This window comes from Ammoniphilus sp. CFH 90114 (genome assembly GCF_004123195.1).
Lineage (GTDB): Bacteria > Bacillota > Bacilli > Aneurinibacillales > RAOX-1 > YIM-78166.
The window spans coordinates 1-42938 of record NZ_SDLI01000019.1; the positions used below are offsets into that span (position 1 = coordinate 1).

At 40.2% G+C, this 42938-nt stretch carries 46 protein-coding genes, 1 tRNA gene and 1 riboswitch; of the genes, 19 read left to right on the forward strand and 28 right to left on the reverse strand.

All coding sequences use genetic code 11. The features are described 5' to 3' along the window. Positions 1–97: 97 nt before the first annotated feature. Genes EIZ39_RS23745 through EIZ39_RS23760 form a run of 4 tightly spaced genes read right to left on the reverse strand, consistent with a single transcriptional unit; the run spans position 98 to position 3719 of the window. A complete protein-coding gene (locus EIZ39_RS23745) occupies positions 98–1018 on the reverse strand; it encodes an ABC transporter substrate-binding protein (protein ID WP_240675926.1) in 921 nt (306 codons plus the stop codon). 27 nt (positions 1019–1045) lie between these two features. Beyond that, positions 1046–1684: an ABC transporter permease gene (locus EIZ39_RS23750; RefSeq protein WP_205668635.1), complete on the reverse strand. Its 639-nt coding sequence runs from the start codon at positions 1682–1684 to the stop codon at positions 1046–1048. 40 nt (positions 1685–1724) lie between these two features. Further along, positions 1725–2837 carry an ABC transporter ATP-binding protein gene (locus tag EIZ39_RS23755; RefSeq protein ID WP_129203603.1) on the reverse strand — a complete coding sequence of 371 codons (1113 nt, stop codon included), beginning with the start codon at positions 2835–2837 and terminating at the stop codon, positions 1725–1727. A 33-nt stretch (positions 2838–2870) separates the two neighbouring features. Beyond that, positions 2871–3719, reverse strand: a complete 849-nt coding sequence (locus EIZ39_RS23760; RefSeq protein ID WP_164985287.1) for a tyrosine-type recombinase/integrase — start codon at positions 3717–3719, stop codon at positions 2871–2873. 729 nt (positions 3720–4448) lie between these two features. Between EIZ39_RS23760 and EIZ39_RS26900 the strand changes: the two genes are divergently transcribed. Next, positions 4449–4545: transfer RNA gene (locus EIZ39_RS26900), tRNA-Sec, on the forward strand. Positions 4546–4699: 154 nt separating this feature from the next. Beyond that, positions 4700–5758 carry a tyrosine-type recombinase/integrase gene (locus tag EIZ39_RS23770; protein WP_129203609.1) on the forward strand — a complete coding sequence of 353 codons (1059 nt, stop codon included), beginning with the start codon at positions 4700–4702 and terminating at the stop codon, positions 5756–5758. 73 nt (positions 5759–5831) lie between these two features. Here EIZ39_RS23770 and EIZ39_RS23775 read toward each other — a convergent pair whose 3' ends face one another. Beyond that, positions 5832–6167 carry a hypothetical protein gene (locus EIZ39_RS23775; RefSeq protein WP_129203611.1) on the reverse strand — a complete coding sequence of 112 codons (336 nt, stop codon included), beginning with the start codon at positions 6165–6167 and terminating at the stop codon, positions 5832–5834. Between the two features lie 150 nt (positions 6168–6317). Between EIZ39_RS23775 and EIZ39_RS23780 the strand changes: the two genes are divergently transcribed. The 3 genes from EIZ39_RS23780 (at position 6318) to EIZ39_RS23790 (ending at position 8626) form a co-directional block, all read left to right on the forward strand. Further along, the gene (locus tag EIZ39_RS23780; protein WP_129203613.1) at positions 6318–6857 is read left to right on the forward strand and encodes a hypothetical protein; all 540 of its coding nucleotides are present in this window, start codon (positions 6318–6320) and stop codon (positions 6855–6857) included. A 50-nt stretch (positions 6858–6907) separates the two neighbouring features. Then, positions 6908–7378, forward strand: a complete 471-nt coding sequence (locus tag EIZ39_RS23785; RefSeq protein WP_129203615.1) for a hypothetical protein — start codon at positions 6908–6910, stop codon at positions 7376–7378. Positions 7379–7693: 315 nt separating this feature from the next. Further along, entirely contained in the window at positions 7694–8626 is a 933-nt protein-coding gene (locus EIZ39_RS23790; RefSeq protein WP_129203617.1) for a tyrosine-type recombinase/integrase, read from the forward strand. Here EIZ39_RS23790 and EIZ39_RS23795 read toward each other — a convergent pair. Further along, a complete protein-coding gene (locus EIZ39_RS23795; RefSeq protein WP_129203619.1) occupies positions 8623–8841 on the reverse strand; it encodes a helix-turn-helix domain-containing protein in 219 nt (72 codons plus the stop codon). The two genes, EIZ39_RS23790 and EIZ39_RS23795, sit on opposite strands and share 4 nt — an antisense overlap. A gap of 334 nt (positions 8842–9175) precedes the next feature. Between EIZ39_RS23795 and EIZ39_RS23800 the strand changes: the two genes are divergently transcribed. Then, complete coding sequence (locus EIZ39_RS23800) at positions 9176–10699, forward strand: recombinase family protein (protein WP_129203621.1); 1524 nt, start codon at positions 9176–9178, stop codon at positions 10697–10699. Between the two features lie 303 nt (positions 10700–11002). On the opposite strand, the gene EIZ39_RS23805 is transcribed toward EIZ39_RS23800, so the two are convergent. Further along, a complete protein-coding gene (locus EIZ39_RS23805) occupies positions 11003–11911 on the reverse strand; it encodes a hypothetical protein (RefSeq protein WP_129203623.1) in 909 nt (302 codons plus the stop codon). 228 nt (positions 11912–12139) lie between these two features. Between EIZ39_RS23805 and EIZ39_RS23810 the strand changes: the two genes are divergently transcribed. Then, positions 12140–13414, forward strand: a complete 1275-nt coding sequence (locus EIZ39_RS23810; RefSeq protein ID WP_129203625.1) for a coiled-coil domain-containing protein — start codon at positions 12140–12142, stop codon at positions 13412–13414. 29 nt (positions 13415–13443) lie between these two features. Here the strand turns inward: EIZ39_RS23810 and EIZ39_RS23815 are convergent, their stop codons facing one another. Continuing rightward, complete coding sequence (locus EIZ39_RS23815; protein WP_129203627.1) at positions 13444–14415, reverse strand: ParB/RepB/Spo0J family partition protein; 972 nt, start codon at positions 14413–14415, stop codon at positions 13444–13446. A gap of 62 nt (positions 14416–14477) precedes the next feature. Then, a complete protein-coding gene (locus EIZ39_RS23820; RefSeq protein ID WP_164985288.1) occupies positions 14478–15149 on the reverse strand; it encodes a restriction endonuclease in 672 nt (223 codons plus the stop codon). Between the two features lie 190 nt (positions 15150–15339). Between EIZ39_RS23820 and EIZ39_RS23825 the strand changes: the two genes are divergently transcribed. From EIZ39_RS23825 to EIZ39_RS23840, 4 genes are all read left to right on the forward strand, one after another. Continuing rightward, positions 15340–16092, forward strand: coding sequence for a type II toxin-antitoxin system PemK/MazF family toxin (locus EIZ39_RS23825; protein WP_129203631.1), 753 nt, complete (start codon positions 15340–15342; stop codon positions 16090–16092). Positions 16093–17237: 1145 nt separating this feature from the next. Next, positions 17238–17342, forward strand: coding sequence for a YjcZ family sporulation protein (locus EIZ39_RS23830; protein ID WP_129203633.1), 105 nt, complete (start codon positions 17238–17240; stop codon positions 17340–17342). Positions 17343–17504: 162 nt separating this feature from the next. After that, positions 17505–17612, forward strand: a complete 108-nt coding sequence (locus EIZ39_RS23835) for a YjcZ family sporulation protein (RefSeq protein WP_129203638.1) — start codon at positions 17505–17507, stop codon at positions 17610–17612. 382 nt (positions 17613–17994) lie between these two features. Continuing rightward, positions 17995–18243 carry a hypothetical protein gene (locus EIZ39_RS23840; protein WP_164985289.1) on the forward strand — a complete coding sequence of 83 codons (249 nt, stop codon included), beginning with the start codon at positions 17995–17997 and terminating at the stop codon, positions 18241–18243. Between the two features lie 114 nt (positions 18244–18357). On the opposite strand, the gene EIZ39_RS23845 is transcribed toward EIZ39_RS23840, so the two are convergent. The 8 genes from EIZ39_RS23845 to EIZ39_RS23875 form a co-directional block, all read right to left on the reverse strand. After that, a complete protein-coding gene (locus tag EIZ39_RS23845; RefSeq protein WP_129203642.1) occupies positions 18358–18459 on the reverse strand; it encodes a YjcZ family sporulation protein in 102 nt (33 codons plus the stop codon). A gap of 36 nt (positions 18460–18495) precedes the next feature. Continuing rightward, the gene (locus tag EIZ39_RS27145; protein ID WP_205668633.1) at positions 18496–18606 is read right to left on the reverse strand and encodes a sporulation protein YjcZ; all 111 of its coding nucleotides are present in this window, start codon (positions 18604–18606) and stop codon (positions 18496–18498) included. Between the two features lie 209 nt (positions 18607–18815). Then, positions 18816–18917, reverse strand: a complete 102-nt coding sequence (locus EIZ39_RS23850) for a sporulation protein YjcZ (RefSeq protein ID WP_129203644.1) — start codon at positions 18915–18917, stop codon at positions 18816–18818. Between the two features lie 104 nt (positions 18918–19021). Then, positions 19022–19519, reverse strand: coding sequence for a class I SAM-dependent methyltransferase (locus EIZ39_RS23855; protein ID WP_240675927.1), 498 nt, complete (start codon positions 19517–19519; stop codon positions 19022–19024). Positions 19520–19671: 152 nt separating this feature from the next. Next, positions 19672–21345, reverse strand: coding sequence for a WG repeat-containing protein (locus EIZ39_RS23860; protein ID WP_129203646.1), 1674 nt, complete (start codon positions 21343–21345; stop codon positions 19672–19674). Between the two features lie 152 nt (positions 21346–21497). Continuing rightward, a complete protein-coding gene (locus EIZ39_RS23865; RefSeq protein WP_129203648.1) occupies positions 21498–22883 on the reverse strand; it encodes an aspartate kinase in 1386 nt (461 codons plus the stop codon). 185 nt (positions 22884–23068) lie between these two features. Next, positions 23069–23211: riboswitch (cyclic di-AMP (ydaO/yuaA leader) on the reverse strand. Positions 23212–23463: 252 nt separating this feature from the next. Continuing rightward, complete coding sequence (locus EIZ39_RS23870; RefSeq protein WP_164985290.1) at positions 23464–24243, reverse strand: alpha/beta fold hydrolase; 780 nt, start codon at positions 24241–24243, stop codon at positions 23464–23466. Between the two features lie 116 nt (positions 24244–24359). Further along, positions 24360–25193 carry a methyl-accepting chemotaxis protein gene (locus tag EIZ39_RS23875; protein ID WP_129203652.1) on the reverse strand — a complete coding sequence of 278 codons (834 nt, stop codon included), beginning with the start codon at positions 25191–25193 and terminating at the stop codon, positions 24360–24362. Between the two features lie 231 nt (positions 25194–25424). On the opposite strand from EIZ39_RS23875, the gene tpx reads away from it, so the two are divergent. The 3 genes from tpx (at position 25425) to ahpF (ending at position 28154) form a co-directional block, all read left to right on the forward strand. After that, a complete protein-coding gene (tpx, locus tag EIZ39_RS23880; protein WP_129203654.1) occupies positions 25425–25922 on the forward strand; it encodes a thiol peroxidase in 498 nt (165 codons plus the stop codon). 126 nt (positions 25923–26048) lie between these two features. Then, positions 26049–26612: an alkyl hydroperoxide reductase subunit C gene (gene ahpC, locus EIZ39_RS23885; protein ID WP_129203656.1), complete on the forward strand. Its 564-nt coding sequence runs from the start codon at positions 26049–26051 to the stop codon at positions 26610–26612. Between the two features lie 12 nt (positions 26613–26624). Further along, positions 26625–28154 (forward strand): alkyl hydroperoxide reductase subunit F, encoded by a 1530-nt coding sequence (ahpF, locus tag EIZ39_RS23890; protein ID WP_129203658.1) that lies wholly within the window; start codon positions 26625–26627, stop codon positions 28152–28154. A 77-nt stretch (positions 28155–28231) separates the two neighbouring features. Here ahpF and EIZ39_RS23895 read toward each other — a convergent pair whose 3' ends face one another. The 4 genes from EIZ39_RS23895 to EIZ39_RS23910 all read right to left on the reverse strand — a co-directional run bounded on the left by EIZ39_RS23895 (position 28232) and on the right by EIZ39_RS23910 (position 31610). Further along, positions 28232–28417, reverse strand: coding sequence for a DUF4177 domain-containing protein (locus EIZ39_RS23895; protein WP_129203660.1), 186 nt, complete (start codon positions 28415–28417; stop codon positions 28232–28234). 101 nt (positions 28418–28518) lie between these two features. Further along, entirely contained in the window at positions 28519–29073 is a 555-nt protein-coding gene (locus EIZ39_RS23900; protein WP_129203662.1) for a DUF7010 family protein, read from the reverse strand. Between the two features lie 443 nt (positions 29074–29516). Further along, the gene (locus tag EIZ39_RS23905; protein ID WP_129203687.1) at positions 29517–30017 is read right to left on the reverse strand and encodes a DoxX family protein; all 501 of its coding nucleotides are present in this window, start codon (positions 30015–30017) and stop codon (positions 29517–29519) included. Positions 30018–30272: 255 nt separating this feature from the next. Next, on the reverse strand, positions 30273–31610 hold the full coding sequence (locus EIZ39_RS23910; protein WP_129203664.1) for a methyl-accepting chemotaxis protein: 1338 nt from the start codon (positions 31608–31610) through the stop codon (positions 30273–30275). 134 nt (positions 31611–31744) lie between these two features. On the opposite strand from EIZ39_RS23910, the gene EIZ39_RS23915 reads away from it, so the two are divergent. The 3 genes from EIZ39_RS23915 to EIZ39_RS23925 all read left to right on the forward strand — a co-directional run bounded on the left by EIZ39_RS23915 (position 31745) and on the right by EIZ39_RS23925 (position 36366). Next, complete coding sequence (locus EIZ39_RS23915) at positions 31745–32521, forward strand: hypothetical protein (protein ID WP_129203666.1); 777 nt, start codon at positions 31745–31747, stop codon at positions 32519–32521. A 136-nt stretch (positions 32522–32657) separates the two neighbouring features. Further along, on the forward strand, positions 32658–35264 hold the full coding sequence (locus EIZ39_RS23920) for a putative amidoligase domain-containing protein (protein ID WP_129203668.1): 2607 nt from the start codon (positions 32658–32660) through the stop codon (positions 35262–35264). Between the two features lie 109 nt (positions 35265–35373). After that, the gene (locus tag EIZ39_RS23925; protein WP_205668634.1) at positions 35374–36366 is read left to right on the forward strand and encodes an SH3 domain-containing protein; all 993 of its coding nucleotides are present in this window, start codon (positions 35374–35376) and stop codon (positions 36364–36366) included. Here EIZ39_RS23925 and EIZ39_RS27430 read toward each other — a convergent pair. Continuing rightward, the gene (locus tag EIZ39_RS27430; RefSeq protein ID WP_240675928.1) at positions 36356–36628 is read right to left on the reverse strand and encodes a hypothetical protein; all 273 of its coding nucleotides are present in this window, start codon (positions 36626–36628) and stop codon (positions 36356–36358) included. The genes EIZ39_RS23925 and EIZ39_RS27430 overlap by 11 nt on opposite strands. Before the next feature lie 119 nt (positions 36629–36747). Here EIZ39_RS27430 and EIZ39_RS23935 point away from each other — a divergent pair, with 119 nt between their 5' ends. Then, positions 36748–37596, forward strand: coding sequence for an ATP-dependent DNA ligase (locus EIZ39_RS23935; RefSeq protein ID WP_129203670.1), 849 nt, complete (start codon positions 36748–36750; stop codon positions 37594–37596). A gap of 239 nt (positions 37597–37835) precedes the next feature. Here the strand turns inward: EIZ39_RS23935 and EIZ39_RS23940 are convergent, their stop codons facing one another. From EIZ39_RS23940 to EIZ39_RS23960, 5 genes are read right to left on the reverse strand one after another with little or no spacing between them, the layout of a single operon-like run. Then, positions 37836–38996 carry a cobalamin-independent methionine synthase II family protein gene (locus EIZ39_RS23940; RefSeq protein ID WP_129203671.1) on the reverse strand — a complete coding sequence of 387 codons (1161 nt, stop codon included), beginning with the start codon at positions 38994–38996 and terminating at the stop codon, positions 37836–37838. A gap of 19 nt (positions 38997–39015) precedes the next feature. Continuing rightward, positions 39016–39735 (reverse strand): sulfurtransferase TusA family protein, encoded by a 720-nt coding sequence (locus EIZ39_RS23945; protein ID WP_129203673.1) that lies wholly within the window; start codon positions 39733–39735, stop codon positions 39016–39018. Positions 39736–39749: 14 nt separating this feature from the next. Further along, positions 39750–40109 (reverse strand): DsrE family protein, encoded by a 360-nt coding sequence (locus tag EIZ39_RS23950; protein ID WP_129203675.1) that lies wholly within the window; start codon positions 40107–40109, stop codon positions 39750–39752. A 22-nt stretch (positions 40110–40131) separates the two neighbouring features. Further along, positions 40132–40362 carry a sulfurtransferase TusA family protein gene (locus tag EIZ39_RS23955; protein ID WP_240675929.1) on the reverse strand — a complete coding sequence of 77 codons (231 nt, stop codon included), beginning with the start codon at positions 40360–40362 and terminating at the stop codon, positions 40132–40134. An 18-nt stretch (positions 40363–40380) separates the two neighbouring features. After that, positions 40381–41055 (reverse strand): cytochrome c biogenesis CcdA family protein, encoded by a 675-nt coding sequence (locus EIZ39_RS23960; protein WP_129203677.1) that lies wholly within the window; start codon positions 41053–41055, stop codon positions 40381–40383. Between the two features lie 217 nt (positions 41056–41272). Here EIZ39_RS23960 and EIZ39_RS23965 point away from each other — a divergent pair, with 217 nt between their 5' ends. After that, on the forward strand, positions 41273–41905 hold the full coding sequence (locus EIZ39_RS23965; RefSeq protein ID WP_483296071.1) for a YczE/YyaS/YitT family protein: 633 nt from the start codon (positions 41273–41275) through the stop codon (positions 41903–41905). 78 nt (positions 41906–41983) lie between these two features. On the opposite strand, the gene EIZ39_RS23970 is transcribed toward EIZ39_RS23965, so the two are convergent. Next, complete coding sequence (locus EIZ39_RS23970) at positions 41984–42682, reverse strand: YetF domain-containing protein (protein WP_129203681.1); 699 nt, start codon at positions 42680–42682, stop codon at positions 41984–41986. Positions 42683–42938: the final 256 nt, after the last annotated feature.

Below are 42938 nucleotides of genomic sequence, written 5' to 3' on the forward strand. Positions count from 1 at the left end.
TGCTGGGGGTTGACAGGTTTCGTTCATATCAGGGATCTGGTGTCCGAGTAGCTGAAGAAAAAGTAAAAGACCCTATCTTCGATAGGGCCAGCCAAAACTATTGCATCAATCCTTGTTCTTTTAACCAGTTCTCTGCAACATCTCGAGCCTTCTGACCTTCTAAGTCTACCTTCGCATTCAGCTCAGCCATCGTAGTTTCGTCAAGCTTTCCTCCCAACTGATTCAATACGTCTCTCAACTCCGGGTGAGCTTCTAGCGTATCCATACGAACCACAGGTGCAGCATAGTAAGGCGGGAAGAAGTTCTTATCATCCTCTAGAGACTTTAGATTAAAGGCTGGAATTCTTCCATCAGTAGAGAAGGCATCATTGACGTCAACCGCTCCGTCTTTTACCGCTCCATACGTAAGTCCTGGGTCCAATCCTTTTGTCGATTGAAAGACAAGCCCTTCATACACTTCCTGAAGTCCTTTATATCCATCTGGACGCTCTAAGAACTCTTGGGTCGCTCCCATCGTTAGATTAGGGGCATGTTTCGCTAAGTCAGAAATCGTCTCGATCCCTAACTCCTCGGCATGATCCGCTCTCATAGATAATGTATACGTGTTATTAAAGCCAAGCGGCTCTAACCAAGTCAATCCAAATTGCTCTTCATACGCAGCTTTCGTTTTATTGTACGTTTCCTCCGGATCACTCACGTTCTCTTCCTTCAGAATAGAGATCCACGCCGTACCCGTATACTCCGGATAGATGTCGACATCCCCTTTTAACAGTGCACTATGAACCAATTGAGACCCTCCCAAGAACGGCTTACGCTCTACTGTCAGATCCGTCTTCTCCTCAATGAGAGAAGAGATCACATGAACGAGAATATCCTGCTCAGAAAAGTTCTTACCGGATACAACCACTTTCCCATTCGATCCAGCACTTCCTACTTGCGCATCGTTCCCACAAGCCATTAAAGATAGAGACAACACACCAGACATCAACAAAGCAAAACCTTTTTTCATATTTAACATAATTCTGTTCCTCCTCTAAGTTGTGTTTTACACTCGTTTTAATCCTCTAGGGGTTACGGCTCTCTCCGTACGTTCCAGTACAAAGTCAAAGATTAAAGCTAATAACGCTGCTGGAACTGCTCCAGCTAAAATCAATTCCGGAGATACCATAGCAATCCCACGGAAGATCAGATCTCCAAGTCCACCTGCTCCAATCAAAGAGGCTAGCGTCGCTACCCCGATAATCATGACCGTAGCTGTACGAACACCCGCCATAATCACATTAAGAGCCAACGGCAATTCCACTTTAAATAGCACCTGCGCGCTCGTCATCCCCATACCGACTCCCGCTTCTTTCATTGACTTCTCGACATTCATAATCCCCGTGTACGTATTTCGCAGAATCGGCAACAAGCCATAAATCGTTAATGCCACAATCGCCGGCGTCCAACCAATTCCCATAATCGGAATCATGAATCCAAGTAAAGCCAAGCTCGGGATCGTCTGACAAAGGGAAGCAAATCCAATCACGGGACTTGCCAACTTCTGATTTCTTGTAAGAAAGATCCCAATCGGAACCGAAATCAAAATCGCAATGAGTAAAGCTACCAATGACAATTGAATATGTTCTACTGTAGCCTGGATAATTTCATCCTGGCGTTGTTGTAATACCGAAATAAAATCCATCATTTCACCCTTCCCACTCTAGTTGCTAAAATCTCGAATGTTAAGATACTTTCAGCAAGGCATCAATCAAGCTCGAACTCGTAATCAGACCCGCGAGTCGTCCATCCTGATCCGTAACCGGCAGATGTGATAGTCCCTTTTCCTTCATCAATTCAACAGCCTCCGTTACACTTGTACCAACCAATACGGCATGAAAATCCGTATTCATCAACTCTTCTAGCGCACGTTCTTCTTCTTTATAATTGAGCTCAACTACCTCTTTGCTCACGATCCCTTTGAGCACATGGTTCTTATCCGTAATAAGAAGGCTGTTTACTCGGGATTGTTTCATCAGTTTGGCCGCATAAGCGAGTCCACGCTTCTGTGACGCCGTTGCCGGCTTGGTAATCATCACATCTTCCACCAATAAGGTGTCCGTTCCTGTACTCAATCGTTCCTCCCCGATAAAGGAGCGAACAAAATCATTTTTAGGACGACGAAGCATCTTCTCCGGTGTATCGACCTGCACGATCTCTCCATCCTTCATCAATACAATACGATCGGCAATCTTCAGAGCTTCATCCATATCATGCGAAACAAAGACAATCGTCTTCTTCACTTCTTCCTGCAAGCGAACCAACTCATCCTGCAGTTGCTCACGACTAATGGGATCAAGGGCACTAAACGGCTCGTCCATCAAAATAATCGGCGGCTCTGCAGCCATCGCACGGATTACTCCAACCCTCTGCTGCTGCCCTCCACTTAACTCTGCAGGATAACGATCCCCAAACTTGCTCGGATCCAATCCTACCAGGTCAAGCAACTCGTCGACTTTTTTCATGTACAAGTTCTTGTCCATCTTCTTTAACTTCGGTACCAAAGCCACGTTCTCGCGGATCGTCATATGAGGAAACAGCCCAATCTGCTGAATCACATACCCGATATCTCGTCGTAAAGAAACCGGATCGACCTTCGATATGTCTTGTCCATTAACCAGGATCTGACCCGAGCTCGACTCGACCAAGCGATTAATCATCTTCATCGTCGTCGTCTTTCCGCAACCACTCGGCCCGATTAACGTGACAAGCTCCCCTTCATTAATCGTCAAATTAATCCCCTTTAAAGCAACCGTTCCGTCGTCATACTTTTTCGTGATATCTTTAAACTCAATCATCTGTTACAAACTCCTCTCCTAAAAATCTACTCTCTACTCCTCCACATAGCGCAGGGTACTTTGAATCGATTTATGCCCTGCCCATTGCTTAATCGTCTGCAGCGGTACACCCTTCTCCACCAACCTGCGACAAAACGTATGCCGTAGAATCTGGCATGTCACCGTAAAACCCAGCTTATCGCTGTACCCTTCGACCACAAACTGGATCGATCTCGGCTGCATGTTTCCCGAGCGTTCGGTAACAAATAAAGAAGAGCTCTCTTGATGAAACACCTTCATGGATTGCGAACGATACTTCAGCCAATCCAAAAGCTTCACCTGAAGGCCTAAGTCAATCGGAATCCTTCTTTTTTCCACATCCTCTTCCATCACCACCAACTCCCCTTGGTCAATGGAATCGAGAAGAAGATCGGATACCTCTTCCACCCTTAAACCGGCATACAACAACACATAAATCAACGCCTCGTTCCGGGCTTTCTTCAACGAACTACGCTCCTGCTCGGCTTGCTTTAACAACAACATCTCTTGCTCCATTGACAGCCATTTAGGCTTGTCCTTCTTCTCTTCTAGAAAGCGAAGATGCTCCGCAAAGTTCGTCGTTAAGTAGCCTCTTCCCTTCGCCCACTTCAGGAACGAACTCATCACCGAGATCCACTTATTAACCGTCGTGATCTTCCGACCCTTCAGCAACATATCCTCACGGCATTCCAGCAGATCCTCCTTCGTCATCTCATGAAAGGACTTCTTCTTCTGCTGCAGCCATATTAGATAATGCTTCGCTTCCGACAAATACAGCTTCACCGTACTGCCTTCTTTTCTTTGCTTTATTTCCTGTGCGTACTCTTCGATATAAGATTCGTTCTCCGGCCAGAGAGGATTCAACACATTCACCTACTTCCAAGGAAACCTTATCATTTCCTTCACTAATAAAATTCTGTGATGAATTTTGTTCTACGATGAATTATACGGGAGATCCCACCCTTTTACAATTTTCATATCCCCTGCTATATTGTGATATCTATAAATTATCCATTCTGAGGGAAGATTAACTCGGGCATCCTTATAAATCATCCCAGGTCGTCCCATATCCCCCCGAATCCTCCCGATTTGTCAGAAAACATGCGAAACAGAGTCATTTTAATCGGCACGATGAATTGTTGGATGAAAATGGTAGGATGGTAAGGATCCGAGGAGAGACCGAATCATACCATCGCTCTAACAAGATCCAACAGGTGCGGTGCGGACATTGGTTCCGTTAAATAGGTAAAAATCGCTCGGGTTTTAGTAGAAGCGGACAAGAAGTCCGTTATTTTTCAAAAAGACCACGCGTAGCCCTTGTTTTTAAGCCATTAGCGGAATCAATGTCCGATAAAACCTCTCTTTGAGTCTTTCTTGGGGATATAACGGAAACTGTGTCCTCTACATTCGCTTCATAATTAACAACTACCAATCGAAGCCTAATCGACTCTTTTATAACTGAATAACGCTGGTGATAATTTTTCTGCTTATATAGAAGAAACACAACCCACCCCCCTTTTGAATATATTTCCCCTTGATTTCATGCACAAGATTTGATACTTTATATAAGTAACTTTTCTCGTACAACCTTATGGGAGTTGATGGGGTCCTGGTGGCCTTCCCGGTCTTCAAAACCGAGTGTGACGTCCGTGAGGCGTCAGGTGGGTTCGATTCCCACCTTCTCCCGCCATAAACCAAGTAATATCAAGGGTTCAAGACACCTTGTAAATATATGGATAAGAGAACTGGTTTTTACATAGGCCGTGTATGTACGATGAATTAGACCGAGTGTGTACCTCCTTGGATATAGTGGATTATTCCGCTGTAACAAGGAGGTTTTTTTGTTGTCCAAAGAACATAAAACGAAAGGTCGTAGAACGGCTACAAGACGATTTTTTGACAAAGAGGAGATAACACCAATCCCACAAGCATCCAAAACATTGGATGAGCTATTTGAGACCTTTATGCAGGCTAAAGAACTAGAAGGGTTGAGAGAAAGAACATTGACTGATCATCAGCGGCACTATAAGTATTTCTTAGATTTTCTTACGAATTCTTTTCCCGAAATCAAGCGAGGTGATGATATTACTGTTGATGTAATTCGTAATTACATCAACTGCATGAAAAATGAAAAGGGTGTTTGGGATAATCATGAATGGTTAGCTGAAAAACATGCTAATAAGAAAGGTTTATCCCCTGTAACCATTAATGTAAGACTTCGTTCCATAAAATGTTTTTTTAAATTTTTAACTGACGAAGGACATATTAAAAATAATCCTTGTGAAAGAATTAAGCTACTCAAGACTGAAGATGATACCATCGAATCCTTTACGCCCGAACAAACTAAAAAACTCCTTGAGCAACCCGACCAAAGAACATTTGTAGGATATCGGGATTATGTTTTAATGATTCTTCTTTTAGATACAGGAATTAGGGTAAAAGAAGCACTTAATTTGACTATTGATAACTTTGATTACGAACAAAAAACATTAACAGTACCAGCATCCGTTGCCAAGAATAATAACGCTCGTATATTACCCCTGTCGAAGAAAACTGCAAAACTTATTAATACACTCATTAAAGAAAATGGTGCACTCCTTGAAGACGGATGTAATAATCTATTTATAACGAATTATGGAGATAAACTTGAACCACACATCATTAGAGCAAGAATAAAGAATTACGGGGAGGCTGCAAAGATCAAAGGAGTAAGAGTATCACCCCATACATATAGGCACACTTTTGCCAAGTATTACATTTTGAATGGCGGTGATCCCTTTACTTTGCAAAGATTATTGGATCACAGCACCATGAACATGGTTCGAAAATACATCCAAATGAATAATGAAGACATTAAAATACAGCACAATCAATTCAGTCCAGTTAACCAGTTGTCTTTATAATAAAGCTTGAAATCTAAATGGATTATAATGTTCAAAAGGCATAGGTTATCTCTATGCCTTTTCAATTGATTTATTATTTAATTATCTTAGGATTAGGAATCGATATATTAGAATCTAAAAGAATCCGTATCCTCTGAACCTTAAATTTTTGTTGTAATTCTTTCTCAAGTTGATGGGTTACTTCTTCAAGAATTTCAACCTCATTTAACTCCTCAGAAAATTCTTTTTCACCTTCCCTTTTCAAACCATATATAAACAATTCATCTGGATTTTCTTTACTTTGACATAAATGCATTTGAAAGCTATCTAAATCCTCTTCACTCTCAGCATCTATCTCTACCCAAAAACAATTTTTCCCTTGTACTACATATGCCGTCGGTTTGAATGGCTTCTTTAAGGTGTACTTCATAACAATAACCTCCAATTATATGTAATGAATTCAATTAGAGTTTATCTTTTTTTAGCTTTTGGTTCCATAGATATTTAGTCATTTAAAGAAGAGGAATATATAAAGTTCCAATCAAAGCATTAAATATATTGATTATGAGGAGGAGTAAATGTGCCTGAAGTTTTTTGGGTTAAATTAGAGGTTAGAATTGAAGAAGCGATAACTGCTACCAAAGAAGAGGTTCTAAATATAATTAACGTAATCGAAGGAAATATATTAGATGAGAGCCAACAAAACATTTTAACAGAATTCAAAGACATGATAAGAAAAATTGAACCAAATCATATGGAAGAATTTTCTCAGGATATAAACGATACATTCAATAAATTAACGCAGAATATCCAGGATCAATTATTTGAATCTCTAGAACAAATGGTAAGAACATTACATCTTTGTAATAAATTAAGCGAAGAAATTCGTGTTCGCATCGGAGACGCAATTTACTATAAGGGTAAAATGATTCATGTTGATGAAGAAAACACTGTATATATTGATTTCAGCGAACTGGGCGAACCCATGGTTTATAACGCGAAAAATGACGAGCTACGCTTTAAAACCATCATTAATAATGTAATAACAAAAGCATGCGTCAATGTTGCCAAGCAATTGATTAAGGAAAATAAACAAATATTTGAACGGTTAATAGTTTAAACTTTTATCGAAATGATGATAACTGGTAAAAACAGTTGTGCGGTGATTTAATGTATATAGAAAGAGCAAGGTTGTTTTTAGAAAAATTAGATGCATCTGAAATGGATAGATTCGTTCGTCATGTAATTGATCATTTCAAAGATGCTCCCGAAGATGTCGATGAGAGAAATGAATACCGTGAGAAAATTAGAAAAAACATTCGAAACTTCATCAATGGGGCAAATACCTCCAAATCAAACATTGAAGCTTATTTTGCTGCCATAGATAAATTACCTGGCAGGGATACTATATCTGTTTTATCTGGAATTCAACTATCATGGCAAGAAAGTATGCTTAAATCTGCTCTCAATAAAATTCCTTCAAAATATTTCAAGCACTTTGATGATGAAAATATCAGGGATGAGTTTATTAAATTCGTGAGAAGTTCATTATCCATTTGTTATGATGAACGAAAAACTTATTTTGAAAAAAACCTAACCACCTTCAATCAATTCTTGGAGATAAAAAAGAGTAAAAAATAAAGGCATCGGAATTTTGTTTCCGATGCCTTTTCTCTTATACCGAATTATATTTCAGTACAATCCCTAAATAAAGCCAATTAAAAATATTTTTATTCATTTTTCATACAAATAAGCCTAATTTCCTATTAAAAATTTATTTAAACATATTTTCCAATTGGAAAAGCTCCCCGCGTGCTTCTGCCTTGAATCCTTGCTAGCATAGGTTCCAGGAAGGAGGTCCACCATGATTCCACAAAAAACCATTAAACTGAAACCTTCTTTACTATATCTTATTCTCAACAGATTGCTCTTCAAGATGCTTTTGACCAATTTTTAATGGTTAAAGACCTAGAAGGACTTCGTGAAAGAACTCTGAGCGACCACAAAACTCATTTCAAATACTTCCAAGATTATTTGGAAAGAGCAAATATCAAGCTTACCTACCTCGATGAGGTAACACCACAAATTTGTCGTGGTTATGTCTTGTTTATGAAAAACAAGAAGCATAAATGGGACAACCACCAACACTTATCGGAAGTTGATCCTGTAAAGGGGTTGTCCCCTGTCACCATAAATATCCGTATCAGGTCTCTCAAAGCCCAATTTAACTTTTATGTGAAAGAAGGATTTTCTCCTTCAAATCCTTGGGAAGCCGTACCACTTCTTAAAACGGACAAGAGTGAAATTAATGCCTTTTCCAAAGAAGAATTGGCACAGCTTTTAAGAACACCAAACAAATCAACATTTGTTGGTTTTAGAGATTATGTTTTGATGATTGCATTGCTTGATACTGGATGTAGGATTTCTGAACTTCTGTCCATCAATGAAGAAAGTGTTGATTTTGAGGACGGAGTTATCTATATCGGTGCAAGCAAAGCAAAAACTCGATTTGGACGCCCTGTTCCTGTATCCCCTAAAACCATTGATTTAATCAAAAACCTTATAAAGGAAAACCGTATCCTTGAAGATAGAGATAATACAGCTATTTTCATAACTGTAAGTGGAAATAGGTTGACCGATTCCGATGCGAGAAGAATCTTATCAACCTATGGAAAAAAAGCAAATATAAAACATGTTCGTGTGTCCCCACATACCATGAGGCACACGTTTGCTAAGCACTACATCTTAAGTGGTGGTGACCCTTTTACCCTTAAAGAAATTCTAGGTCATTCTACGCTAGAAATGACGAAGAAATATATTTCAATGAAAATTGATGATTTAAAGCATCAACATAATCAGTTTTCACTGATGAAATCAAACGCCATTTAGTTATTAAATACGTTTTTGTCCATTTGTTTATAAAGGTCATCTAGTTCCACTTGTAACACACTGCACAACTTTGGTAAAAAATCTGGTTTTATCTTGGCGTTGTCTTGCTCTAAGTTGCTTAAGTAGTTAATCGATACGTTTAGCTGTTTGGAAACCTCTTTGAGCGTAAGACCTTTATTTACCCGAAGATACCGAACATTTTTTCCAAATGACATCGGAATTCACACCCTTCACCCAATTCAACATTTCACATCTATTATGGGATTAAGGGGAATAGATTATTCAAAAAATTTGATTTTGATTCCTCAAACGAGGAATGTTTTTTGAAATATTTGGCATAATACAAATGCGGGAGAAATATGAAAAAGGTTCCCCTTCATGGAACCTCACAAAATCTTGGTCGATTTTAGTGTATCATATTTCTCCTTTTTTGAAAGGAGAGAAATATTTTAAAGATATGATAAATCTAGATAAAAAAGCAATTCTATTTATTAGACGTTCACTAGAAGAAAAGCATAAAGCCGAAAGCATTGATTATCAAATCAAAATGTGCCGAAAATAGCTGAAGATGAAGGATGCATTGTTGTCGATGTACTAGTCGAGGAAATATCGGCTTATGATAATGATATTGACGACAGACCTGTTCTTAAAGAATTATTAAAACGGGCTCTGCAAGGGGAATTTGACGTTGTGGTTTGTTGGCAAAAAACTCGTCTAGTTAGAGATATGCATGATGAGATATTAATCAAAAATTATCTAATTGATCAAGCGGGTTGCCAAATAATTTTTTCTGACCCAGCAGAATTACCGTATAAACCTGACGATTCTTTAAATCGAATGATGCATATGATGAAGGGATATTTGGGTGAGGTTGAGGTTGAAAATCTTCGAGAAAGAATAAAAGCACACCTTCGTGCAAGAGCTGGAGATGGTAGATATGTCGGTGGAACCTATACAGGATACGAATGGAATAAACATACCAAACGTATGGAACAAGTACCTAGTGAAATTGATATTGTAAGGAAAATTTTTAATTGGTACTTGTACGAAGGTTATTCGACAACACAAATTTCAAATTTACTCAATCTTGAAAACGCTCGGACAAAAAACAATAAGAAATTCTATCCTTATACAGTTTGTAGTATTTTACAAAACAAAATTTACTGTGGGTATTATCGGTGGGGTTTTACAACTTCTAAGCGTAGAAGTAAACCTATTCCAACCGAAGGGTTTGAAATGAGGGTTAAATGGATAGATCCTATAATCTCTCTTGAAGAGTGGGATAAAGTGCAAAAAATCATGGTTGACCGCTCAGGGAAAAAGAGGGGACAAAAAAGAGATTACTCCAGGGTATCTTCGTCTATATTCTTACTCAGCGGCAAAGTTTTTTGTGGCAGTTGTGGAAATCGAATGGCTGCACATAATGGCTCAAAAACTTATGATACAAAGAAAGGAATCGAGCGTACCTCAGAATATTTGCGTTATATATGCAGAAATAAAGAAGTTTCTCATATGTATAAAAAACAAATTGATTCCAAAGTTTTAGACCAGCTTGTCTATAATCATGTTTTAGAATTTGTACAATCTGCAAACAAGGACCTTATGCTTATCAAAGCTAAACAATGTTTAGAGGATTATACAAAAGAAATACGGTATAAAATCCTAAACATGAAAAAGTTCATCTCTAATAAAGAAGATGAATCAGAAAACATTAAAACAAATATGTTTCGGACTTCAAATCCAGAATTGGTGGCTTTATATGAAAGTCAATACCTAAACAATCAGAAAGAAATAGAATCAAAAGAGAAGGCTGTTAAAGAACTTGAAAATGGTCTGAGGGAAATTTGCATAACAGAAAAGGATGTTGATGATTTTTTAGATTTTATTTCATCGTTTGATGAATCAGAGGTTTACCCAAGAGAAAAGATTATCAGGTTATTTGACACTCTTGTGGAAAGGGTCATTGTCACGGGAGATGAGGTCATTATAAAGATAAAATGGGCTATAACTATGGAACAAATTTCAATAGACGATTTATCACCTGTCGAATTTGAATTGAAATTTGTTGTATAATTTAACATAAACCTCCAATTTTATGGGAATAATAAAATTGGAGGTGATTTTTTTGAACAAAGAGTTTTTAGATATCTTTGCAAGACAACTTATCGAATGGAAATATAAAAGTTTACAACAGGAACAATTATTTGGTCGTTCAAACTTGATAGAATAGGAAAATGGAGAAACCGCATAAACAGTTTCTCCATTTTTTATTAGCTAATATTATATTTCGGTATTTCGAAAACCACGGATTAGGGCTGTTTTCCAAATACCGAAATTTTTCATTAAAAAAGAAGGCTAAGCTTTGAGCCTTCTTTTTTAATGAACTAATTGTTGTTCTTTCATTTCATCTAACGCTTGCCGATGTATATTGACTAAGCCATTTACAATTTTGAGTTTCTGAGGAATCTCATCTCCAAAGTGTCCAGGACGTATATATTTTTTTCTGCGTGCTACAATCCCATTTTCTAAATAAAAATTAAATGTAACAACTTTGCTTTTCCTTCGTAACACGAATTCCAGAATCTTAAATAATTTTTCAGGGTGACGAGTAATCATCTTAAATGAGTCTGAAAAGAACATTCCGTTACCATCGGTAACATAGTATAGAATTTTTGCAAATTCTTCATCAATGGCTGGGTCCATCCCACTTATAACATGAATTTTCTTTTTAAAATCCATTTGTCGAGAAGATGGAATTTCTATGTCAAACGGTTCTGCTTTAATTGGCTCATATTTTGAAATGCTTCGAGAGTTCATGGCAAGCTTATTTAACGCAGCCCATGCCACTGGATATTGTAAGGGAATATGTCCGTATGGGTCATTCTCCTTAGCCTCAATCTGTTTACTCTCTTTATTTAGGTTAACTGTCTTGAAATGAACTATCGCTTCTTCTGTCAACTTAATAATGTCATCGTCGGTTAAAACGGTATCATCGCACCACAATGTCTTTGCAGCACGTGTTGTACTTGCCAGATCTTCAATTCTACTGTTACGAATTGCTAGTGAAACTAGAGAACGTACATCTAAAGAAACAGCAGGTCTATAAAAATAAGCTTCTTCTTCTGCCGTTATTAACATCGTTTGACGAAATTCCAGGTCGCCCCATCTTCTAATAATCGAAGTTAACCTATCCTCTACATCCTCAGTTACAACTTTAATCGCTTTTTCGGGTATATCATAACTAGCCAATCGGGGGGTAAGCAATTCTTGTATGTAAGATTTCATTTTTAAATTCCCCTTTGTTTCAATGTTACTTATATTTTCCCCCAAATGTCCTTGTGCATGCGCAATGTATTATGGTGCCCATAATACCAGGAAAGCTTGCATTAGCATTTTTAGTTAAAATCAATTTGATTTTCAAAAAATTACATGCAAGAATTTATATGTTTAGTCTATCTCTTCTGATATACTTTGTTATGTTCTTATTTTCTTTTTATTGGATGGTGAGGGAAATTGTTAGCAGTACAAGAAAAAATCACCTCTAGTTCTCTTTATCAACATGTTGAGAATTCACTTCAAATCATAAATGAAATCCAAGTTTCAGAAAAACTCAACTCCTCCGAAGATAGAGAAAAGCTCTCTATTATGTTTGAAGCATTAAACTTGCTGAAAATTAGGATGGATGCTGCTGATCCAGTGTTGGTATCTAATAATTCGCTAACTAATATGTTTAATCAAATCAATAACTTAACAGGCGAATTAAATGCTTTTAGAAGCAATAAAAATACTGGTCACCTCGATAATGCAATATCCAAAGTAGAAGCATTGCTTCCTTTTTATTCTCAAATCAACTTGCCGATGAATGAGTTAGAAATCGAAGGAATTCGAGATTATATTATTAAATTTCGGCAATCTGTTGGACAACATCTTTCTCACCTTGAAAATGAATTTGAACAGGTGAAGAATGCTCACGTAAGTAATTCAACTAAATTAAATGAACTCTCGACCTCCATTGAAAGCCAAAAAAGCCGTGTTGATACGGTGGTTTCAGAATTCCAAACACAGTTTTTACAAGCTCAAAATCAGCGTCTAGAGGATTTCTCAAAGGAACAAAACGAACGGAATGATGATTTCATTCATAAAGAAAAAGAACGTGAACAGCTCTTTGAGGAAATGCTAGGTGGACACAATGAACAATTGGAAAAGTTATCAAAGGAATTCAGTGAAAATGCTTCTTCAACACTTACCGAAATCGAGGATTTAAAAACCAAAGCAGAAAAGATAGTTAGCATTATTGCTAATTCTGGTGTAGCTGGTGCTTATGATGAAACCTCAAAGAAAGAAGGTTGGACCGCTCTCATTTGGGATTTAGGTTCTGTTCTTTCATTAGGTTTAATTTTGTATTTTGGATACAAATATGTTCTTACTGCTGATTTTACTTGGACACAATTGGTCGCTAGATTGTTTCTTGGCGGTATCGGAGTTACCTTGTTTGGCTATTGTGCTAGAAGGGCAACAAACCATAGAAACGAACAAAGACGTAATCGTCAAATTGCAATTGAACTTGCCTCTCTAGACCCTTATATCGAAAGCTTTGAGGAGAAGGATCAGCATGACATCAAAACTCGATTAGTCGATAAATATTTCGGGAGAGACAGTCAAGATGTGATTGCACAAGACCCCAAAAATACATCTAATAACACAGGAATGGACCCAGCCATTCTTAATAATCAGCAATTTCAGCAATTTGTTGAATTACTTCAACAGCAAATGAAAAATGGAAAATGAAAAAAGCGCCCTGAATTAAGGCGCTTTTTTCATACATTTCTTTGATAATCATCATCATCTTCCTCATCATGAAAATCAATTTTATATCCATTTCCTTTCCTCTCTCCATATACCCACTTTAATGATTTTCTTAGTTTGGATAATGCTGCCTTTATCCTCTTTTTCTGAAATGGACTAACCATTTTGTTCATATTTGGATTTATCATGCCAGATAATCGCTCAATATCATCACAGACACAATTGACCCACTCATTTACATAATCAGAATGATTTTCAGGATTATCTTTCAATAACTCCAGCATGATAATTTGATTTGCATCTTCGTATTTAAACCTACAATTTGATAATGTTTCTTCAATAACCTTTTTCTTTTGTTTATTATCCAGAAATGGATATTCACTATGTTTGATGATTTTATTTAAAGCTCTCGAATCTTCCGTACCAATCTCCCTATTTAACAACCTTTTATATAATACGTTCCGATATGATTTATCACAATCCAACTTAAATATCGTAATAAGGGCGTCTTGACTTCCTTTTGCTTCAGCCACTTCTCTACGGAATTTTTCTGGTATCTCCATTCCTTTACTTTCTCGATTAATAACAGATATCGGCTTATTAATTTTTTTTGATAATTCCTTCTTAGTCATTCCGTTATCTAAGGCTTCCTTTATCAACAATTGCTTCTCAAACTTGGTCTTTCTTTTTTGGTGCATTGTATCTGTTAACATTTCAGTAGCTCTATCGGCTCTTGAGGTTACAACTTCTGAAACCCTACATAACACTGTGATGAACTGACCAGGCTTCTTCTTCATCGCCTCAAATCTACGTATCCCGCTAATAATGATGTATTTCCCGTCAGAATCTGGTCCTTGTACCCTAAGAGGTTCTTTTAGACCTTGATGAACCAAATTATCTGCTAGATCTGTGTCTCCTAACTGAATTCTTCCGACCAAATCAACCTTTAAATCATTAAGGGGTATTAATCTTGTCTCCTCCATCAGTTCACCCACTTATGACATTTTTATTAGGTTTATGATGCAGGAAAATTGTCCTATGACATTTAGGTTATTTCATCTGAATATTCTTCAATTAAGCTTAACAATCGATGCCCATCAATTAGATGTATAGGCTTGTCCAATACGTAATCAACAGCGGGTTTAGTAAAATTGCCAATGGTAATATAAAACCCTTCTTTTGCATTCATATCGATTAATGCACTATGAAATTTTTGAACGTCAGGTCGAGTTACTTTTGGTGAGTTATATCGTTTGCATTCTGCAATGCAAATTTCGTTCCCCTTTTTAAAGATAATATCCTTTCCGCCATCTCCTGATTTCCTTGTAACCGTCACTTCTTCATAGCCCATTAATTTAAAGAGAACGGCAATATACTCCTCAAAATCAAACGGGTCCATCGTTTTTAGGCGTTCCATGTTTCCACTACGGCGAATCTTTACCTTCTGCTGATGTTCTATTCTCTGCTTTTGCTTTAAATACTTATATTTCTTAAATTTTATAATAAAAAAAATAAGTCCGAAAGTTAATGAACCCCATAAGAACCATTCAAATATAGTCCAATTTAATATTTGATTAATAATCCAATCGATAAAATCAATCACTCCAAGCGTTGCCTTATAAAGGATGTAACCTACATATAAAATAAGAGTTAAAGCTATTATAAAAATTGCATCATTCGATTTACGCTTGGAGCGCCGTCTTCTCCGTTTAGCCATGAAAACCCACCTGTTTTTGGTTAGTTTACCCATTCCTTTCTGGCGGTATAATTTTTCTATAATCATTATAGAAATAAGGATTATTGATGAATAAGGTGCCAATGACCAAATTAAATTAATTAACCTTTATTGAAATACATGGTAAAATTGACTTCTAAAGCTTCTTTTCAAAAGACTCTTGGAGGAAAATATGCGTATCGATTTTACTAAGCTTAGAAGAATCATTAGTTCTTCAACTAGTGCATCAAGAAACGCAATAGATTCGAGTGAATCGTTGTCTGAATTTACTGCTTCTATTGCCAATTACATAGAACACAATCATCGTATAAAAGAAAACGAAATGGCAATGATTACAATGTCAATGGAGGATTGGCGAAGAAAACGCAATAATAGGACATACTCTGGAAGTGATCCGATTAAAATTGGAGATATTTTTTATGCAGATTTGGGTTTAACTTATAGTCCAGAGTTGGCTTATAATCATCCTGTTGTAATTCTGGAACAGATTCGTGGATTGTATTTAGTTCTTCCAGTTTCAACTTCCCATGATAGTTTGACAAAAGCTTACCATCCGATATTGAATCCCACAGGTAAAAAATTTCTAAGAAAAGTTCTTGCAAGTGAAGGGGAGGGTTTTTTGGAGGACAGTGCAATTTTGATCAGCAATATGAGAACGATTAGCCCAGCAAGACTTCACGGTGACAAAAAGGGTTCAATGAATAACGTAACTGACCCCTCCTCACTATTCCAAGAAATCCGTAATACAGCATTCAAAATGGCTTTTCCTAAGTTAGAGTCAAAATCAAAAAGGACTTATTCACTTATTAACAAACTTTGGAATAATCGGAGGATTTTACAAGAAAAGATTAAATTACTTGAAGAGGAGAAAAAACTCCTAACTACACAGATTAATCTACTCCAAAATCAAACAGAAAATAATTGACACATTGGACAATTTCTAATACAATTTGATTAAGAAAAGATATTAGCCGAAGGGCAATTAGATTGAATGACTATAAGCCGAAGGGCGAATAAAGGTGTGCATTAGATGCACACCTTTTTGATTTAAAAATTGTCCTTTGTGTGCATATTATTCCTAAAATTGCATACCCTATTTATATAGGGATCTGAGTGCGAGCCGAAGGGCAATTGTTTTATTGAGTGTATCCCAAAAAAGACCCGTTATTATGGGTCTTTTTTTAATGCAAATAAAAGTGCATTAATATGTAGTTTAGCTTTGTCACTCCTAAGTTGACTTTAACCCTGTTTGCAAGTACGATTGAATTGACCGTGAATCTCGATCACTTCAAACCGAGTAGTTTCACGCGGATTTCTTTATAATAAAGAAAACTAAAAGTGGATTAACTCCAAATGTATCAAGGAGTTACACATTTACGGAATATTCAGAAATACCATACACGAACTTCAAAACCGAGTGTGAGGCACGTGATGTCTCAGGTGGGTTCGATTCCCACCTTCTCCCGCCAAATACATAAACAATAGCTGACCTATTTGGTCAGCTTTTTTATTGTCTTCCGCTTCTTCGAATTGGGAATCGCCCCTAACCTACAACCGTGGGTTCGATCGTCCGTGAAGACTTCTTCGAATAATCTCAGTAGGACGCACGTCTTTTTCTTCCTCTGTTTCCGCGAACGTTAGTGAGCACTCTAATCAATGAAAAAGAGTATTCCCACCTTCTCCCGCCAAATACATAATGAACACCCCGGACCATCGGTTCGGGGTTTTGTTATTGTTCTACCTCTTCGATTTGGGAATCGCCCCTAACCCACCCCAGTGGGTTCGATCGTCCGTGAAGACATCTTCGATTAAGCTTAGTAGGACGCACGTCTTTTTCTTCCGCTGTTTCCGCGAACGATAGTGAGCACTCTAATCAATGAAAAAGAGTATTTTATCCTAGTTATCTACGTTCTTCTTGTCATTGTTAGACGTACAAGCTGGGGCTACTTAACTAGGACTAATTTAATATATTTTGAAAGAATATCCGCTAATAACCATGGATATCCGCCCTTCCACATATGGCTTCCGCTCATAGTATAGAGTAAACCCAATGAAAGGGGGCACATAAATATGAGTGCTTGTGGAGTAGGTGGATTCTATGGAGGAAGCATTGCGTTTATTCTTGTCCTTTACGTGCTTCTAGTTATCGTGAGCCGCACTAGCTGGGCATACTAAGAAGCAGTTCCCTCTTTTATATTTGCTGACTTGACTAAAATCCCTACGATAAGGAGGTATTTTAATGGGTGCNGAGCCGCACTAGCTGGGCATACTAAGAAGCAGTTCCCTCTTTTATATTTGCTGACTTGACTAAAATCCCTACGATAAGGAGGTATTTTAATGGGTGCAGCAGCAGGAGTAGGTGAAGTCTACGGAGGAAGTATTGCGTTTATTCTTGTCCTTTACGTGCTTCTAGTTATCGTTAGCCGAACGGGCTGGGCATACTAATAAATTTAGAGAGACTAAAAAGTCTCCTCAGGCTGTCGAGAGATTCTCGACAGCTTTTCATTATACATAAGATAGTTGTTGATTTAATGGGATTATATACGGGGATATTGACCCCTTAAATCTTCCTACCGTATACGCCATCATTTTTAGATTATTGTCTGTATTCCCATTTGATGATGAAGCTTCTCCTGAGCAAATGGTAGTTTCTCTTTCAATAGAAGGTCCTCCTTACTTAACCCTTTAAAATGATGAACGAGTTTAGTCCAGCCTTCTAAAAGGATTAATAAGAATATGTGATCCAAGGGAAACAAGGAGGGTGCCACATGGGGTTAACTTATCCTTATTGTAAAAATTTCATCGTCAGACAGTAGTCGCACATTGTGTGGGAGGACGACGCTATTATGGGGTAGTGGAGACTGTAAACACGGATCATATTGTACTTAGAGGAATTGATCCAAGGACAGTCGGAGTAAAAGCCAACACGAAAAAAATCACCCTTGAAAGATCTGGGAAACAGCAGACACCAGAATTTGAAACTGTTCAGTACTATGGTGCTGGTCCTTATAGCGGGTACTATGTATTACCCTTGTATACATTATTGGCTTTATCTCGTACGGAGATGAGTAAATAAGAACTAAGGCTGAACCAAAAGGACACTGAAGTGCCCTACGGCTCAGCCTTTTTTATTTCTTTCTAAGTATTAAAAAAGGGCTTAAACCCGAATGGGTAAGCCCTCTTTATCGAACTAGTACGCCCAACCTGTACGGCTCACAATGACTAGAAGGACGTAAAGAACAAGGATAAACGCAATACCGCCTCCATAGCCTACGCCAGCTACTGCACCCATTTAAAAACCTCCTTACGGTAGGAATTTAAGAATTTCTTAGTATCCCCAGCCAGTGCGGCTAACAATGACTAGAAGGACATAAAGGACAAGGATGAAAGCAATACCTCCACCGTATAATCCACCTACACCTACTCCACAAGCACTCATATTTATGTGCCTCCTTTCATTGGGTATACTTCATAATATGAATGTAAAGCTGAGGGGGAAGGGCGAATGCCTCTAGTCATTCGCGGATTTTAGAAGAAACTCATGCGGAACAATGGATGACCAAACATTTATGCAATGAAAAAAAGGAGACGGTGAGGTCTCCCTATTTATCTATAGAATTAGTGAACTCTACTAAAGTTAGATCATTTCTAGTAAGTGGAGCCTGTACGGCTAACAATAACTAAAAGGACATAGATTACTAGGATAAACGCAATGCCGCCTCCAAAAGAACCTGCCCCATAAGCGCTCATAAAGATCACTCCTTTTCATCAAGTTACTCTATCATATGTAATATTAAGGACAAGGGAAGGGCAAATATCTAAGTCAAATGTATAATTTCGTTAAATTCAAGAGATCAAAAAGGGTTCTTTGAATATGAAAAAGAAACGACCAATTTCGTGTCGTTTCTTCCCGAAAGGAGGTGATCAATGAGTTTACCTGTAGCTGGTGTAATACATAGTATGGATGCACATCTGAATATGTTATAGGCAAAAATGGATTTTGTCAGACTAGTAAACGTGGTGTGTACTTTTAAGGCCCGATTCACCCTTTTTCCATTTGAAAAACACAGTACTTTAATTGATGAGAAAAATACTAAGTTTCTCTTTCGCAAATCGTGCTTCGCTTTTTCTAACATTACTTTATTTCTATCTAAAGCTGATACCTTGCATTGAAAGGTTTTTTTCAAATAAGCAGCTGTCTGTCCTGTACCGCACCCTATATCGATGATGTTCGTTTCTGGTCCTATTTTTATTCGTTGTAGGACTTCTTTCGTTAAAGCCAACCCTCCTGGGTGTGCACCTCCAATCCCAAACCAAGCCAGCATATCAAGATATCCATTCGCGTATTTCAATCTGAATGTCCTCCCTTTTATGGCCTAAACTGAGGGAACAACGTCATTATGCACGTTATGAGGTATCCTATTCATTCGACTATTTGATCGTACCAGAGCAGCTAGATCGATCCGTTTGTAAAATATGAATGGCATACATACATATTACTTCCTTACTTAAAGTACGGATCTTGCTTCCATATGATCTTCCCTTTTTTATCGATATAAGCTTGTGTTGTGCTCTTTCCATCTGTAAGGACAACTTGCGATAATCCATTGATAAATGGAGAGAACGAACCCGTAACCTGGTAAGGAAAATCGCTTAATTGCCTTTTATTTTCTTTATTTATCCAGAGCCATTCGCCATTCCATTCTACCGAAGCCCATCCTTCAGAGAAAGGAGCAGCATGGTCATAAATAGGTTCGATGACCCAATTTCCATTGTAGTCGATGTAGCCGTATTTCCAACGGCCATCTTCTGCTTGTATACCGGCAGCAGCTAATCCTTCTGAAAAGTCTTGGGCTGTTTTGTATTTAGCCGGTATGACCCAGTCTCCTCTGGTATTCACGTACCCCCATTCGTCTTGACCCAATTGGGCTGCTGCAAGTCCTTCTGAGAAATATTGTACTTGCGTGAACGTGTTAGAAGATACTTGATTTCCGTTAAGATCGGCAAAATAGTATTCAGAACCCTTCCCTTCAATATGACGTTTCATCAGCAAGGTCCCTTCATTATAACCTACTAATTCATGCGAGATATCATAATCAACCGAAGCTATTCGTTTCCCACTACGATCAATAATTCCATAGGTTATAGTCGCCTTTCCTTTTTCCACTAACCCAACAAGAGCATACCCCTCTGATACATAACCGTATGAAAAACCTCCAGGGTAAGAGAATGAAGGAGGAATAACTACTTTTCCACTTTCATTGATATAACCTTCTCGGTTATTTGCAGTTCCCTTCGCCAGAGTTACAGCGGCTAGACCTTCCGAAAACTCATTGGCCCAAGAAAATGTACCCGGAAACGCAAGGCTTCCATTTTTATTAATATATTTATACTCATTTTCTTTAACAGAGACAAGAATAGGCTGATCCCCATTCGGTACCAGGATACTCTTATATTGAGGTTGGACAACAACCTTGCCCTTCCTATCTATCAGTCCAAAGATGAAGTTACCATTCTTATCTCTCTTTTCTATCGGAAATAATTGTGGTTTCTGTTTCACTAATGTACGAGAGAGTGTGACCGGTCGCTCTTTCGCTGTTGTCAGACCTTTCTCTTTCAAATTTTTTAGTATTTGAACAGCTTCCGCCCTTGTCACCAATGCCCCTTTATCAAATCCTTCTAGGGTTGCCTCCGTTTTGCCGCTTGCCAATCGATGATTCAACACAAATTGCACGGAATTATCCACATTATGATGATATCCCTGGCTGGATGCCATAAATTTAGCTACATCCCCACGAGTAATTGGCTTATTTACTATCTCTTTTTTATCAAGCCAGTTCATCTCCCTCGCTTTGTTGTAGAATGGCTCGGCCCAATGTGTACTGCTTGTAGATAGTCCTTGGTTGGTATTTTTATAGCCCTTCACCAGCATCGTCAAAAATTCGCTCTCTTTCACATAACCTGTGGGTTTCACGGTATGATCAGGATAGCCTGTGATGATCTTTTCTTGCACTCCCCATTGAATCGTTTTATATCCCCAGAAAGACGGGGATAGATCCGTAAAGGTCATCTCACTTGAGACTATATTCGATTCTGCATAAGTAGAAGGAAGAGTGAGAGCATAACCTGCTAGAAGGACCGAACAAGACAGGATGATTTTGCTTAGAGATTTTTTCATATTTAAAAATGACCTCTTTATTTTTGATTTATTAGTACGCTAAATCTTAGACTTGCAATGGAACAAATGGTTGCAACATCCCTAGAGGGAATTTATCCCATATAAATAAGAAAAGACCAGCTCTGGAATTACCTGAGCTCGCCTTTCTGTGGTTACAAACTTGCTACTTTTCCTTTGGTCGTATGATAAACCTCAAAAAATTCCTGATAGAGAGCATGGACCGCCTTTTTCATGTGATTCTTTTTGACCCCAAACATCATGCCTACTTCCGAGCAGCCTTGGTTGATTAATTCCACATTGATCTTTTGCCTGGACAGTACACCCGAAGCTTTAGATAAAACAGAGAGATTATTTCTCATCTTCGGTCCTACTAGCATCACGACAGCCAGATCACGGCAGACCATGAGTTGATCTACGGCTAGCTCTGCTTTCATCCGTGCCGTTATGCGAGCCTCTTTTTCCCGACTTAAATCCCCCTCTCGGAATAGCAGGGAAATATCATCATTTCCAGACAGATTATATTCAAGCGGAAGATTCTCCTCCTCTAGAATTTGTCTCAGCTTAAAACCAAAATCCGGCTCTGAGTGCATGAGATATTTACAAAGATAAATACTGCAATAGCCTTCATCAGAAGCAATGCCGGCCACTAAGTTGGAGTCTGCTTCTCGTCTGCTCACAATCATGGTTCCTGGTGCGGATGGATTGTTGGTGTTTTTTATACATATAGGAACCTTCGCGCGAAAAGCGGGGATAAGAGCTTCATCATGAAAAACTTCGAAGCCTGAATAAGAAAGCTCCCTCATTTCCTTGAAGGTCAATTTGTTGATACCACGAGGGTTGTTGACAATATTCGGATTTACGACAAATACCGAATCTACATCTGTAAAGTTCTCATAAAGATCCGCTTGGACAGCTGCAGCAAGGATCGAACCCGTAATATCTGATCCCCCTCGGGAAAAGGTCACAACCGTACCCTCAGGATTATAGCCGAAAAAGCCCGGAAAAATTAGAACTCCCGATTTTTCTTTTAGAACGCGGAGACGAAGGTAGGACTCTGGGAGCACCTGTGCTTTCCCATTTTCTTTAGTCAAAAGCAGCCCCGCCTCTTTAGGATCGATATAATGAGCCTCAACTCCCTTACTTCGCAAGTAGGCAGCCACAAGCTTCGCGCAATGATCCTCTCCACTCGCTTTAAGCAACTCCATATACTTCGTTCTATCTTGTGAATCAGAATATAGCCGCTGAGAAAGATCCGTCCTTATGTGATCTAGGATTTCATCAGACAGCTCCAAACCACGAACCATTTCCTCGTAGCGGGAAAGGACTGCAGAAAAAATTTCTTGGTATGGCTTATTCTCCAAATACTTCTCGGCACAAGAAATCAAAAGATCTGTCACCTTAATGTCTTCTTTATAGCGTTTGCCAGGGGCAGATACAACTACTATTTTTCGAGTGGGATCATTTAATATAATGTCACTCACTTTTTTCACTTGTGAAGCAGTAGCCAAGGAAGTCCCGCCAAATTTACATATCTTCATCCATCCGCCCTCATTTCTTAAGTATAATATTCATTTGAATCATGCTGCCTAGCATGAATAAGAATTTAGACAGCACAAAAAGACCTGCATATTTATTTAACCAATAGAATAACTTTACACCTCGTACTGCCCACATTTAACAATGCTAACAGTACAAAAAGCCCCCTTGATTTTTGGCGGTCTATGACCTCCTTCGCTTTAGCCGACGAAGTTAGCTGACGGGTAGGATGGCGAAAGAGCTAACTCATCCCTTCTACAAATTGTAAAATTAACCCCACTTACTTGGTTCCTCCGCTCCCAGTGTACTGGGATTAGGCCGTTATGCTGTTTTTTTACTTTCTTAAGTTTATACTATTTGGGTAGTTATGGAAATCAAGCCTGCTTGTAATATCCTGGTATATTTATTCAAAAAACCATGTCCTATAACCAGCAGCCCTTTTATTCTTATTATTCCTCCCAAATACTCCATGAAATTAGAATTCTCTCATGAATCAGGATGGGAGCGATCTCCGATTACTCAACAAAAAGAAAGAAGGCTGCCATAGCAGCCTTCTCGAAATAAAACACGAGGACTTCCTAATTATTTATTATTGGTTTGGATCATGAACTCCCGGATCAAGCTAGCGAACGCTTCGGGTGCCTCTAATGGCAGGTGGTGAAAGACCCCTTCCATCTCGTGCAGTGGTCCACCCGTGATCCGCGCAAGTTCTTTAGCGCCCTCAGCTGGCATTACTTGACTTTCCTTCGCACGAACGAACCAGGTGGGGCAGTTAACCTGTTCGGCCAGTGCCACTGCTTCAACCTTTTCGATGGCCAGTGCCCGTCGATCAAATCGTTCTCCCCAACGCCCATCCTCCTGTTCATGATAGCAGTCCTGAGCAACTTGCTCCACTCGTTCCTTCGGGGCGGCGTGCTGAGGGGGCAGGAATCTATAATTAGCCACAGCGTCTTGTAGAGTGTCGTAAATACGTCCACTCTTTTGAGCAGCTTTGTGTAAGCCAGCTAACTCCTCTTCCGGGGAGTCCATTTTCATATCAGCGACTAGTAAAGCTGAAGGAGGACGAACCCCCCGACTAGCCACTTTGAGCCCCACATAGGCTCCCATCGAATGACCTACGATGGCATAAGGCCCGTCGAATTTCTCGACAAGCTCCTCGATGTCTCTTGCGTAATCATCGAAACGGTAGCTATCGGCCCAAGGACTCTGACCGTGACCTCGAAAATCAGGGGCGATCAGATAGTACTCCTTCTCCAGGTAGGGTGTTACCCACTTCCACCAGCCACTGTGACAGGCAAGGGCGTGAAGGAGTAACACGGGTGGATTTTTTGGATCTCCCCACGTTTGATACTTCATCTCCATTGTCTTGACCTCCATTCTCCGTGATCGTTTAATTCCATAATAACCCATTGTATGTATCGTACATTTGAGAGATTTAAACGTCAACAGAGAGTTACTTGTTAGGAAAGGCCCTTCATTTACAACTGAGAAGCATATTTATTTATCTCTTTACCAAGCTCGTCAATCTCTTTAATGAACTGAGAGATTTGATCCGTTGACTTAGCTTGCGTATTCCCAACCTCTACCACTTTGGCAATGGAATTAGAAATAGCATTCATAGACTTTTGCATATTGGTCAATGTCTCTCTGATTTTTACGGTAGAATTAACCGTTTCTAAGGATAATTTACGAATTTCGGTTGCTACTACACCAAACCCTCGTCCCATATCCCCTGCTCGGGCAGCTTCTATTGATGCATTAAGTCCTAATAGATTGGTTTGATCAGCAATGTGTTTGATGAAAGTCAGGACTTCGTCTGACTTTTTCACTTCTTCACTGGCTTGTTTAGATTGCAGGAGCAAGTTATTGCTAATGTTAGCTAACTCGTCTGCTCCTTTTGCAACCGTGGTAATTCCCATGTTTGCCTCTCCTATAGATTTCACTATTTGTTCAGAGAAGCGAAGCAACTCTTTTTCACTTTGCTCTTGGATCTGTATGGCAATGGCTCCGATGACCTCACCATTTTCGTTAAAAATAGGCTCAGCAAGTCCCGTGAACGAGAACCCGAAGAATTCAGCAGGCACATCAGCTTTTATTGACTTGCCGTATCTGATTGTGTCTGCTAGAGGCTCCTTAGGGTTAATTTTCATACCTGGTTTTACGCCAATATTTATTTTTTCGCCAGGATAATAAGCAATCCACTCCTGTCTGTTTGAAACACCTATGCCCACTTTGGGCAGCATTGATTTTAAGATAGGTATCGTAGCGAGAATTGCTTCTAGTTTATTTACTTCAGTATGAACCACTGACATATTGGACCACCCTCGTATAAATTCGTAGTTATGTTTACTCTATTAGTACCAGAATTCTTAATTTTCGTCAAACTTTTGTATAATTTTATTATACAAAAGTTTGACACACTGAACAACATTTTTACTCCGCTGGTTTAGCTTATATAACAACATCTTATAAACTTGATAAATAATTATTATAATGACATAATTTAGGTGTGGCTTTATTTAATAGTTAGAGGAGGATTTTCAATGGCAAAGGTTACGTTTAAAGGAAACCCGATTACACTCTTAGGCAATGAAGTCAAGGTGGGCGATCAAGCCCCTAACTTTACGGTATTAGCTAACGATTTATCTCCCGTTACCCTTGAAAATTCTGAGGGAACCACCCGGATCATCAGTGTTGTCCCTTCCCTTGACACGGGAGTTTGCGACCAACAAACTCGCAGATTCAATGAAGAAGCGGCACATCTTGAAGGTGTAACGATTTTAACCATTAGCGTTGACTTGCCATTTGCCCAAAAACGTTGGTGTGGTGCTGCTGGAATTGATAAGGTTCAAACATTATCCGATCATCGGGATCTTTCGTTTGGAGAAGCTTACGGAGTCGTTATCAAAGAACTTCGTTTGTTGGCACGTGCTGTTTTTGTTATTGATAAGAACAATAAGATTACCTATGTGGAATATGTTTCTGAGGCAACCAATCATCCAAACTATGATGCCGCAATTGAGGCAGCAAAAAAAGCTTAAATGTCTTGACAATATAATTATTACTAAGTAATAATTATATTTAGATTGTAATTATTATATATAGCGATAGGGTTTTTTGACTGATCTAGCTATATATCACTTTCAAACACTAAGGAGGAATTTGTAATGTCACTAATTGGAACTGAAGTAAAACCGTTTAAAGCACAAGCTTTCCGCAATGGAGAATTCATTGAAGTTACTGATGCAGATCTGAAAGGAAAGTGGAGTGTAGTTTGCTTCTATCCAGCAGACTTTACTTTCGTATGCCCAACTGAGCTTGAGGATTTGCAGAATCAATACGAGACTTTAAAGGGACTTGGTGCGGAAGTGTATTCCGTTTCAACAGATACTCACTTTACACATAAGGCATGGCATGATAGTTCTGAGACCATTGGAAAAATTACTTATACCATGATCGGAGATCCTTCTCATACAATCTCTCGCAACTTCGATGTCCTTATTGAAGCAGTTGGTCTTGCTGATCGTGGTACGTTTATCATTGACCCAGACGGAATCATTCAGACGGTTGAAATCAATGCAGGTGGCATCGGCCGCGATGCGAGCACACTTGTTACTAAAATCAAGGCAGCTCAATATGTTCGAAACAATCCAGGTGAAGTTTGCCCAGCGAAATGGCAAGAAGGTTCTGCCACACTTAAGCCAAGCCTTGACCTTGTAGGAAAGATCTAAGGAGTACATGACATGCTACTCGATGCAGATATTAAGGCACAATTAAACCAGTACCTTCAGCTAATGGAAGGCGAAGTGGTGCTTAAAGTCAGTGCAGGCTCGGATGACGTATCTCGTGACATGCTTGCTCTGATCGATGAATTGACTAGTATGTCTTCGAAGATTACGGTAGAGAAAGCCTCATTATCCAGGACGCCAAGCTTTGGTGTCAATCGTGTAGGCGAAGATACAGGGGTTGCGTTTGCGGGTATTCCTTTGGGACATGAGTTTACTTCCTTAGTCTTAGCTCTACTTCAAGTCAGTGGAAGACCTCCGAAGGTGGAACAAAGCGTCATCGATCAAGTGAAAAACCTGCGCGGGGATTACCACTTTGAATCTTACATCAGCTTGAGCTGCCACAACTGTCCTGATGTTGTTCAGGCGCTGAATGTAATGAGCATCCTTAATCCTACCATTAGCCATACCATGATTGATGGTGCCGTGTTTAAAGACGAAGCAGAAAGCAAAGATGTCATGGCTGTGCCATCAGTCTACCTCAATGGCGAATTCTTTGGCAGTGGTCGTATGACACTCGAAGAAATTCTTGCTAAGCTGGGTAATGCTCCGGATGCATCCGAGCTTACCAATAAGGAACCATTCGATGTACTGGTGATTGGGGGCGGACCTGCCGGTTCTAGTGCAGCTATCTATGCTGCACGCAAGGGGATCCGAACAGGAATCGTGGCGGAGCGCTTCGGTGGTCAAGTAATGGACACCGTAGGAATCGAGAACTTCATCAGTGTGAAATATACGGAAGGTCCTAAACTGGTAGCCAGTTTAGAAGAACATGTGAAAGAATACGGCATCGATGTGATGAAATTACAGCGCGCTAAGCGTTTAGAAAAGAAAGATCTCATCGAAGTTGAATTAGAGAATGGGGCTGTTCTGAAGAGTAAGTCGGTCATTATTTCAACTGGTGCCCGTTGGCGTAATGTGGGGGTTCCAGGCGAGGCCGAATTCAAGAACAAGGGCGTAGCCTACTGCCCTCATTGTGACGGTCCTTTGTTTACAGGAAAAGACGTAGCCGTGATTGGCGGTGGTAATTCCGGTATTGAGGCGGCCATCGATCTCGCTGGGATCGTGAAGCATGTCACGGTTCTCGAATTTATGCCAGAACTGAAGGCTGACGCTGTCTTGCAGAAGCGTCTTTATAGTCTACCTAACGTCACGGTTCTCAAGAACGTTCAGACGAAAGAAATTACCGGTACAGACAAGGTTAACGGTATTTCCTATATCGAGCGTGACACGGGAGAAGTAAAGCACATTGAGTTGCAGGGCGTGTTTGTTCAGATTGGGCTTGTACCCAATACCGATTGGTTAGAAGGCATGGTGGAGCGCAACCGCATGGGCGAGATCATCGTCGATAGCCACGGCGCCACAACCGTACCTGGTGTGTTTGCTGCAGGCGACTGCACCAATAGCCCTTATAAGCAAATTATTATTTCTATGGGATCTGGTGCGAGTGCTGCCTTAGGCGCATTCGATTACCTCATCCGAAATTAATAGAGGTTGTCCCTACAGGTTGGTAAAAACCTTAGGGATCAACCTCTTCTTTTTTGGTCAGTGTCTAATCACTAATCCTATTTGTTAATGGATCTTTCAAAGATAATCTCATATTCTGTAGGTTTACCATGACTATTATAATGGGTCGGCAAAACTTGAACCAATCTCCAACCTTCCTTTGCATATTCATCTATGGTTTCGCGATGTTTAGCCGATGAAAAAAATCCACCTAATGAAGTTTCTACATACTTGTATTCGTACATTTGCTCAAGGACCTCCTATGTTTCCAACGTACCCACTGTCCATAGTACTAGTTAAAGCTCTAGCTTCAACGTCTGTTGATCAACTTTTTTTGCAATTTCAATCATTTTATTTGCAGGTTCTTCGGTTTTAGCTCTCTCATAATGAGTAATACACCAATTCCATACACAATAGAAATAGCCAAAGGCACAAGTGTAAAGGCGAGCTCAATAAAAAAACTACCTAAAATAAAAGAGGACAAACAGGTGCCTAGAGTAACAAAGAGATAAGCCTTGCTTTTGTAAATCCACATATAGGGTAGAAAATGTGAACCGCCTAATAATCCAATGGTAAAGGGCAAGTATTCTGGAATGTTCATATAAACAACAATAAATACAGGAATGAAAAAGGCCTGAGGAGCTGCAACCATTCCTCCCAATGTCCCGAGAGGATTATTCGTCACTAAGAGATTTACATTCATCACTTTGCCTAGTAAGATCCCCAATGGAAAGATGACACTCAGTCCAATAATCCATATAAGATATACCGTTTCCATGGGAAAAATAAAGGGTAGAAAGGTAAACAATAAAAAGATAATGGAACCTGATAATAAAATAGGAAAACCTTTCTTAGCAGTGACTATCATCTCCGTTTGCAATTGTTCAAGTGCTCGATTCATTTCTTCCCCCTTGGAAAATGAAATACTAATTAAGATTAGATTTTACCATTTTTTGCCCTGGCTTGGTAATGAAAAAATAACTGCTTGAAAGATTCACCAACCATTCTTTTTTGCACAAAAATCATTACTTTAGTGTTTAGTTATCACCTGGGATCGTCTGTAAGTCGTTTTTTTGTTTAAGAGGACATTGGTTCCTTTATATCCCCGAAAAAACCTTAAAGAGAAGGTTTTTCGGACACTGAGTCCGCTATTAACTTAAATTTATGGGGAGAAAGCCAGGTTTTGAAAAATAAAGGAATCCATGTCCGCTTGAACTTCCACCTCAGCGATTTTGCCCCATTTAAAGCACCTCATGTCCGCAAACGAAAAAGACCCTATCGCTCGAACTGCAGCAACAAGGTCTTTTTACTTCAACCATCGCATATTCTACTCTCACTTTTTTGTTAATTCGCCTTCGCTTTACGCCCTTCGTGGGTAATATTCACGACAGCACCTTTGAGCCATGGCATCATATAGCGGTCGACACCCCAAGCATAAGCAGCTGTTCCCATGCCTAACAGGATAAAAGCGATCGTTAGCAAGATTGGATTGGTGCTGATCGTTCCTGCTAGAAGGAAGTTCAGGTTCATGAACGCACCAGCATAGAGGGCCACCGTTGTAAACGCACCGAGAATCAGTCCTAAGCCGACAGCTACTTCTCCCCAAGCAACTAAGAAATTGAATAGCTCTACATTTGGAAGCGCGAAGCCTTCAAGAAATGCTGCATACCAGCCTTTTACGATAGGGTTTTCTCCGCCGGCTTTCGCGATGGCGCCGTTTAAATATCCAGTAGCATCAAAATTACCGGTCGCCTTTCCCCATCCTGCAGTCAACCATTGGACTCCTAACCAAATCCGAACAATCGTCCATAAAGGAACCATATAAGTGCTTCTCATCTTTTCCATCATTTTCATCCTATCCTTTCTCTCATTGATAGATTAGGTATTTCATTAAGCATTTGATACTTTTCTGAAGCATTGACTCACCTCCTTGTTACATCTTTAGTATAGTTGATTTCGCTTGATAATGTGATACTCTTCACAAAGTTGAAACGAATTGATCACGAATTATCTATATAAGTTTCACAATTCATCCATAGCCAAGTCGAATGACAAATGAACTTTAAAAACCACCTTCGGTATAGTCCGAAGGTGGTTCCTTTATATAATCTTAAACCTATTCACGTTTTCCTGAAGATCCTTTGACATTTTATTCAACATAGCAGATGAAGATGTGATTTCTTCTATGGAAGCCGTTTGTTCCTGAATAGAGGCTGCTACATGTTGGGTATTTCCTGTAGTTTGTTCAGTTATACCTGCTATACTCTTAATCATTTCAACCATGTTTCGAGAATTATCATTTACTTGTTCGATAATGGCCGCTACTTCTTGTGTTTGAGTAGATACCTCTTGAATGTGTTGAACAATATCTTTAAAAGAAGCTCCCGTTTCATAAATCATTTGTGTACCTTTTTCTACCGTAGTAATTCCGCCATTCATTGAATCAACAGCTCTTATTGTTTCTTCTTGGATCTCGATGATAAGCTCTTTGATATCCCCAGCTGCTACACTAGACTGTTCAGCTAGTTTTCGAACCTCATCAGCAACCACAGCAAAGCCTTTCCCATGTTCTCCTGCTCTCGCTGCTTCTATGGCTGCATTTAAAGCCAACAAATTGGTTTGGTTAGCAATTTGAGTAATAATACCGACAATCTCTCCAATGGCCTTAGACTTTTCACCAAGTGATCCTATTACTTTTGAAGTCTCCATCACCGAATTCTGAATCGAGTCCATTTGTTGTACCGTATCGTTCACCATTTGGGCCCCAACGTCTGCTTTTTTATTTGTCTCCGTTGTTACATTCGCAACAGATTGAATGGCGGTCGAAGTTTGTTCCATTCCTTTGGAAATTTCTAACGCTGATTGTGTAAGCTCCTCTGTACTGTGTGCTTGTCTTTCAGCTCCAAAAACAACCTCCTGAACAGATACAGATATTTGCTCAATCGCCCTATTATTTTGCTCTGCACTCATTTTTAGTTCTTCTGAATAGTTAGCTACTTGAGTAACTGTTTCATTAGTCTTTTCTATAAGACCTCTTAGACTCTCAATCATCGAGTTAAAAGCGCTTGACAACTGACCAATTTCATCCTTTGATTCATAATGAATATAAGAAGTTAAATCACCTTCAGCTGCTTTTTTTGTTGCTAAAACAACCTGATTTAATGGTTTAATCACAATAAATTGTACGAATAAAGTAATGATTGCAGTAGCTACAACTAGAGTAACGAGAGTATTAACATAGACCCCGTAGCTACCCTCAATAAACTTTGATAAGTAAGAGTTTAAGTAGGAGGATATTGGTGAACTAATAAGCAAGCTAATAACAACAGCCGCTATGGTCTTCATCCGTAGGCTACGTTTTACATTAGTGACATTAAAAACTTTGGTTAAATTACCATCTAATGAAAGTAATGAAGCACTGTCTTTTTGTTTATGCATAAATCTCACCCTCCTTTTTTGGTATACCAATTATAACTTATTCTAACCTGCATTTAAAATACCGAAGATGCAGGTATGAAAGACAGGTGCGATTTTTAACGTCAAATAAGTACTACGACAGTTGGAGGCAGAACATGAAAAAACAGCTAAGCGTTTTATTATTGTCCTTATTGTGTGTTGGGTGTGCTTCTGGGGTAAACAAAGCTGTGATTCAGCCCATAGAGTCTAAGGCAGGAAGTGGCTCCGGTATCGTTAAAAAACTAGACGTTCGAATGGAGGGAGAAATGGAGACTGTTGAGGTAGAGATTCCTTTTCAACATGAGGATATCCCCGCTTCTTGGTCTTTTAAAATAGACGGAGAAGAGAAAATAACCATAGACAACACGGAGGATTCCATCGCCCATTACGATATTCAAGTGAAGGACCTCGACCAAGATCAGACAGATGAAATCTTATTCTATCGCTTCCCGGGAGGTTCAGCAGGTGCCGTTCTTCTATCCATTTATAAGCCAGAGAGAGAAGCGTGGAAGCAGCTATTTCATTCCGACTTGGCCCAAGCCTATGGCGATACGAACCGTTTTGATATTCGCTATATAGGGGACTACAAGGTGAGCTTCGAGGATAAGCTTGTTAACCATAAAGTAACCATTTACCTTGATCCAGCGAGATACGAGGGGAATGAAGAATTTCTAAAGGGTATTGCCACATGGATTGATCCTGTTATGAACTATGAAATTAAGGATACAAACGGAGATGGAATCCAAGAAATCATGACGACACAGCGAGTGATCGGTATCAGTCACCCTGATACTCTTGCAGAAATGCTAACGAAGTTTGAACTTGTGGATGGGACCTTTAAACCTGTATCCTATCAGCTTATCCAAGAGCTTGCGTTCGTGCCGCTGCCTTAATTGCATTTACCTTTGTCTCTACGAAAAAAGGGAGTAACTGCTACTCCCTTTTTTAATTGGCTGATATTTAGGCACAAGAATAGGCGAATGACATAGGATGATAGGACATTAATTTAATGATTAGGTGATTTCATTGATGTTTCAAAAATATAGCATGGTTATGGATAAAGAATTGACCCTGCAGATTTTAGATATGAATCGAGTCCCTTGTATAAAATTAGTGGATATTAAAAACGGAGCCTTTGAGTTTCCTATCGTGGGAAGATTTCATGGTCACCATGGGGGAACGGATATCGCCATTGTGCAAAATGCGGAACAAGCAAGAGAAGGTGGATATGATTACTTTACCAAACTATATATTATGGAAAAGGAGTTTAGGGTAGATGTAAACGGGTTGTCCATTATCAAGGTCGAGGCAGCACAGCCGGATGAAGTGATCCTCCAGGAAATTCCGATTCGGACAGAAGAGTTTGGCTGGACTTGGAAAGAATCAAGTTTACCGGAAGGTTGGGATGACTTCGTCATTAGGGCCTTGTATGTGACGGGTTGTACACACGGAACAGTGAAAATCGGCATGACTTCCAAGGGGTCCCCGTTGATTATAGACATTAACCCACTACAGGCCCATCCTATAGAAACAGAGAGTCCTCCAGAAGATTTTAAGATCGGTTTAGATGTGGAGTTTATGCTATGTCATAAAGGAAATTTAATTTCAGCATCGCATTTTCTTCCGATCCAAGGGGATGTAGGCTGTGACCAAAGGCAATTGGAAGGGGACAGCAGCGAATATCCACTTGCGGAAATAAGAACAAAAGCCTCCCTCTATCCATCAGAGGTTTATGAAAGCATACAAAAGCTATTGTCAGACGCCAATGAGAGGGTTCCCTATCAGGATATTGAATTCCGGGCTGGCAGCATGCCTTTTTCAGGATATCAATGCGGAGGTCATCTTCATTTTGATCTTCCGTTAACACTTCCTCTGTTGCGGGCATTGGATCATTATCTAGCGATTCCCATTGCCTTAGTCGATGATACGAGAAAATCCAAGCGACGCTATCGAACCAAACATGGCGGGTTGGGCAGATATCGTCTTAAACCCTATGGGTTTGAATATATCTCCTTATGCTCATGGATTGTTGAACCTGAACTAGCCAAGGCAATTCTACATCTAGCAAAAATCATCGGCCATCACTATCATGAGTTGCCCCATACAACAGAGTTATTTGATCCTCTATTTCAGAGAGCCTACTATCATGGGAATAAGTTATATTTACGAGAATTGTGGAGGATACTACTTCCAAATTTGAAAGAAACAGCAACGTTTATGCGGTATCAATCGGAAATTGAACCTTTAATAGACCGTATTCAGCGCCATGAGGAATGGGCAGCAGACGAGGATATAAGAAAGAATTGGGGATTGTCCGTATCGGATCAGGAATTCAGTCCAGGTGCGGTAGTCAGGTTAAATAAGTTTTTAAGAAAAAAGTATCAACTCGATGTGGGCAGCAAGACATCCCTACAGATGGGCCAGACAACCGCTTTTGCTTCAGTAGGCGCACATCCCTTTGCCTTTCGAAATCAAGACCCCCTCGTCTTGTCCGAGGAGTTGCGAGAAACCTTGCATCTGCCGTCGGAGTGGACCCCATTAGTTTCTATGCAAAGGGATAGACTTACTCTAGGACCGGTTATTGGAATATTAGCAAAACGTCCTTTTGGCAGACAAGAAACATTCTTTCAACTACTAAGCCGAAGAGGACGAGAAAAACAATATCTTGTATACGTCTTTGAACCCCAAGATATCGATTGGGACCGGCTGCTGGTTAAAGGAACTTATTATCTCCGCAGTGAACCGGTTACAGCATGGCTTCCTTTTCCTCAAGTTGTCTATGATCGTTACTTCCTATCCAACGCTAAATCGGATTCCATTCATGAGATAAGGGAGCGTCTGCGTTCTCACCAGGTGAAGTTCCTCAATCCACCCGCGTTATTCGAAATAACAGGTGATAAATGGAGATGCCATAAGTTCCTATCCCATTATCTTTCTGATTATTTGCCAGTGACCGTTCGGTTGGAAAAATCAGAGGATCTGTTTGATATGCTCAATCGGTTTGGGGACATCATGCTCAAGCCCGTTGGCGGAGCTTTAGGACGAGGTATTATTCACATGGTCAGAACCCCAACAGGTATAAAATGGGTAGATGCATACCGAGAAAAGGAAAACCTCTGGAGTCAAGAAGAGGTCCAGGATGAGATCGAACGAATGATGGCTCAATCAACCTTTATTATTCAACAGACGATTGAGCGGAAAACCTATCAGGATTCTTTTGTGGAATTGCGAGTTTGCATGCAAAAAAACAGCCAAGGGAAGTGGATGCGAACCGGTGTGGTTGCCAGGTTAACGAAAGCAGGTATCATCTCGAGAAACCGGGATCAGATTACTCGATCCAGTGTGGTGCTCGAAAAGCTGTACCCTGAAGAAAGCATCCGAAAGCAGATCTCAAATGAAATCTCCCAAATGGCAAGAAAAGCAGCGCATGCTCTAGAGGAAGAAATCGGAGCCTTTGGAGAGTTTGCCCTTGATGTCACCATCGACCAATATGACCGGATTAAGATTATTGAACTGAATGCAAAAGCCGATAATCTATTTTCTTCTATTAAGGCTTATCAATTAAGAAATCTAGCGGCATACCGGCCTTTAAACTATGCTGCAAGGTTAGCTGGATTCGACCCCACTATGGAATAGGTCTATTTACTCATTGTTGATCCTGTAGGAATAAGTAAAAAGAATCAACCCAAAAAGGGGAAAATATCTTATTCTTTTTAAAAAACAAACATACAGGTGGATACTTTCAATGAGAAAACAACTAACCGCAACGATGATCACCTCAGCTCTTTTATTGATGTGTCAACCGTCTTTCGCCGCAACGAGTTCGTACACGACAGAAGAAGCGATTCAACGATATCAACTCTATTACGATGACTATGTAAAAGATGAACTTGGTGAAGTGGAGCAATACCGATCAGCATCTTCCAAAATCAAAGGAAGCCTGGCTGATCAGCTCATTGAAAGAGCCATCTGGTATATGGAAAATGGCTACATGGTCTATGGAGATGGCTGGATGTCCTACCATACGGATGGGATCGTCAATTGTTCTGAATTTACAAAGCTAGTTTTTGGCGATTTTAACTTTAAGCTTACGGATATCGCCAGTCAATATGACAAGGTGGGAATCCCTGTTCCGGGAATTTCGGCAAAAAAGACCAGTCAGGGATGGATGCTTGAAGGCACAGAAAATTTGCTGCCTGGAGATATTTTGACATGGTGGAAAGATCGCTCTGACGGTACCCGTTACATTGCCCACGTGGGCATCTACATGGGACAATTGAATGGCCAGCCAGCGGTGATTGAAACGTCATCGGGCAAGGAGCTGACAGCTATTGGAATTAAGAATAGCTTCAAATACTGGTATGGTGAACACTTTTTCTCCGCTCAGCGCATTCTCCCTGAGGGATCCTGGTCGCCTGGGAAGACCATCGTCGACCATGAAGCGAAGATGCCTGTCATTCCCCAACGATATGTGTTGCCGCCGCAAAAGCCGATCGTACTGCCTGAAGGGTTTACTCCGTCAGAGCCAAAAACAGGTTCGTATATCGCCACGAACAGGGGATGGGTCAGCGTATTTAGCAAACCTAGCCTATCCAGCACAATTACAGGCCGGCTCGAATTAGGTGAAGAAGCACCGATGATTCAAAAGCATAATGATTGGTGGTATGAAATTCGATTCCATGATTCCATTGGATATATCACGACCAATTCTGTTTATACACGGCTGGTCAACTATTAAACAGTTTTACAAAGATTATTTTCAATATGATAAACACGACACTCATAAATAAAAAAGATATGATCCAAAATAAAATAGATGTCGGTGTTGTACTGCTTCCAAATGCTACTTCATTCTGGAGGTAGTCAACACTCTGATAGCTATTTACGATATCAGGGACATAATATAGCGTTTTGATGTAACCTAATCCGATGGTCCCCAGTAGGAACAAAACATGGATGATAGATGAAAAAATAAAGGACTGTTTAATTGTTTTTTTCATTTCTTCTCCTGACTCTGTAGATTCGTTCCTTTAAGTATAGCAAAGCGATCCCTCTGCTTCCACTAACCTCCTATAGGAAACTTCCTATAGGAATGGTACGCTTTTCTGGGTGATTTCTATTGTTAAATACTCCAATAAAACCAATGTTAATGCATAAATCTGACGCTGTACCTACTGACAATTACATTCATCAGCTCAAGTGGGATGGCTTTCGTTGCTTAATGCATTATGACGGCCAGCAATTCAGGCTCTTTACAAGGCATCAAAATGAGTGTACGCTGCAATTTCCAGAAATGAAAAACGTTCAGGTAGATGTGAAGAACGTAATCCTTGATGGAGAGATGATTGTTCTTAATTCCGATAATGTTCCTTGCTTTGAATCGGTGATGTCTCGTTTTCAGGCTTCCAATGAATTGTCCATCAGGCGTGGAGTTAAAACGATGCCAGCGCACTTCGTGGCTTACGATATCTTATACCTAAACAATAAAGATATAACCAAGCTTCCTTTAAAGGAACGCCTCGACATCTTGTATGATACCGTCCATCTTTCCAAAGAAATCTCGGCAAGTGAGAGCTACCAGAACGGAGATGAGCTTTTTCATCTCATTTCTCAGATGGGTCTAGAGGGAATTGTCTCTAAGCGCAAAGACAGCTTGTATCACTTGGATACACGCTCATCTCATTGGTTAAAGGTTAAAAATTATCAATATGAAACGGTCTCTATTTCTGCTCTACGTAAAAAAGATTTTGGATGGTCGTTGTTACACAAGGAGAAACATGTCGGTGTGATGGAGTTGGTTCCATCGAATGAACGGAAGGCCTTCTGGGAGATCTCCAAGCAATTGCAAATCGGCGAAGATAAGAATTGGATCTATCTTGACCCGATTGTAAAATGCAAAGTAAAGTTTCAATCCTATACAAAAAACGGACTGATGCGCAGCCCTAGTTTTATCGAGTTTATATATTAAGAAAAAGAATACGGACTGTTCCCTTTCTTGAAGGGACAGTCCTTTATGTATTTGCTGACCCAAATCTAGAATCGATCATGCGGCCTTGAACTCACTCTTTAAAATGGACATTACATGCAAATTCTTTAAACACCAAGCCTGCCTTCCCCCTTTTTAGTAACTTATGTTCATTTCAACACCGGGGTTGAATTACCCTGCTCTGAAAAAAGACAAAAAAGCAGTCATGACGACTGCTATAGCTATTGTTCTCTTAATATTCGGGCAGCCTCCACCATCATGCTCAGCTTTTTCTTGGCTCGATCTACGGTATTCATTGGACGTTGTGCGAAGGTTCCAAAGCCGCAATCAGGATTTAAAAAAATTTGCTCAGGAGATAAATATTTCGTCGCTTCTTTGACCCTCTCTACAATCTGGTAAACACTCTCTACATCTTCTGTTCTCGGGTTGACAACACCAAATCCCAATTCTTTTCCCTCTAGCGCTTTAACGACTTCAATCTCTCCTGCACGCGGAGTCGCGTATTCAAGGATGAGCTGGTCCACATCCATTTGAGATAAATAAGGCATCAGTGGGGAATACGGCCCCTGAAGCAAGACATTTTCTTGCGTACTCCAATTCCCGCGGCAGATGTGGACGCCTATTCTCGTGCCTTTTCCTCTCATGCCCTTCATGACTTGGTTTACTAGCTCGGTAGCAAATCGCAATTCCTCTTCCGCGTCGGCCTTAGCGGTAAGCGCCCCGCACATGAAGGTACGGTTGGCATTCTTCTGTGTGAATACCAACTCGGTCAATACTGGTTCATCGAATTGTACGAAAGATACTCCCTCAAGGATAAGCTCCTCTAATTCTTCACGCAGGACACGGACAACATCTTCTGCTAGATCTTCTTTCGAGGGATAAACGGACGCGGACAAGCCCTCCACCCACATCGAACGTGTTAGGAGATAAGGGCCAGGTAAGGCGACTTTTATCGCCCTATCGGTATGTTGCTTTAAGAATCGATATTCATCTAAGGCAATAGGCTTCCGTCTTTCAATCTTACCAACAGCTGCAGGATTAGACAGGGAATAAGCAGGGACGTCCAAGGTTCCGAGAATCTCCTCAAAGCTCGCTTTATCCTCCACATAGTCGAGAAGTTCTGCCACCGTCAGCATTTTCACGTTCTCAAGCTTGTCAGCTACGAAGGAGATAAAGTTGTCCCGACGCTGTTCTCCATCGGATACAATATCCACCCCCGCCTCTTCCTGTGCCCGCAAACAGTCCAGCACAGCCCTGTCTGCAATCTTCTGAAAATCGGCATCAGAGATTCTTCCCGCTTTTTTATCCCGCAGTCCCATAAGGACTTCCCTCGAACGCGGCCAGCTGCCTACAACTGTAGTGGGGTATAAAGGTATTTCCATAAGCTTCATCCTTTCCCTATTAAAGAATGATTGATAGATTGATCGCGATCTTTACTTGACTACATAAGGTCTGATAAATAGGAGAGCGTTCTAATGTAAGCTGCCAAATTTCTTTTAGCTTTTCTTCTTCTTCCGGAGAGCTAACATAAAAAGAACCGTTAATTTCTGAGAACGATGGATTACCATCCTCCTCGAGCTGCAGATGGAAAAGCACGTTATGTAATTTTCCCTTCAGACTTAATTCGGCTGCATCGACAACGAGTCCCCGACGAGAGGCATTCATCTGAAAGCCAGTGGTCAGACAGGATCCTAAGGCCCCTAGCAAATAATCCACAGAGCTCGGAGCATCAACGTTCACGCTGAAGTCGGCAGGTTGTCCGGACATAAAGGTATGATTACGGCTATATACCTTAGCTGTTGTGGAGGTATTGGAACGAACTCGCACGGCCCACTGGTACCCGCGAGCCGCTTCTAGATCCTGCTCTAAATGATTTTCCGTTCCGCCTTTACGAATAAAGTAGCTCACATCTGTTGCATGGGGCTGTGAACCTAGAAACTCGTGCTTCACCATGCGACACCAAGCTGGTAAATCCTCCGCTACAGTCCTCTCCCTGCTTCGCACTTCAAGTACTTGTCCCGGCTCTAGTGGGTCCATACTTTTCTTGATGATAAGAAGAAGACCTGAACCGCAGTCCAAGTCTCCTCCATCACAGGTTGCCTGTGGTTTAGGAAATTCCATTGTTGTGTTGCCTCCTAATATGTAATGCAAGCTGCACCTTGAGATAAGAACTCTACTAGCTTGGCACCGCCAACAATGGTGGCTCCAGGAATTAATTGCTCCTCAGTTAAGCCACGCTTCTTATAGCAGGGGCTGCATACCCAGATCGTTCCACCCGCTTCAATAAACTGTCCCATTAATTGCTGTAGGGGTGCGAAACCTTCCTCGTGAATGTCATTGGCATATCCTTCAGATCCTAAATAAGCTCCCTCAACATTAAGGAAAACAACCGTTTCTTGTCCGGACGCTACAGCTGCATTCGCTACAACGAAACCTACAGTTGCCTTGTCAGGATCATTCTTTGCACTTGTGATACTTACTGCTAATTTTGCCATCTTCTTTTCCTCCAATATGGTGTTATTTTTTTTGGATATAGTAATGGTTTATTTTTTCAACATCCCGGCGTTCTAAAAGAGTATGTCCCTGCAGTCGGCACCATGCAGGAATATCCTCTCTTGCTCCAGGATCATAAGATACGACTTCAATGATTTGATTTGGTTCCATCTTCTTCATAGTCATGAATAAATTCATAATCAGTTCTCCGCAGCCTGTAGGGCCAGCATCATATACTAGATCAGCCTGATACACGGTGTCACCTCGCGAAAATTAATTGATTCCCAAAAAGCTTTTAACGAGTGCACCGCCCTTCCACGTTGCCAAATCGGTAATCCAGTTGAGCTTCCCGACTATCATCAGGACGGCAATCCCAACGATGAGAGCTCCGCCAATCTGTTCCATACGCTTCACCTTGTCCCCCATCCGGTTGAACAGCAGACGCAATGGCTCAGAAAATAGAAAAGTGATAAAAAACATGAGTGAAAACCCTAGCGAGTAGGCCAGCATTTGGGCGATATTAAGCATCAAGTTTCCATTGACGGCTACCACCAATAGGACACTTCCCAGAAAAATCTGTCCCCAACCGGGTGCAATGACCATCCCAGCTATAAAAGAACGCAAATAACCTGGTCGAATCGACCCCAAGGTACTGCTTGCCGCTGCTTCTAATCTTGCGGTATCTGGCAAGAATTTCAATCTCAAGATCTTCATCTGATGAAAACCTAGAAGTAGTAGAGCCATCCCGGAAAAAATCTGCACCCAACGAACCACGGGTTTGACCGCCTCGCCTACAAAAGAGGCCACGATTCCAAGGGTAATCATAATGAGCGTAAACCCTAATACAAAGAATACGGCATTTTTCCAGAACCTTTTACGCATCGAAGCTTTGTCTGCAGCCGAACTGGCTACCTCCCCGCTTAAATAACCAAATAGAGCGGGCATCATGGCAAGTACTCAAGGTGCGCAAAACGCAATAGCGCCTACTCCAAAGGTAAGAAGTAGTGACAAGTTTTCCATGTTTTACCTCCCTTCGCAATTTTAAAAACATTATAACATATTATTATTATAGTTATAAGTTTTTATGATTAGAATATAAAAATGCTTACTTACCAAATCAAATGATATATACTCTAAACAAGTATTATAAATGGAAAGGAATTACATCATGCTCTTATGGATTAGATACCTATCTTTCTTTTTAGGACTGACTCTGTTTGGTTTAGGAAATGCCATTGCCGTCAATGTGAAGTACTTAGGGCTTCATCCTTGGGAAGTGTTGAATGTGGCTTTATATCAAAAACTAGGATTTAGTATTGGAACATGGAGTGTCGTGTGCGGGCTTTCGCTAGTTGTTGTTTCCTTCTTTATGAACCGCGATCTGATTCGAATTGGTACCTTCTTAAACGCCCTGTGCATCGGGCCTATTATGGATTTTTTCTTGTGGCTAGACATCTTACCGAAGGCTACAAACTCTTGGGTGGACTACTTCATTTTACTAGTAGCAATTATAACGACGGGGATCGGCGGCGGTCTCTATGTGGCTGCAGGGGTCGGAGCAGGCCCTCGGGATGGGTTTATGCTTTCAATCTCAGAAAGAACGAGGTTAAGTGTCAGTCAGGCCCGCATTCTAGTAGAAAGTATGGTTCTTATCATCGGTTTCCTACTTGGAGGTCCTGTCTTTATCGTTACATTCCTCTACACCTTTATTCAGAGTCCGATCTTCCAACGTTCTCTTTTATTTTTTAGACCTCTATTTCATAACTTGGAAAATAGGGAAAATAAAATGGCGGTATAATCATAGCTTAGGAAGGAGTATTCCTCCTTCCTTTACGCTACTATGAATAAAGCTGATCACGCTGTGCTGTTACAGCATCTAATGGATAGAGTCGTCTCTTTTATCAATGTACAATGTGCCATCTTTCTGTATCTCTGCATAGAACACTTCTGATAGGGAACGAACACCCGCACCAGCCAATTGTTGCTTAAGCCAATCCTGATCTAGATGTAATTTCCCTAGGTTAGAAAGATTAATTTTCCCGTCTGAGACTACTTCGGTTGATATGGGGAATATCTCTGTTTTTATTTTCATGATATTCATATCTAGTTTGGTAACAGGTTGCAGGGCTTCTTTTTTCATTATAGAAAGCGTGCCATCCGTTTCAAAAATAGCATACTCCACATCGGTAATGGCAAAAACATTTTTCTTCCTGAGCAAAGTATTTAAGGCATCTACATCAAGTCTTACTTTTCGAAGCTCATCTTCCATAATCCGGCCTTGCTTAATAAGAATAACAGGTTGCCCCTCTATGATTATTCTCGCTTTTTTGGATTTGATATCGAGAAACCCCATTATGACCGTTAAAAGTGCCCAACCGCTTAAGGCAAAGATACCTGACCAGATACTCAAATTTTTGTTAATTGCTAGTGAACCTGCAATGGTTCCTACGGTTATTCCGGAAACAAAGTTAAAAAAGGTAAGTTGGCTAATTTCTTTTCTCCCCATCATTCTCGTTAAGATTAACAATATGAAAAAAGAAACAAGAATCCGAATGGATAGTTCTTGCACACTCATAGCAGCCCTCTTTTCTATCGTGGAATGGTTTCAACAATTAGTGTTCTCTTTTCATACCAATAATTTACGCAGGAACTTTGATTCTCATCTCTGAACCTGGGCTGGAGCTCTCACCCCTTAAAAATAACCGGACTAATTTCCGCTATCCTGCTCAGAAGGCCCAAAACAGCACAAATAGCGGAATAATTTTCCGCCATTTGCCTCCACGGCCCCAATTTGGGCGCCATTTCTCTAAAGCCCCCTAACAGGATTGGAC

Coding starts and splice junctions, on each gene's coding strand:
- EIZ39_RS23745 (WP_240675926.1), bottom strand. CDS start 1,018: ATGTTAAATATGAAAAAAGGTTTTGCTTTGTTGATGTCTGGTGTGTTG.
- EIZ39_RS23750 (WP_205668635.1), bottom strand. CDS start 1,684: ATGGATTTTATTTCGGTATTACAACAACGCCAGGATGAAATTATCCAG.
- EIZ39_RS23755 (WP_129203603.1), bottom strand. CDS start 2,837: ATGATTGAGTTTAAAGATATCACGAAAAAGTATGACGACGGAACGGTT.
- EIZ39_RS23775 (WP_129203611.1), bottom strand. CDS start 6,167: ATGAAGTACACCTTAAAGAAGCCATTCAAACCGACGGCATATGTAGTA.
- EIZ39_RS23785 (WP_129203615.1), top strand. CDS start 6,908: ATGTATATAGAAAGAGCAAGGTTGTTTTTAGAAAAATTAGATGCATCT.
- EIZ39_RS23790 (WP_129203617.1), top strand. CDS start 7,694: ATGGTTAAAGACCTAGAAGGACTTCGTGAAAGAACTCTGAGCGACCAC.
- EIZ39_RS23795 (WP_129203619.1), bottom strand. CDS start 8,841: ATGTCATTTGGAAAAAATGTTCGGTATCTTCGGGTAAATAAAGGTCTT.
- EIZ39_RS23805 (WP_129203623.1), bottom strand. CDS start 11,911: ATGAAATCTTACATACAAGAATTGCTTACCCCCCGATTGGCTAGTTAT.
- EIZ39_RS23815 (WP_129203627.1), bottom strand. CDS start 14,415: ATGGAGGAGACAAGATTAATACCCCTTAATGATTTAAAGGTTGATTTG.
- EIZ39_RS23820 (WP_164985288.1), bottom strand. CDS start 15,149: ATGGCTAAACGGAGAAGACGGCGCTCCAAGCGTAAATCGAATGATGCA.
- EIZ39_RS23825 (WP_129203631.1), top strand. CDS start 15,340: ATGCGTATCGATTTTACTAAGCTTAGAAGAATCATTAGTTCTTCAACT.
- EIZ39_RS23830 (WP_129203633.1), top strand. CDS start 17,238: ATGAGTGCTTGTGGAGTAGGTGGATTCTATGGAGGAAGCATTGCGTTT.
- EIZ39_RS23835 (WP_129203638.1), top strand. CDS start 17,505: ATGGGTGCAGCAGCAGGAGTAGGTGAAGTCTACGGAGGAAGTATTGCG.
- EIZ39_RS23845 (WP_129203642.1), bottom strand. CDS start 18,459: ATGGGTGCAGTAGCTGGCGTAGGCTATGGAGGCGGTATTGCGTTTATC.
- EIZ39_RS27145 (WP_205668633.1), bottom strand. CDS start 18,606: ATGAGTGCTTGTGGAGTAGGTGTAGGTGGATTATACGGTGGAGGTATT.
- EIZ39_RS23850 (WP_129203644.1), bottom strand. CDS start 18,917: ATGAGCGCTTATGGGGCAGGTTCTTTTGGAGGCGGCATTGCGTTTATC.
- EIZ39_RS23860 (WP_129203646.1), bottom strand. CDS start 21,345: ATGAAAAAATCTCTAAGCAAAATCATCCTGTCTTGTTCGGTCCTTCTA.
- EIZ39_RS23865 (WP_129203648.1), bottom strand. CDS start 22,883: ATGAAGATATGTAAATTTGGCGGGACTTCCTTGGCTACTGCTTCACAA.
- EIZ39_RS23870 (WP_164985290.1), bottom strand. CDS start 24,243: ATGGAGATGAAGTATCAAACGTGGGGAGATCCAAAAAATCCACCCGTG.
- EIZ39_RS23875 (WP_129203652.1), bottom strand. CDS start 25,193: ATGTCAGTGGTTCATACTGAAGTAAATAAACTAGAAGCAATTCTCGCT.
- tpx (WP_129203654.1), top strand. CDS start 25,425: ATGGCAAAGGTTACGTTTAAAGGAAACCCGATTACACTCTTAGGCAAT.
- ahpC (WP_129203656.1), top strand. CDS start 26,049: ATGTCACTAATTGGAACTGAAGTAAAACCGTTTAAAGCACAAGCTTTC.
- ahpF (WP_129203658.1), top strand. CDS start 26,625: ATGCTACTCGATGCAGATATTAAGGCACAATTAAACCAGTACCTTCAG.
- EIZ39_RS23895 (WP_129203660.1), bottom strand. CDS start 28,417: ATGTACGAATACAAGTATGTAGAAACTTCATTAGGTGGATTTTTTTCA.
- EIZ39_RS23900 (WP_129203662.1), bottom strand. CDS start 29,073: ATGAATCGAGCACTTGAACAATTGCAAACGGAGATGATAGTCACTGCT.
- EIZ39_RS23905 (WP_129203687.1), bottom strand. CDS start 30,017: ATGGAAAAGATGAGAAGCACTTATATGGTTCCTTTATGGACGATTGTT.
- EIZ39_RS23910 (WP_129203664.1), bottom strand. CDS start 31,610: ATGCATAAACAAAAAGACAGTGCTTCATTACTTTCATTAGATGGTAAT.
- EIZ39_RS23915 (WP_129203666.1), top strand. CDS start 31,745: ATGAAAAAACAGCTAAGCGTTTTATTATTGTCCTTATTGTGTGTTGGG.
- EIZ39_RS23920 (WP_129203668.1), top strand. CDS start 32,658: ATGTTTCAAAAATATAGCATGGTTATGGATAAAGAATTGACCCTGCAG.
- EIZ39_RS23925 (WP_205668634.1), top strand. CDS start 35,374: ATGAGAAAACAACTAACCGCAACGATGATCACCTCAGCTCTTTTATTG.
- EIZ39_RS27430 (WP_240675928.1), bottom strand. CDS start 36,628: ATGAAAAAAACAATTAAACAGTCCTTTATTTTTTCATCTATCATCCAT.
- EIZ39_RS23940 (WP_129203671.1), bottom strand. CDS start 38,996: ATGGAAATACCTTTATACCCCACTACAGTTGTAGGCAGCTGGCCGCGT.
- EIZ39_RS23945 (WP_129203673.1), bottom strand. CDS start 39,735: ATGGAATTTCCTAAACCACAGGCAACCTGTGATGGAGGAGACTTGGAC.
- EIZ39_RS23950 (WP_129203675.1), bottom strand. CDS start 40,109: ATGGCAAAATTAGCAGTAAGTATCACAAGTGCAAAGAATGATCCTGAC.
- EIZ39_RS23960 (WP_129203677.1), bottom strand. CDS start 41,055: ATGATGCCCGCTCTATTTGGTTATTTAAGCGGGGAGGTAGCCAGTTCG.
- EIZ39_RS23970 (WP_129203681.1), bottom strand. CDS start 42,682: ATGAGTGTGCAAGAACTATCCATTCGGATTCTTGTTTCTTTTTTCATA.